This is a genomic window from Rhodococcus sp. YH1, assembly GCF_009939605.1.
Classification (GTDB): Bacteria; Actinomycetota; Actinomycetes; order Mycobacteriales; family Mycobacteriaceae; genus Rhodococcus; species Rhodococcus aetherivorans.
In genome coordinates, this window is sequence record NZ_WVTE01000022.1 from 1 (window position 1) to 55,383 (window position 55,383).

58 protein-coding genes (1 of these 58 only partly in view) are annotated in these 55,383 nt (G+C 71.4%); 37 read left to right on the plus strand and 21 right to left on the minus strand.

The annotated features are described in order from the left end of the window. A partial coding sequence (locus AIIKEEIJ_RS02440; protein ID WP_161994867.1) for an MFS transporter occupies positions 1-820 on the plus strand: 820 nt, incomplete at its 5' end. 3 nt (positions 821-823) lie between these two features. Here AIIKEEIJ_RS02440 and AIIKEEIJ_RS02445 read toward each other — a convergent pair. Continuing rightward, positions 824-1,468, minus strand: a complete 645-nt coding sequence (locus tag AIIKEEIJ_RS02445; protein WP_161994868.1) for a LysE family transporter — start codon at positions 1,466-1,468, stop codon at positions 824-826. A 95-nt stretch (positions 1,469-1,563) separates the two neighbouring features. On the opposite strand from AIIKEEIJ_RS02445, the gene AIIKEEIJ_RS02450 reads away from it, so the two are divergent. From AIIKEEIJ_RS02450 to AIIKEEIJ_RS02475, 6 genes are all read left to right on the plus strand, one after another. Then, complete coding sequence (locus AIIKEEIJ_RS02450) at positions 1,564-2,454, plus strand: LysR substrate-binding domain-containing protein (RefSeq protein WP_161994869.1); 891 nt, start codon at positions 1,564-1,566, stop codon at positions 2,452-2,454. Positions 2,455-2,667: 213 nt separating this feature from the next. Continuing rightward, on the plus strand, positions 2,668-3,495 hold the full coding sequence (locus tag AIIKEEIJ_RS02455) for an IclR family transcriptional regulator (protein ID WP_050034847.1): 828 nt from the start codon (positions 2,668-2,670) through the stop codon (positions 3,493-3,495). Positions 3,496-3,540: 45 nt separating this feature from the next. After that, the gene (locus tag AIIKEEIJ_RS02460; protein WP_006933873.1) at positions 3,541-4,335 is read left to right on the plus strand and encodes a 2-keto-4-pentenoate hydratase; all 795 of its coding nucleotides are present in this window, start codon (positions 3,541-3,543) and stop codon (positions 4,333-4,335) included. Beyond that, entirely contained in the window at positions 4,332-5,120 is a 789-nt protein-coding gene (locus AIIKEEIJ_RS02465) for a 2-keto-4-pentenoate hydratase (protein WP_006933875.1), read from the plus strand. The genes AIIKEEIJ_RS02460 and AIIKEEIJ_RS02465 overlap by 4 nt, the downstream gene beginning before the upstream one ends. Before the next feature lie 2 nt (positions 5,121-5,122). Further along, complete coding sequence (locus AIIKEEIJ_RS02470; protein ID WP_006933877.1) at positions 5,123-5,320, plus strand: tautomerase family protein; 198 nt, start codon at positions 5,123-5,125, stop codon at positions 5,318-5,320. A 132-nt stretch (positions 5,321-5,452) separates the two neighbouring features. Continuing rightward, entirely contained in the window at positions 5,453-6,718 is a 1,266-nt protein-coding gene (locus AIIKEEIJ_RS02475; RefSeq protein ID WP_029542306.1) for an acyl-CoA dehydrogenase family protein, read from the plus strand. Between the two features lie 123 nt (positions 6,719-6,841). Here the strand turns inward: AIIKEEIJ_RS02475 and AIIKEEIJ_RS02480 are convergent, their stop codons facing one another. Then, positions 6,842-7,846, minus strand: coding sequence for an AraC family transcriptional regulator (locus AIIKEEIJ_RS02480; RefSeq protein ID WP_044475768.1), 1,005 nt, complete (start codon positions 7,844-7,846; stop codon positions 6,842-6,844). 131 nt (positions 7,847-7,977) lie between these two features. On the opposite strand from AIIKEEIJ_RS02480, the gene AIIKEEIJ_RS02485 reads away from it, so the two are divergent. Together AIIKEEIJ_RS02485 and AIIKEEIJ_RS02490 are read left to right on the plus strand one after the other, a co-directional pair. Next, complete coding sequence (locus tag AIIKEEIJ_RS02485; protein ID WP_029542310.1) at positions 7,978-9,192, plus strand: cytochrome P450; 1,215 nt, start codon at positions 7,978-7,980, stop codon at positions 9,190-9,192. Positions 9,193-9,194: 2 nt separating this feature from the next. Then, the gene (locus AIIKEEIJ_RS02490) at positions 9,195-10,223 is read left to right on the plus strand and encodes an NADH:ubiquinone reductase (Na(+)-transporting) subunit F (protein WP_006933887.1); all 1,029 of its coding nucleotides are present in this window, start codon (positions 9,195-9,197) and stop codon (positions 10,221-10,223) included. 54 nt (positions 10,224-10,277) lie between these two features. Here AIIKEEIJ_RS02490 and AIIKEEIJ_RS02495 read toward each other — a convergent pair whose 3' ends face one another. Then, entirely contained in the window at positions 10,278-11,300 is a 1,023-nt protein-coding gene (locus AIIKEEIJ_RS02495) for an AraC family transcriptional regulator (protein ID WP_006933888.1), read from the minus strand. Positions 11,301-11,537: 237 nt separating this feature from the next. Here AIIKEEIJ_RS02495 and AIIKEEIJ_RS02500 point away from each other — a divergent pair, with 237 nt between their 5' ends. Beyond that, on the plus strand, positions 11,538-13,100 hold the full coding sequence (locus AIIKEEIJ_RS02500; RefSeq protein WP_043799290.1) for a 4-hydroxyphenylacetate 3-hydroxylase family protein: 1,563 nt from the start codon (positions 11,538-11,540) through the stop codon (positions 13,098-13,100). Between the two features lie 28 nt (positions 13,101-13,128). Continuing rightward, a complete protein-coding gene (nphA, locus tag AIIKEEIJ_RS02505; RefSeq protein WP_006933892.1) occupies positions 13,129-13,659 on the plus strand; it encodes an NADH-dependent flavin reductase in 531 nt (176 codons plus the stop codon). A gap of 121 nt (positions 13,660-13,780) precedes the next feature. Here the strand turns inward: nphA and AIIKEEIJ_RS02510 are convergent, their stop codons facing one another. From AIIKEEIJ_RS02510 to AIIKEEIJ_RS02530, 5 genes are all read right to left on the minus strand, one after another. After that, positions 13,781-14,209: a tautomerase family protein gene (locus AIIKEEIJ_RS02510; protein WP_006933894.1), complete on the minus strand. Its 429-nt coding sequence runs from the start codon at positions 14,207-14,209 to the stop codon at positions 13,781-13,783. Between the two features lie 65 nt (positions 14,210-14,274). After that, entirely contained in the window at positions 14,275-15,027 is a 753-nt protein-coding gene (locus AIIKEEIJ_RS02515) for an SDR family NAD(P)-dependent oxidoreductase (RefSeq protein WP_161994870.1), read from the minus strand. Between the two features lie 165 nt (positions 15,028-15,192). After that, complete coding sequence (locus AIIKEEIJ_RS02520; protein ID WP_043799230.1) at positions 15,193-16,671, minus strand: aldehyde dehydrogenase; 1,479 nt, start codon at positions 16,669-16,671, stop codon at positions 15,193-15,195. A gap of 15 nt (positions 16,672-16,686) precedes the next feature. Further along, a complete protein-coding gene (gene dmpG, locus AIIKEEIJ_RS02525; protein WP_006933900.1) occupies positions 16,687-17,760 on the minus strand; it encodes a 4-hydroxy-2-oxovalerate aldolase in 1,074 nt (357 codons plus the stop codon). After that, entirely contained in the window at positions 17,757-18,635 is an 879-nt protein-coding gene (locus AIIKEEIJ_RS02530; RefSeq protein WP_029542312.1) for an acetaldehyde dehydrogenase (acetylating), read from the minus strand. Before AIIKEEIJ_RS02530 ends, dmpG begins: the two co-directional genes overlap by 4 nt. A gap of 221 nt (positions 18,636-18,856) precedes the next feature. On the opposite strand from AIIKEEIJ_RS02530, the gene AIIKEEIJ_RS02535 reads away from it, so the two are divergent. Further along, positions 18,857-19,951, plus strand: coding sequence for a VOC family protein (locus tag AIIKEEIJ_RS02535; protein ID WP_006933903.1), 1,095 nt, complete (start codon positions 18,857-18,859; stop codon positions 19,949-19,951). 75 nt (positions 19,952-20,026) lie between these two features. Here AIIKEEIJ_RS02535 and AIIKEEIJ_RS02540 read toward each other — a convergent pair whose 3' ends face one another. Continuing rightward, on the minus strand, positions 20,027-20,956 hold the full coding sequence (locus AIIKEEIJ_RS02540) for a sigma-70 family RNA polymerase sigma factor (RefSeq protein WP_006933904.1): 930 nt from the start codon (positions 20,954-20,956) through the stop codon (positions 20,027-20,029). A 75-nt stretch (positions 20,957-21,031) separates the two neighbouring features. Between AIIKEEIJ_RS02540 and AIIKEEIJ_RS02545 the strand changes: the two genes are divergently transcribed. From AIIKEEIJ_RS02545 to AIIKEEIJ_RS02555, 3 genes are all read left to right on the plus strand, one after another. Continuing rightward, positions 21,032-21,487, plus strand: coding sequence for a carboxymuconolactone decarboxylase family protein (locus AIIKEEIJ_RS02545; RefSeq protein ID WP_029542316.1), 456 nt, complete (start codon positions 21,032-21,034; stop codon positions 21,485-21,487). A gap of 106 nt (positions 21,488-21,593) precedes the next feature. After that, positions 21,594-21,983, plus strand: a complete 390-nt coding sequence (locus AIIKEEIJ_RS02550; RefSeq protein WP_006933908.1) for a hypothetical protein — start codon at positions 21,594-21,596, stop codon at positions 21,981-21,983. A gap of 92 nt (positions 21,984-22,075) precedes the next feature. Beyond that, complete coding sequence (locus AIIKEEIJ_RS02555; protein WP_029542318.1) at positions 22,076-22,498, plus strand: hypothetical protein; 423 nt, start codon at positions 22,076-22,078, stop codon at positions 22,496-22,498. A 96-nt stretch (positions 22,499-22,594) separates the two neighbouring features. On the opposite strand, the gene AIIKEEIJ_RS02560 is transcribed toward AIIKEEIJ_RS02555, so the two are convergent. Beyond that, positions 22,595-24,292, minus strand: coding sequence for a fumarate hydratase (locus tag AIIKEEIJ_RS02560; RefSeq protein ID WP_029542320.1), 1,698 nt, complete (start codon positions 24,290-24,292; stop codon positions 22,595-22,597). A 292-nt stretch (positions 24,293-24,584) separates the two neighbouring features. Between AIIKEEIJ_RS02560 and AIIKEEIJ_RS02565 the strand changes: the two genes are divergently transcribed. Both AIIKEEIJ_RS02565 and AIIKEEIJ_RS02570 read left to right on the plus strand, forming a co-directional pair. Beyond that, on the plus strand, positions 24,585-25,340 hold the full coding sequence (locus AIIKEEIJ_RS02565) for a CPBP family intramembrane glutamic endopeptidase (RefSeq protein WP_044475769.1): 756 nt from the start codon (positions 24,585-24,587) through the stop codon (positions 25,338-25,340). 35 nt (positions 25,341-25,375) lie between these two features. Then, positions 25,376-25,900, plus strand: coding sequence for a 2'-5' RNA ligase family protein (locus tag AIIKEEIJ_RS02570; RefSeq protein ID WP_006933916.1), 525 nt, complete (start codon positions 25,376-25,378; stop codon positions 25,898-25,900). 10 nt (positions 25,901-25,910) lie between these two features. Here the strand turns inward: AIIKEEIJ_RS02570 and AIIKEEIJ_RS02575 are convergent, their stop codons facing one another. Further along, positions 25,911-26,126, minus strand: a complete 216-nt coding sequence (locus AIIKEEIJ_RS02575) for a hypothetical protein (protein ID WP_006933918.1) — start codon at positions 26,124-26,126, stop codon at positions 25,911-25,913. A gap of 90 nt (positions 26,127-26,216) precedes the next feature. Beyond that, entirely contained in the window at positions 26,217-27,008 is a 792-nt protein-coding gene (locus AIIKEEIJ_RS02580) for an MmyB family transcriptional regulator (protein WP_161994871.1), read from the minus strand. 128 nt (positions 27,009-27,136) lie between these two features. Here AIIKEEIJ_RS02580 and AIIKEEIJ_RS02585 point away from each other — a divergent pair, with 128 nt between their 5' ends. Next, complete coding sequence (locus AIIKEEIJ_RS02585) at positions 27,137-27,472, plus strand: DUF1330 domain-containing protein (RefSeq protein ID WP_029542324.1); 336 nt, start codon at positions 27,137-27,139, stop codon at positions 27,470-27,472. A 12-nt stretch (positions 27,473-27,484) separates the two neighbouring features. Here AIIKEEIJ_RS02585 and AIIKEEIJ_RS02590 read toward each other — a convergent pair whose 3' ends face one another. After that, positions 27,485-28,051 carry a mismatch-specific DNA-glycosylase gene (locus AIIKEEIJ_RS02590; RefSeq protein WP_006933924.1) on the minus strand — a complete coding sequence of 189 codons (567 nt, stop codon included), beginning with the start codon at positions 28,049-28,051 and terminating at the stop codon, positions 27,485-27,487. A 156-nt stretch (positions 28,052-28,207) separates the two neighbouring features. Here AIIKEEIJ_RS02590 and AIIKEEIJ_RS02595 point away from each other — a divergent pair, with 156 nt between their 5' ends. Further along, positions 28,208-29,152 (plus strand): winged helix-turn-helix domain-containing protein, encoded by a 945-nt coding sequence (locus AIIKEEIJ_RS02595; RefSeq protein WP_006933925.1) that lies wholly within the window; start codon positions 28,208-28,210, stop codon positions 29,150-29,152. A gap of 124 nt (positions 29,153-29,276) precedes the next feature. Further along, a complete protein-coding gene (locus tag AIIKEEIJ_RS02600) occupies positions 29,277-29,999 on the plus strand; it encodes a DUF1906 domain-containing protein (RefSeq protein ID WP_065922831.1) in 723 nt (240 codons plus the stop codon). Here AIIKEEIJ_RS02600 and AIIKEEIJ_RS02605 read toward each other — a convergent pair. The 3 genes from AIIKEEIJ_RS02605 to AIIKEEIJ_RS02615 all read right to left on the minus strand — a co-directional run bounded on the left by AIIKEEIJ_RS02605 (position 29,986) and on the right by AIIKEEIJ_RS02615 (position 32,839). Further along, positions 29,986-31,413 (minus strand): MFS transporter, encoded by a 1,428-nt coding sequence (locus AIIKEEIJ_RS02605; RefSeq protein ID WP_161994872.1) that lies wholly within the window; start codon positions 31,411-31,413, stop codon positions 29,986-29,988. The genes AIIKEEIJ_RS02600 and AIIKEEIJ_RS02605 overlap by 14 nt on opposite strands. Positions 31,414-31,536: 123 nt before the next feature. Then, positions 31,537-31,884: a hypothetical protein gene (locus AIIKEEIJ_RS02610; protein ID WP_029542331.1), complete on the minus strand. Its 348-nt coding sequence runs from the start codon at positions 31,882-31,884 to the stop codon at positions 31,537-31,539. Between the two features lie 100 nt (positions 31,885-31,984). Next, on the minus strand, positions 31,985-32,839 hold the full coding sequence (locus AIIKEEIJ_RS02615) for an Rv1157c family protein (RefSeq protein ID WP_006933936.1): 855 nt from the start codon (positions 32,837-32,839) through the stop codon (positions 31,985-31,987). 330 nt (positions 32,840-33,169) lie between these two features. On the opposite strand from AIIKEEIJ_RS02615, the gene AIIKEEIJ_RS02620 reads away from it, so the two are divergent. Then, entirely contained in the window at positions 33,170-34,417 is a 1,248-nt protein-coding gene (locus AIIKEEIJ_RS02620; RefSeq protein WP_161994880.1) for a mannosyltransferase, read from the plus strand. Here the strand turns inward: AIIKEEIJ_RS02620 and AIIKEEIJ_RS02625 are convergent. Continuing rightward, positions 34,362-34,649 (minus strand): 4a-hydroxytetrahydrobiopterin dehydratase, encoded by a 288-nt coding sequence (locus AIIKEEIJ_RS02625; RefSeq protein ID WP_029542335.1) that lies wholly within the window; start codon positions 34,647-34,649, stop codon positions 34,362-34,364. The two genes, AIIKEEIJ_RS02620 and AIIKEEIJ_RS02625, sit on opposite strands and share 56 nt — an antisense overlap. A 25-nt stretch (positions 34,650-34,674) precedes the next feature. Here AIIKEEIJ_RS02625 and AIIKEEIJ_RS02630 point away from each other — a divergent pair, with 25 nt between their 5' ends. After that, complete coding sequence (locus AIIKEEIJ_RS02630) at positions 34,675-35,079, plus strand: (deoxy)nucleoside triphosphate pyrophosphohydrolase (protein WP_029542337.1); 405 nt, start codon at positions 34,675-34,677, stop codon at positions 35,077-35,079. A 12-nt stretch (positions 35,080-35,091) separates the two neighbouring features. Here AIIKEEIJ_RS02630 and AIIKEEIJ_RS02635 read toward each other — a convergent pair whose 3' ends face one another. Further along, positions 35,092-35,259: a hypothetical protein gene (locus AIIKEEIJ_RS02635; RefSeq protein ID WP_006933942.1), complete on the minus strand. Its 168-nt coding sequence runs from the start codon at positions 35,257-35,259 to the stop codon at positions 35,092-35,094. 401 nt (positions 35,260-35,660) lie between these two features. Here AIIKEEIJ_RS02635 and typA point away from each other — a divergent pair, with 401 nt between their 5' ends. From typA to AIIKEEIJ_RS02655, 5 genes are all read left to right on the plus strand, one after another. Next, positions 35,661-37,547, plus strand: coding sequence for a translational GTPase TypA (typA, locus tag AIIKEEIJ_RS02640; RefSeq protein WP_006933946.1), 1,887 nt, complete (start codon positions 35,661-35,663; stop codon positions 37,545-37,547). A gap of 65 nt (positions 37,548-37,612) precedes the next feature. Further along, entirely contained in the window at positions 37,613-39,520 is a 1,908-nt protein-coding gene (locus tag AIIKEEIJ_RS02645) for an ABC transporter substrate-binding protein (RefSeq protein ID WP_161994873.1), read from the plus strand. Beyond that, complete coding sequence (gene mshB, locus AIIKEEIJ_RS02650) at positions 39,517-40,410, plus strand: N-acetyl-1-D-myo-inositol-2-amino-2-deoxy-alpha-D-glucopyranoside deacetylase (RefSeq protein ID WP_083662478.1); 894 nt, start codon at positions 39,517-39,519, stop codon at positions 40,408-40,410. The genes AIIKEEIJ_RS02645 and mshB overlap by 4 nt, the downstream gene beginning before the upstream one ends. Positions 40,411-40,460: 50 nt before the next feature. Continuing rightward, positions 40,461-40,619 (plus strand): hypothetical protein, encoded by a 159-nt coding sequence (locus tag AIIKEEIJ_RS32480; RefSeq protein ID WP_006933951.1) that lies wholly within the window; start codon positions 40,461-40,463, stop codon positions 40,617-40,619. Positions 40,620-40,671: 52 nt separating this feature from the next. Beyond that, positions 40,672-41,109 (plus strand): hypothetical protein, encoded by a 438-nt coding sequence (locus AIIKEEIJ_RS02655; RefSeq protein ID WP_006933953.1) that lies wholly within the window; start codon positions 40,672-40,674, stop codon positions 41,107-41,109. Here the strand turns inward: AIIKEEIJ_RS02655 and AIIKEEIJ_RS02660 are convergent. From AIIKEEIJ_RS02660 to AIIKEEIJ_RS02670, 3 genes are read right to left on the minus strand one after another with little or no spacing between them, the layout of a single operon-like run. After that, a complete protein-coding gene (locus AIIKEEIJ_RS02660) occupies positions 41,072-41,806 on the minus strand; it encodes a uracil-DNA glycosylase (protein WP_006933956.1) in 735 nt (244 codons plus the stop codon). The genes AIIKEEIJ_RS02655 and AIIKEEIJ_RS02660 overlap by 38 nt on opposite strands. After that, positions 41,803-43,356 carry a PH domain-containing protein gene (locus tag AIIKEEIJ_RS02665; RefSeq protein ID WP_161994874.1) on the minus strand — a complete coding sequence of 518 codons (1,554 nt, stop codon included), beginning with the start codon at positions 43,354-43,356 and terminating at the stop codon, positions 41,803-41,805. The genes AIIKEEIJ_RS02660 and AIIKEEIJ_RS02665 overlap by 4 nt, the downstream gene beginning before the upstream one ends. Next, positions 43,353-43,832 carry a PH domain-containing protein gene (locus AIIKEEIJ_RS02670; protein ID WP_044475775.1) on the minus strand — a complete coding sequence of 160 codons (480 nt, stop codon included), beginning with the start codon at positions 43,830-43,832 and terminating at the stop codon, positions 43,353-43,355. The genes AIIKEEIJ_RS02665 and AIIKEEIJ_RS02670 overlap by 4 nt, the downstream gene beginning before the upstream one ends. 174 nt (positions 43,833-44,006) lie before the next feature. Here AIIKEEIJ_RS02670 and AIIKEEIJ_RS02675 point away from each other — a divergent pair, with 174 nt between their 5' ends. The 10 genes from AIIKEEIJ_RS02675 to AIIKEEIJ_RS02720 all read left to right on the plus strand — a co-directional run. Continuing rightward, positions 44,007-44,195: a hypothetical protein gene (locus AIIKEEIJ_RS02675; protein WP_006933961.1), complete on the plus strand. Its 189-nt coding sequence runs from the start codon at positions 44,007-44,009 to the stop codon at positions 44,193-44,195. Between the two features lie 60 nt (positions 44,196-44,255). After that, positions 44,256-46,889, plus strand: a complete 2,634-nt coding sequence (locus AIIKEEIJ_RS02680) for a bifunctional FO biosynthesis protein CofGH (protein WP_161994875.1) — start codon at positions 44,256-44,258, stop codon at positions 46,887-46,889. Then, positions 46,886-47,587: a hypothetical protein gene (locus AIIKEEIJ_RS02685; protein WP_037200680.1), complete on the plus strand. Its 702-nt coding sequence runs from the start codon at positions 46,886-46,888 to the stop codon at positions 47,585-47,587. Before AIIKEEIJ_RS02680 ends, AIIKEEIJ_RS02685 begins: the two co-directional genes overlap by 4 nt. Before the next feature lie 129 nt (positions 47,588-47,716). Next, positions 47,717-48,040 (plus strand): ferredoxin, encoded by a 324-nt coding sequence (fdxA, locus tag AIIKEEIJ_RS02690; protein WP_006933964.1) that lies wholly within the window; start codon positions 47,717-47,719, stop codon positions 48,038-48,040. A 35-nt stretch (positions 48,041-48,075) separates the two neighbouring features. Beyond that, the gene (gene dapC / locus AIIKEEIJ_RS02695; protein WP_161994881.1) at positions 48,076-49,161 is read left to right on the plus strand and encodes a succinyldiaminopimelate transaminase; all 1,086 of its coding nucleotides are present in this window, start codon (positions 48,076-48,078) and stop codon (positions 49,159-49,161) included. A 110-nt stretch (positions 49,162-49,271) separates the two neighbouring features. After that, a complete protein-coding gene (gene pruA, locus AIIKEEIJ_RS02700; protein ID WP_161994876.1) occupies positions 49,272-50,912 on the plus strand; it encodes an L-glutamate gamma-semialdehyde dehydrogenase in 1,641 nt (546 codons plus the stop codon). Further along, complete coding sequence (locus AIIKEEIJ_RS02705) at positions 50,909-51,928, plus strand: proline dehydrogenase family protein (RefSeq protein ID WP_051446042.1); 1,020 nt, start codon at positions 50,909-50,911, stop codon at positions 51,926-51,928. Before pruA ends, AIIKEEIJ_RS02705 begins: the two co-directional genes overlap by 4 nt. 76 nt (positions 51,929-52,004) lie before the next feature. Beyond that, positions 52,005-52,700 (plus strand): hypothetical protein, encoded by a 696-nt coding sequence (locus AIIKEEIJ_RS02710; RefSeq protein WP_006933977.1) that lies wholly within the window; start codon positions 52,005-52,007, stop codon positions 52,698-52,700. Positions 52,701-52,705: 5 nt separating this feature from the next. Beyond that, the gene (locus AIIKEEIJ_RS02715; protein ID WP_006933979.1) at positions 52,706-54,124 is read left to right on the plus strand and encodes an acyl-CoA synthetase; all 1,419 of its coding nucleotides are present in this window, start codon (positions 52,706-52,708) and stop codon (positions 54,122-54,124) included. 130 nt (positions 54,125-54,254) lie between these two features. Continuing rightward, positions 54,255-55,383 carry the 5' portion of a PucR family transcriptional regulator gene (locus AIIKEEIJ_RS02720; RefSeq protein ID WP_006933981.1) on the plus strand. It continues 137 nt past the right edge of the window, so only the first 1,129 of its 1,266 coding nucleotides appear in the window; the start codon lies at positions 54,255-54,257; its stop codon lies beyond the right edge, outside the window.

Below are 55,383 nucleotides of genomic sequence, written 5' to 3' on the forward strand. Positions count from 1 at the left end.
GATACAGTTCCGGACCGATCGCGTACAGCGCGCCCCACGCGCCGAGGTTGAAGAACGACAACGCCATTCCGGCGGCGACGATCCGGGTGGGGGTGTCGGCGAGGCCGAACAGCCCCGCGGCCGCTACGGCGAGGCCGAGACGGCCGTCCGGTCCTTCGAGACGTCCGCCGGCGTCGACGCGCCCCCGGACCAGGAGGAGACGTCGCGCCCGGTGCGCACCGACCCGGCGGCGGCCGAGTCGATCTGGTCGTCGCGGCTGCGGCGCCGGACCGTCGCCCTGTGGACGGTGTGGTTCGGCATCAACCTCTCGTACTACGGGGCCTTCATCTGGCTGCCCAGCCTGCTGGTCACCCAGGGCTTCGATTTGGTGAAGTCCTTCCAGTACACGCTGATCATCACGCTCGCGCAGTTGCCGGGGTACGCGGTCGCCGCGTGGCTGATCGAGGTGTGGGGGCGGCGCGCCACCCTGGCGAGTTTCCTCGTCGGCTCGGCGGCGGCCGCGGGGCTGTTCGGCCTCGCCGACACCCCCACCCGGATCGTCGCCGCCGGAATGGCGTTGTCGTTCTTCAACCTCGGCGCGTGGGGCGCGCTGTACGCGATCGGTCCGGAACTGTATCCGACGTCGGTGCGGGCCGCCGGGACCGGTGCGGCGGCCGCGTTCGGGCGCATCGCGTCGATCCTGGCGCCGCTGCTGGTGCCCGGGCTGCTCACGGCCGGCGGCAACCCGCTCGTCTTCGGGGTGTTCGCGGCGGCGTTCGCCGTCGCCGCCGTCGCCGCCTACACGCTGCCGGAACGCAAGGGGCAGGTGCTCGAGGCCTGAGCCCTACGCCCGTGCGGGCGGCGCCTGGCTGCAGGCCGTCGCCACGGCGAAGGCCCCGAGGGCCGTGCCGGTGACGAGGCGCTGCGCCCGCACGGCCCGCGGGTGCGTTGCCACGCGGCGCGCGACGGCTGCCGCGCCGAGCACGATCAACCCGTTCACCGTCAGCGCCACCCCGATCTGGACCGTGCCGAGCACGAGTAATTGCCGCCACTCGGGACCGGCGGCGGGCGAGACGAACTGGGGCAGCAGCGCCGCATACATCAGGGCGATCTTCGGGTTGAGCACGTTCGTCGCGAGGCCCATGCCGAACAGTCGCGCCGCCGAGTGCTCGGTCGCAGGGGCCGGGGCGAAGAGTGCACCGCCGCCGGGACGCAGGATGCCCCATGCGAGATACGCGAGATAGCCCGCGCCGGCGAACCGCAGGAGATCGTGGGCGACGGGGACCGCGGCGAACAGGGCGGAGAGCCCGGCCGCAGTGGCGAGCAGGTAGCAGAGGAACCCGGCGCCGACACCCGCGAGGGACACCAGGCCGGCCCGGCGGCCCTGCGCCAGCGACCGGGAGGTCAGGTACATCATGTTCGGGCCGGGCGTGAGGACCATGCCCAGCGCGACCACGGCCACCCCGGCCGCAGCGGAGGCAGAAACCACGGGAACCCCTTCCGTTCGGGACAGGATCGAGAGTGCCGCGCGGAAACGTGCACGTCCATCACGGCTTTGTGCAGGGTTCTGTGTAATGTTGCTACATGCTCGACGTCGACGGGCTCGTGGCCCTGCGTGCGCTGCGTGACCACGGCACGGTCACCGAGGCCGCGAGCGCCCTCGGCTACACGCCCTCCGCCGTCAGCCAGCGCGTCAAACGGCTCGAGCGACGCCTCGGCGCGGCCCTCACGGCCCCGGCGGGCCGCCGGGTGGTGCTCACCCCCGCCGCCCAGCGCCTCCTCGACGACGCCGAACCCCTTCTCGGGCAGCTGGAATCGGCCTTCTTCCGGGTCTCGGGATCGTCGCGGATCGCCGGCGCGGTCACGGTGGCGGCATTCACGACGGCGATCCGGGCCGGCATCCCCGCGGCGCTGGCCTCGGCCACCATGGGCCGGCCGGATCTGTCCGTCAGGGTCGTCGAGGCCGACCCGGTCGACGCTGCCCTGAGGGTGGCCACAGGGCGGGCCGACGTCGCCGTGCTGCACCACTGGCGGTCGCTGCCGCGGGTGTTGCCCGACACCCTCGTCGCCGAACATGTGCTCGACGACGGCGCCGACGTGATCGTGCGCGCGGACCATCCGCCGGCCCTCGGCGAAACGCTCTCATCGCAACAGCTCTCGTCGTCGGACTGGGTGTCCACCGGCGAGGGGACGCTGTGCCACGAATGGCTGATGTCCATGTTCGCCGGGCACGGCCTGCGCCCCCGGATCACCTGCACGTCGAGTGACTTCGACATCCATCTGGACTTCGTGCGCGCCGGGCTCGCCGCCGCGCTGGTGCCGCGACTGGGCCGCAGGCCGCTGGGACCGGACCTGGTGGCGATTCCCGCGCCCGGCGCCGTGCGGGTCGTCAGCGTCGTCCGGCGCGCCGGTCAGGTCGACGACCCGACCCTCGCGCACGTCGTGGCGCACCTGCGGATGTCGTTGGGCGCGTAACCGCCGAGGCCCCGCGAGTGCGCACGTCTCGCGCCGATTTCCGAGGCCGCGCGACGGGATGTGCGCACTCGGTGCGCGTGGAGTCATCCTTCTGTGCATTCCCAGCCATGTTCGCCCGCCATCCGGGGACCTAGTGTTCCAGATCACAAGCATCCGGCGGCGGGTGGTGCGCATTCGAGGCCTCCGCCGCGACCCGAAAGGACGGACCTGGACGTGGCGTCACTGCAGACGGTGCAGAGGATCGGACCGGTGCTGGACCTGTTCACGGTGCAGCAACCCGAGTGGGGAGTCTCCGAGGTCGCGGCGGCGATCGATGTTCCCCGATCGAGCGCGCACGCCCTGCTGTCGAGCCTGGTCGACACGGGGCTGCTCCAGTGCCGCGCACGCGGACGCTACCGGCTCGGTTGGCGCGTCGTGGAGCTGGGAGAGACGCTGCGCGGCACCGTCGACGTCCGGTCCTGTGCCGCCCCGGTCCTCGAGCGCCTGGTGGAGAAGTGCGGCGAGACAACTCATCTCGCGGTCATGGATCGATGGAACGTCCTCTATGTGGACAAGATTCTCGGCAATCACAACATCACCGTGCAGGGTGCGCGGATCGGGACGCGCCTGGATGCGCATTCCACGGCGGTGGGCAAGGTGCTGCTCGCGCAACTCGAGGAGATCGAGGTGCGCCGGTATCTGGCCATGCGCCCGTTGCGGCGGCTGACACCGTCGACCACCACGAACCCCCAGGCACTTCTGGACGCCCTGGCCGGTGTGCGCTCGGCCGGCTTCGCTGCGGACCTCGGGGAGACGGTCTCGGAGGTGCACTGCGTCGCCGCCCCGGTGCGCGACGACCTGGGTTCCGTCGTGGCGGCCGTGAGCGTGAGCGTGCCCGCGACGCGCTTCGTCCAGCGGCGACCGCAGCTCGAGCGGGCCGTGGTCGGTGCCGCGCACGAGATCACCCGGGCGATCGCCGAAGCCCACGACTGCAGTCCCGTGCTCCTGCGGGACGACCCGGGTGCCGCCGGTTTGACGGCGGCGAGCCCACGCGCCTCCTGACCACGAATCCGACCGCACGAACGAGACAAGCGAAAAAGAGGAGCCATGGACACCGCCGCCCACAAGGCCGCAGACCGACTGCTCGAGGTGTATCGCACGGGGGAACCGATCGATCCGCTCACCCCGGACCATCCCGACGCGTCGATCGAACTCGCCTACCGGATCCAACAGCTGCAGGTCGAGCAGTGGACGCTGGCCGGTGATGTCGTCAAGGGCCACAAGGTGGGCTTGGCCTCCCGTGCGATCCAGCGGCAGATGGGCGTCGATCAACCCGATTTCGGGCACCTGACCGCGAGCATGTTCCACCTCGAGCACCAGCCGATCCCCGCCGGCCGCTTCCTGCAGCCGCGGATCGAGCCCGAGGTGGCGTTCGTGCTCGGCCGGCCGCTGGCCGGTCCGGGCGTCACCGCCGCCGAAGCCGCGCGGGCCGTGGACTTCGTGCTGCCCGCACTCGAGATCGTCGACTCGCGGATCCGGGACTGGAAGATCGGCATCTTCGACACCATCGCGGACAATGCCTCCTCCGGCGGGGTGATCCTGGGGAGCCGGCCGGTCTCCCTCGGCGACGTCGACCTGAGGCTGATCGGATGCACGCTCCACATAGGCGGTGAACTCACCGCGACGGGAGCAGGCGGAGCCGTGCTCGGGTCCCCGCTCAACGCACTGGTGTGGCTGGCCAACACGGTCGGCCCGCTCGGGGTCACCCTCGAACCGGGGCATGTGGTGCTTCCAGGTTCCATGACCAGGGCGTTCCCGGTGGCGGCGGGCGACTCCGTCGTGGCGAACATCAGCGGGCTCGGCAGCGTCACCGCCGTGCTCGGAGGAAAGGACGAGAAATGAGCGACCAGTTGTGGAGCGCGGCCCGCGTCGCCGACGTGCTGCTGCGTGCGGAGGACACCGCGACCCCGCAGACGTCGATCCTCGCGGAATGGGACGGACTGGACCTGGGGACCGCGTACGCCGCGCAGGACATCGCGTTGCGCATGCGGCTCGCCCGCGGCGAGCGGCTCACCGGCGTGAAGCTCGGGGTCACGTCGAAGGCGAAGCAACGGCAGGTGGGCGTGGACTCGCCGTCCACCGCGTGGCTCACGGACCGGATGATCCTGCCGATCGGCGAGCCTGTCCCGCGCGAGAAGATGATCCACGCCCGCGCGGAGCCGGAGATCGCGTTCGTCATGGGCCGCAGGCTCGAGGGACCCGGGGTCTCGGCCGCGACCGCGCTGGCCGCGGTGGAGCACGTGGTCGGCGCGATCGAGATCATCGACAGCCGGTTCTCCGGCTACCAGTTCTCGATGATGGACGCCGTCGCGGACAACAACTCGTCCGGACGGTACGTGACCGGTCCGGTCGGCCGTGCGCCGGAGGATCTCGATCTCGCCCTCGAGGCGTGCCTGCTCGAGGTCGACGGCGAGGTGGTGGACTCGGCGACGGGCGCCGCGGTGCACGGACATCCCGCGGAGGCGCTGGCCTTCGCCGCGAACACCCTGGCCGAGCGGGGACTCGCCATCGAGGCAGGGTGGGTGGTGCTCACCGGCGGCATGACCGACGCGGTGCCGGTGCAGCCGGGGGCGCGCATCGCCGCGCACTTCACCACCCTCGGCACCGTCACCGTCGCGGGAGGCTGACGATGCCGTTCATCGACGTGACGATCGCGGAGGGGCGCAGCCCGGACGAGCTCCGGAGGCTGATCCACGAACTGACCCAGGCGGCGCACCGGGCCCTGGACGCGCCGCTGCCCAACATCCGGGTGGTGCTGCGGGAGACGCCGAAGACACACTTCGCGGCGGGTGATGTGACGATCGCCGAGCGTGAGACACGGGCCTGAACGGTCCGGATATCCCGAACTGCGACAACGCCCGCCGGCGACGAAGTCGAGCATCGTGATCGGACCGGATCGGGGCGGGGCCGCGGGATACACAAGGGAGACACCATCCCCTGTATCCCCCCGGAGAACCCGATGACGTCGAACCGACAGCGCGCCCTGACCCTGGTTGCCGAGCCCGAGCCCGGCTGCGAACGGGTGGCGGACCGGATGTACCACGACCTGCTGTCGCCACCGGAGGTGCGACAGGTGCGCGACCGCGTCCGGGACTTCGCCACCCGGGCTGTCGCGCCGATCGCCGGCCGGATCGCCGGCGGGGACGAGCGCCTCGACGGGTTCCCGCGGGACGCGTTCGAGGCCATGGCCTCGAACGGTCTGTTCCGCATTCCCTTCACCGCGGACGTCGGTGGCGACGGACTCACGCATCGCGCCACGGCCACCGCGGTGGCCGTCGAGGAACTGGCGTACTACTCCAACAGTGTCGCCGCCATCTACGACGTCCATTGCATCCTCGCCGGCACGGCACTGGACCAGGGCACCGAGGAGCAACGGCACCGATGGCTGCGTCCCGTCGTCGACGGGGAGATCGTCGGGTCGTTCGCGACGAGTGAGCCCGGTGCGTCGAGCGATCTCTCTCCCGAAGCGGTGCAGACCGTCGCGAGCCCGGACGGCGACGGGTGGGTACTCACCGGCCGCAAGCGGTGGATCACCAATTCGGTCGTCGCCGGCGTCGTCGTCGTGCTCGCCCGGACCGGCGACAGCCTCACCACCTTCATCGTTCCCACCAGCGCACCGGGCGTCACCGTCGGCACACCCGACCGCAAACTCGGCAACCGCGGGCAGATCACGGCCGACGTGATCCTCGACCGTGTTCGGCTCGGACCGGAAGCGGTGCTCGGGCGGGTCGGCGGCGGCCTGCGCGTCGCGCTCCGGACACTCACGTACGGCCGCATCGGAATCGGCGCCGCCGGCGTCGGCATGGCGCAGGCCGCCTTCGACCGCACCGTCGCGCATCTGAAGTCGCGGCACGCGTTCGGTGGTTCGCTGGCTTCCAAACAGCACTGGCAGTTCGTGATGGCCGACTACGCGGCGGATCTCGAGGCCGCCCGCAGCCTGTACCTGAAAGCGGCTCTTCGGCTCGACGCCGGGGAGCATTTTCCCGAGCCCGAAGCGGCGATGGCGAAGCTGCGCGGCACCGACCTGGCGGCGCGCATCGCCCGGGATGCCGTGCAGGCGTTCGGCGGACTCGGATTCGTGCAGTCCCTCGGAGCCGACGACACCGAAGGACCGGTCGAGGCGATATACCGGGACAGCAAGATCGGTGAGATCTACGAGGGCGCCAACGAGATCCAGCGATGGGTCCTCGCACGACAGATCTTCGGACGCGATCACACCGGATAACGGAACATTCTCCGCACATCATTCGGAGCGCGGGACGGTCGTCGATCTCCGGCGAGGAAACGGGACGAACGGTTCTCGCGGGACTGCGGACGCGCGGTGCACGCGGTCCGCCCGTCCCGGCGACTATCGTACGGCTCGACCGAGCCGGAAATGCGCGGGGCTGGAGCCGAACTGCCGACGGAAGGCACGGCTGAAGTGGGACACGTCCCGGAAGCCGACCAGGCCGCTGATCTCGGTGACCGTGAGGTCGGTTTCCGACAGCAGGGCACGCGCGCGTCCGAGGCGTACCTGGTACAGCCAGGTACGGGGGGTGGTTCCCGCCGTGCTGAACAACTTGTGGATGTACCGCACGGACATTCCGAGTTCCACGCCGACATCGGCGAGCGTGTGGTCGGGGTCTCGGAGATACCGCACCATGGTGCTCTGCACCTTGCGAAGGTCGTCCGCGTGGATCCGCTTCGTGGCGCTCAACGGGGGCGATTGTTCACCGATCGCGCTCACGAGCAGATCCAGCGCCGCGGCCGCAACGGTTGCCGAAGAGCCCTGCGACAAGGGGGTATCGGCGGTGGCGACCTCGACGAGGAACCGGGACACGAACCGGCCGATTCCGGACTGCCCGGAAATGCCCTGGCCTGTCACGCTGTTCATGAGCTCGACGGGAAGGCGGGAGGTCAGCTGCTCACGCGGCGTGCGCAGCACGATCTGCTCGAATTCGGTTGTGGCGTCGACGACGAACGGTGCCGACGAGTCGACGATGCCGAAGGCGCCGTCGGTGAGGGTCGCCGACCGGGTCCCCTGCGTCAGGATCGCGGAACCGCGCGTGATCAAGCACAGCAGGTAGTCGTCGTTCGGATCCGAGGTGATCATCGACGGTGTCCGCACCACCGCGTGCGGATCGGCATGCACCACACTGACGGTCATCTCCCCGAGCGGGCGCGCGACCAGATCCGCCGCGAAACGGTCGTGCGTCTGCGGCCAGTCGACGTCCATCTCGCAGTAGGTCGTCTCGAGCGTGTCCGTCCACCGGGCACGACCTTCGGTGGACTCCAGTTCGCGCGTGCTCAGCGCCAATCTCCGGCCGGACGCCGCGGTGCACGGGGAGTCATCCTTCGGTGCACTGTCGGTCATGTTCCCGCTCACCTCCGCCTTCTAGTGTTCCAGATCACAGGAACTCGGCGGGCGGACGATACCGCGGGACACCCCGTCTGCGCGACCCCGGCCGTCATCTCCGGATGAGCCCACGACAGGAGAGCGACATCATGACCACCACCCATACCTGGATCGACGAGATCACCATGGAGGAACTCGACCGCGACCCGAATCCGATCTACGAGCGGCTGCGCCGGGAGGCGCCGGTCGCCTACGTCCCGGCGATCGGGATGCACGTGGTGGCCACGAGGGAGCTGTGCCTGCAGATCACCCAGGACTCCGAGACGTGGTCCACGGTGATCGCCCCCTCGGGCGGGCGGACGTTCGGGACCGGAACCGTGCTCGACTCCAACGGCGAGCGGCACCGCAAGCTGCGCGAATGGATCGATCCGCAACTCCGGCCCGCCGCGGTCGACTCCTACGTGGAAGCGCTGGTCCGGCCGCAGGCGCGGAGCATCCTCGAACGGATCGAGGAACTCGGGGCCGTGGACATCCAGGAGGCCTATTTCGCTCCGGTCAGCGTCCGTGCGGTCGGTGACCTGATGGGTCTGCGGAACGTCCCCTCGGAGACGCTCGTGCGGTGGTTCCAGACGCTCGCGCTGTCGTACGGCAACGCCGAGGTCGACGAGAACGGCGAGTTCGCCCATGCCGAGCCCTTCGAGGCCGGAGACCGGATCAAGGAGGAGATCGTCGCCACCGTCGATCCGTTGCTCGACCACTGGACCCGCAATCCCGACCACACGTTGATCTCGCACTGGTTGCACGACGGAATGCCGGAGGGGCAGGTGCGGGAGCGGTCGGAAATCTACCCGAACATCTACGTCTTCCTGCTCGGTGCGCTGCAGGAGCCCGGTCACGTCATGACGACGACACTGGCGGGCCTGCTGCAGCATCCCGACCAGCTCGAGCGCGTCGTCGACGATCCGGATCTCCTCCCGCGGGCGGTCAACGAGGGCGCGCGCTGGGTAGCGCCGATCTGGAGCGCCGCCGTCAAGGTCGCGAACCGGGAGGTCACCGTCGGCGGCGTCGACCTGCCCGCGGGTACGCCGGTCATACTCGCGTACGGCTCGGCCAACCGCGACGAGACGGTGTGGGCGAACCCGGACGCCTACGACGTGGACCGGCCGGTCATGCCGCACCTCGCCTTCGGCGCCGGCAAGCACGCCTGTGCCGGCACCTACCTCGGGACCGCGATCGTCCGGATCGCCCTCGAGGAGTTGTTCGAGACGATCCCGAACATCGAACCCGACCCCGACCGCACCCCGAGCTTCTGGGGCTGGACCTTCCGCGGCCCGCAGGGCCTGCACGTCCGATGGGAGGTGTAGTCGTGAGCCACTCGGTGACCGTTTCCGGGCAGGACGGGGCCTTTCCCGGCGCGCCCGACCGTTCGGTACTCGAGTCCGCACTGCGGGCGAACCGCTGGTTGCCGCACGCGTGCTCGCAGGGCACCTGCGGGACCTGCAAGATCAGGGTGCTGTGCGGCGAGGTGGACCACGGCCGGCCCGACGAGACCATCCTGAGCGAGGCGGAGCGCGCGTCCGGGCTCACACTCGCCTGTCAGGCGACACCTCGCACCGATCTGACCGTCGCGCCGTTGAACGACGTGCCCCCGGACGGGCCGAGGCATCCCTTGCGCGACCACGCCGGCACCGTGCTCGAGCTGGCCGACATCGCACGGTGCACCCGCCGGCTCGTCGTGGAACTGGACGAGCCGATGGAGTTCTCCGCCGGTCAGTACGCCGAGCTGATCGTGCCGGGTTCCGTTGTGGCGCGTCAGTACTCGATGGCCAATCCGCCCTCCGAGTCGCGCCGGCTCGAGTTCCACATCAAGCGGGTCGATGGAGGGCTCGCGACGGAGGGGTGGATCTTCGGCTCGCTTCGGCCGGGAGACCGGATCGGGCTGCGCGGGCCGCTGGGGCAGTTCGCCCTGGTTCGTCCCCAGGAAGAACCGGCCATTCTGGTCGGCGGCGGAACGGGGCTTGCCCCCTTGAAGTCGATTGTGCGCCATGCACTCTCCAACGATCTTGTCCCGAGCATCGACCTGTACCACGGAGGGCGCGGGCAGGCGGATCTGTACGACGTGGACTTCTTCCGGGCTCTCGAGGCCGCCGATCCCCGATTCCGCTACCACCCTGTACTCAGCGAGGAGCAGTGGGACGGCGCCACCGGCGTGGTCACCGACGCCGTGCTCGACGACTTCGCCAGTTGCAAGGGGCGCAGCGCGTACCTGTGCGGGCCACCCGCCATGGTCACCGCGGCGGTCAAGGCGCTCAAACGGCGTCGCATGGCGCCCCGGTTGATCTTCAAGGAGGAGTTCACCGTCGGCAGCGCGCCGCCGGTGATGTCGCCGGTGTGACCGGTTCCGCGGCCGGGTGTTCGGGTTCAGCCCGAGCACCCGGCCGGTCGTCGTTCAGTGTCGGTGCCCCGGTTCGCGGCCGGCGCGTTCCTTCCGATACTGGCCGGGGCTCGCGCCGAAGGCGGCGCGGAACGTCCTGCTGAAGTGGGAGACGTCCCGGAAGCCCGCGCATTCGCTGACCTCGGCGACGGACATCTCGGTCGTCAGCAGGTACTTCCGCGCGCGCTCGAGCCGTGCCTGATACAGCCATGCGCGCGGAGTGGTGCCCGCTGCGCTGAAGAGCTTCTGGACGTTGCGCAACGACATCCCGGCGTCGGCGGCGACGTCCGGAAGCGTGAGCTCGGGATCGTGCAGCTTCTGTTCGATGACCCGCTGGACGCGGGTGAGATCTTCCGTGCGGTGCAATTGGGCGGCACCGGTCGCGACAGTGCCTTCGGTGAGGGCGGTGACCAGCATGTCGACGGCCGAGGAGGCGAACGACACGGCGGCCCCCCGCGAGATGGGGGCATTCATCGACGCGATGTCGACGAAGAAACGACCGACCAGTCCGCCCGGCCCGGTCTCGCCGCAGATCGTGCGGGCCGTGCCGTGTTCGACGATCCGCCCCGGCAGGCGCGAGGTGAGCAGTTCACGAGGAGACCGCACGACGATCTGCCGGAACGGTGCGGGGGAGTGGAAGACGAACGGGGTGGCGCAGTCGAGCAATGCGAACGACCCTCGCTCGACCGTCGTGGTCCGGCCCGACTGCTGCACCTCGACGTGGCCCTCGGTCACGATGCACACGAGATAGCCTGCACCGGAGTCGGAGTCGACCATCGCGGGCGAGCGGACCACCGTGTGGGCGTCGGCCCGGATCGTGCTGACGTGCAGATCGCCGAACGGCCGGCCGCCCCATTCCGCGTCGAAGTGACGTCGTGGGTTCGGCCACGCGACGTCCATCTCGCAGTACAGCTGCCCCAGCGTGCTCGCCCATCGGGTGTGCCCCTCGCTCGTGTCCAGCTCCTGCGTCCGCAGGGAAACGATGCCGGGGGCCGCTCCGTTGCGCGCAGAGTCACCCGTTTGTTCGCGCTCAGCCATGTTCCACCACACCTCCGCCTTCTAGTGTTACAGATCACAGGAACGTGGCGCCCGGAACGATATCCCAACCCCCGGCCCCGCGCGACCACCGAGGACGGTTACCGAAGCGCGCCAGCGTGATCGGTGCCGGGATCCTCCGAAGTCGGCGGATACGGCCGGGCCGGGTCGACGCCCGTCGTGCCGTTCCCCACCCGAGCCGATTCCTGCACCACACCCCCGAGACCAGGAGTGAAGACCATGACGACCACATCGATCCTGGGCGACGCCGTCGGAGCGCCCAACACCGTCCGGCCCATGACCGGCGACGAGTACATCGAGTCGCTCCGCGACGGTCGTGAGGTGTACTTCCGTGGCGAGCGGGTCGACGATGTCACCACACATCCGGCCTTCCGCAATTCGGTCCGGTCGGTGGCCCGGATGTACGACGCGATGCACAAGCCGGAAGCGAAGGGCATCCTGTCGGTGCCGACCGACACCGGTAACGGAGGATTCACCCATCCGTTCTTCAAGACGGCGCACAGTGCCGACGATCTGCTCCTCGCTCGTGATGCGATCGCCACCTGGCAGCGCGAGGTGTACGGCTGGCTGGGCCGCTCGCCCGACTACAAGGCGTCGTTCCTCGGCACCCTCGGAGCCAACGCGGAGTTCTACGGGGAGTACCAGGACAACGCGAAGCGGTGGTACAAGGAAGCACAGGAACGCGTGATCTACATGAACCACGCGATCGTGAACCCCCCGATCGACCGCGACAAGCCCGCCGACGAGACCGCCGACATCTGCGTGCACGTGGTGGAGGAAACCGACGCGGGCCTGATCGTGTCCGGCGCCAAGGTGGTGGCGACCGGGTCGGCGATCACCAACGCCAACTTCATCGCGCACTACGGCCTGCCGCTCCGCAAGAAGGAGTTCGGCCTGATCTTCACCGTCCCGATGGATTCGCCGGGCCTGAAGCTGTTCTGCCGTACGTCCTACGAGATGAACGCCGCCGTCATGGGTACGCCGTTCGACTACCCGCTCTCGAGCCGATTCGACGAGAACGACGCCATCATGGTGTTCGACCGGGTGCTGGTGCCGTGGGAGAACGTCTTCGCCTACGACACCGAGACGACCAACGGGTTCGTGATGAAGTCGGGCTTCATGTCTCGCTTCATGTTCCACGGTTGCGCCCGTCTCGCCGTGAAGCTGGACTTCATCGCCGGCTGTGTGATGAAGGCGGTGGAGATGACCGGCTCGGCCGGATTCCGCGGCGTGCAGATGCAGATCGGCGAGATCCTCAACTGGCGTGACATGTTCTGGGGACTGTCCGACGCGATGGCGAAGACGCCCGATCCGTGGGTCAACGGTGCCGTGCAACCGAACCTCAACTACGGTCTCGCCTACCGCACCTTCATGGGCGTCGGCTACCCGCGGATCAAGGAGATCATCCAGCAGACCCTCGGCAGCGGCCTGATCTACCTGAATTCGCATGCGAGCGACTGGGGTAACCCCGAGATCCGGCCGTACCTCGACCAGTACGTTCGCGGGTCGAACGGCATCGTGGCCATCGATCGTGTCAAGCTGCTCAAGCTGCTCTGGGATGCCGTCGGTACCGAGTTCGGCGGCAGGCACGAGCTGTACGAGCGCAACTACGGCGGCGACCACGAGGCCGTGCGCTTCCAGACGCTGTTCGCCTACCAGGCTCAGGGCCTGGACAACCAGCTCAAGGGCTTCGCCGAGCAGTGCATGTCCGAATACGACATCGACGGCTGGACGCGTCCGGATCTGATCAACAACGACGATCTGAAGATCGTCCGTAGCTGAACGGGGCGCAGCGATGAGGAGCACGGTCATGACCGACACCGCCCGGGGATCCGATCTCGACGTCACGCCTCTGCACATGCGTAAGGCCCTCGGCCGGTTCGCCAGCGGCGTCACCATCGTCACCACCGCCGAGTCCGAGGACGAGGCCTCGGTGCACGGAATGACCGCCAACGCGTTCACCTCCGTGTCGCTCGATCCGCCGCTCGTGCTCGTATCGATCGCCAACCGCGCCAAGATGAACGAGCGGATCCGCGAGGCGGGGCGGTACGGCGTTTCGATCCTCGCCGGGGACCAGGAACCGTTGTCCCTGCACTTCGCCGGCGCGGCGAACCAGCCGGATCTGGTCCGGTTCGTGTGGCGCAAGGGCGTGCCTCTCCTCGAAGGTGCACTGGTTCACCTCGCGTGCACCGTGGTCGATTCGCATCCCGCGGGTGACCACACCCTGCACGTGGGCCGGGTGGAGCGGCTCTGGTACGACGACGGGCACCCGCTGGTGTTCTACACCGGCACCTTCCGGTCGCTCGAGCTGCAGGGCAGGGACGAACCCTGGGGGTTCTGATCGAGCAGGGCGGGGTGGCCGCGGCGGGCGTCGCGGTCACCCCGCCTCTCGAACCCCCGAGCGAATGTGCCGTTGTGTCGGATAGATCGACGTAACGGCACATTCGCTCATGCCCCGCTGATCACCGCGCCGGCTGTGCGGCCGCCGCGCGCGCCGTGATCTCGCCGGCGCGCGTGGCAGCGGCCGGGTTGCCTGCGATGGACCAGTTCACCGGATCGACTTCGACGATCTGTCCGCGCACCAGATCCCGCTGCGCCCCAAGGATCTCGACGATCAGATCGGTGAATCGAGCCGCCAACTCCTGGCGCTGCTCGATCGGGCGTCCGGCGAGGACGATCGCGGTGAAGTAGGGGGCCGGGGTGCCGCCGTCGGCGATCACCGTCCCGGCCGTCGCGGCGTCGTCCGGGTCGTACCGGACGACGAACGCCCGCACTCGCTCGATCGGGGAGTCGAGGACCTCCGCGTAGCAGCGGCTCGCGTCGGCGAGCAGCCGACGTCGTTGCTCGGCAGTGTAGGCGCCGTCGACGAGATGGAAGTGTGCAACGGGCATGGCCGCTCCTTTGTGACGTTTTGGGGTACAGATCTAGTGGACGCCGTGACTATTGGACTCCGTGACTATTGGACTCCGTGCCGGGTCCCGCCGTCGACGGTGAGGACGCTTCCGTGCAGCACGGCGGCCTCGGGGGCGAGCAGCATCTCCAGAGTCCAGCCGATCTCGTCGAGAGTCGGTAGCCGGCCGAGCGTGGTCTTGGCGCGGTAGCGGTTCCAGATCTCGCCGGGGTCGCGGCCGGTCTCGGCGGCTTCGGTCTCGACGAACCTCCGCAGCCGTGGCGTGTCGACAGGCCCCGGCGCGATGGTGTGGGTGGTGACGCCCTTCGGGCCGTACAGCGCGCTGAGCTGGCGCATGAGGTTGAAGACCGCGGCGTTCACCGTCCCCGGCCCGGCGTCGAGCGGGCCGGGTTCGAGCCCGAGCGACCCGGCGATCGTCACGAAACGCGAACCCGGCACCAGGTGGTCGCGGACGGCGTGCAGCAGCCGCACCAGCCCGCCGACCTTGATGTTCGCGCCGACCGCGAAGTCTCCCGGCGCGATGGTGTCGGCCGAGCCGCGCACCGGAAGTCCGGCCGCGAACACGGCCATCCGCACCGGTGCGTCGACGTGGGCGGCGATCGCCTCGATCGCGCTGTCGTCGGCGATGTCGGCGACGCACGGGACGATCAGGTCGTCCGAGGCCGCCAGCTTGTCGAGGTCGTCGGCGTTGCGGGCGACGGCGATCACGCGAAGGCCGCGACGGGCCAGGCGACGGGTGAACTCGGTGCCCATCGCACCGGTCGCGCCGACGACGACACACACTGAGGACGAAGTCATACCTGTGCTCCCTCTTGCCGTTGTGGAACGCCCGGACGATCCGCGCAGTAGCGGGACGGGCGATTGGTCGTTCGGCCGCGATCGACGCGCCGAACAGAAATCCGCCCACGCAAGATGCCGTGGGCGGATTCCGGTCTGCGGAGCGAATCCGATTCTCCGGCCGTTTCAGCCGCGCAATCGGAGGGTGACCGCGCGGGGTTCGGTGAAGAATTCGCGCGAGTACTGGCCGCCTTCGCGGCCGAGGCCGCTGGCGCCTTCGCCGCCGAACGGCAGGCGCAGGTCGCGTTCGAAGAACGTGTTGATCCACACGGTGCCGGCCTTCCAGCGGGCGGCCATCCGGTGGGCCCGGTCCAGGTTCTGGGTGAACAGCATCCCGGCCAGGCCGTAGGGGGAGTCGTTGGCGATGCGCAGGGCCTCCTGTTCGGTGTCGAAGCCGAGGACGGTCTCGACCGGACCGAAGATCTCCTCGCGTGCGGTGCGGGAGTCGTTGCTCAGCCCGGTGATCACGGTGGGCGGGTAGTAGAAGCCGCCGGCGCGGGCCTGGTCGGTCAGGCGGGCGCCGCCGGTGACGACCTTGCCGCCTTCCTCCTGGGCGAGTTCGACGTAGCCGTGCACCTTGTCGAGGTGGCGTTGCTCGATGAGCGGGCCCAGGAAGTTCGACGGGTCCTTCGGGTCGCCGACGGTGAGCGTGTTCGCCTGCTCGGTGAACCGGGCCAGGAACTCGTCCATGATGCTGTTGTGCACCAGCAGCCGGGACCCGGCCAGGCACACCTGTCCGTTGCCGCCGAAGATCGCGCGGATCGCCATCGGCACGGCGACGTCGAGGTCGGCGTCGGCGAAGACGATGTTCGCGGACTTGCCGCCCATCTCCGCCGAGACCGGGGTGTGGTTGACTGCCGCGGCCTGCAGGATCTTCACGCCCGTCGCGCTCGAGCCGGTGAAGGTGATCCGATCCACCCGCGGATCCGAGGTCAGCGGCCCGGCGACGGCCTCACCGCCGAACCCGTGCACGACGTTGAGCACGCCCTCGGGCAGTCCGGCCTCGAGGGCGAGTTCGGCGAAGCGGTGCGCGGTCAGCGGGGTCTGCGGCGCCGGCTTGAGCACCGCGGTGTTACCGAAGGCCAACGCGGGGGCGATCTTCCAGGTGGCCAGCATCAGGGGTGCGTTCCACGGGCTGATCGCCGAGACCACACCGGCCGGCGGGTAGAGCACGTAGGACAGCAGGTCCCCGTCGGGGTAGGCCTCGTTGGCGGCCATCGCGACGTAGTCGGCGAAGAACCGCAGATTGTGGGCCACGCGGGGGATTTCGGCGTGCAGCGACTGGTTGATGCTCTTGCCGCCGTCGCGGGTCTCGAGCAGGGCGAGTTCCTCGCGGTGGGCGTCGACCGTGTCGGCGACCGCGTGCAGGATCTTCGCGCGCTCCTTCGGGGACAGCAGCGGCCAGGGGCCGTCGTCGAAGGCGGTGCGGGCGGCGGTGATCGCCGCGGCACCGTCCTCGGCGGTGCCCGCGGGCACGACCCCGAGCAGCGCCCCGTCGTGGGGGTCGCGGGACTCGAAGGTGGCCCCGTCCGACGCCGGCTTCCATTCGCCGCCGATCAGGTGCCGGACCTGCGTCACCGACGGCGTGTTCTGGGTCTGTGTCATGGCAGTCTCCCCGGGTCAGACGCCGGCTCGGGCCGGCAGTTCGTAGGTGCGGCCGGCCAGTTCGGAGGCGACATCGACGATCATGTCCTCCTGCCCGCCGATGACGCCGCGGCGGCCGAGCTCGAGCAGGATCTCGCGGGTGGAGAGGCCGAACTTCTTCGCGGCCCGCTTGGTCGGGTGGAAGAACGTCGAGTACACCCCGGCGTAGCCGAGGATCAGGGCGGTCTCGTCGACGATCTGCGGTTCGGTCATCAGCGGGGCGACGACGTGCTCGGCGGTGTCGATCAGCGGGAACAGCTCGACCCCGGTGTCCCAGCCGGCCCGCTCGAACGCGGCGGCGAGCACCTCGGTCTGGGCGTTGCCGGCGCTGGCGCCGAGCCCGCGCAGCGACCCGTCGATGAACGTCGCCCCGTGCTCGGCCGCGGTGAGCGCGTTGGCGATGCCGACCCCGAGATTGTTGTGAGCGTGGAAACCGATGTCGGCGGAGATCGCCTGCCGCAGGGCCGCGACGCGGTCGCCGGCGTGCCGGGGCACCATCGCGCCGGCGGAGTCGACGACGTAGACGACGTCGGCGCCGTAGGAGTCGAGCTTGGCGGCCTGCTCGGCGAGCGGTTCGGGCTCGAGCTTGTGGCTCATCATCAGGAACGTCATCACGTTCAGGCCCTTGTCCTTGGCCCACTCGACGGGCTGCTGGGCGCAGTCGGCCTCGGTGCAGTGCACCGCGACGCGCACGGTCTTGATGCCGGCGTCGATCGCGCCCTGCAGTTCGGCGAGGGTGGCGATGCCCGGGACGTACAGCACCGCGATGTCCGCATCGTCGACGGCGTCGACGGCGGCACGCACGTACTCGGGGTCGGTGGCGGCGGCGAAGCCGTACTGGATCGAGGAGGCACCGAGGCCGATGCCGTGGGCCACCTCGATGGTGGGGATCCCGGCCCGGTCGAGGCCGCGGGCGATGTCGGCGACGTTGCCGGGGGTGAACCGGTGCGAGACCGACGACATGCCGTCGCGCAGGGTGGTGTCGACGAGGGTGACCTTGCGGCGCCCGCCGGGGGTGCCGGGGGTGTGGGTGGTGTCGGTGGTGCTCACTGGGCTGCTCCCTGGACGAGGCTGCGCTGCGCCATGACGTCGGCGACCTGCACGGCGGCGGCGGTGATGATGTCGAGATTTCCGGCGTAGGTGGGCAGGAAGTCGCCGGCGCCGACGACCTCGAGCATGACCGTGACCAGGTCGCCGTCCACATCGACCAGACGCAACGTGTAGCCGGGGACGTACTGCTGCACCTTGGCGACCATCTCGACCACGGCGCGTTCGATCGCGTCCGGGTCGGGGTGGCGGACCTTGGCGTAGACGGTGTCGCGCATGTTCATCGGCGGCTCGGCCGGGTTGATCACCGAGATCGCCTTGGCGCGGTCCGCGCCGGCGACCTGCGCGAGTGCCCGGCCGGTCTTCTCGCTGAATTCGCTGAGGTTCTGGCGGGTGCCCGGGCCGGCGCTGTGCGAGGCGATCGCGGCGACGATCTCCCCGTAGTAGGCGTCCGCGGCCTGGTTGATCGCGTACAGGATCGGGATCGTGGCCTGACCGGCACAGCTGACCATGTTCACGTTCGGTGCGTCGAGGTGTTCGGTGAGATTGACCGCGGGCACGACGTACGGGCCCACCGAGGCGGGCGTCAGGTCGATCGCGGTGATGCCGGCCGCGGCGTACCGGGGTGCGGCCGCGGCGTGCACCCTCGCCGAGGTGGCCTCGAACACCACGTCCGGCAGCTCGGGCCGGGCCAGGAGCCACTCGAGCCCCTCCGCGGACGCCTCGAGGCCCTCCCGCCGGGCCCGCTCGAGTCCCTCGCTGGCCGGATCGATGCCGACCATGTACACCGGCTCGACATGCTCGGACCGCAACAGCTTGTACATCAGGTCCGTCCCGATGTTCCCGGATCCGACGATCGCGGCTTTCAATCGACTCATCTGTGGGCCTTCCCTCCAGTGTCGGGGTGATGCTGCCGACGCTAGGGGCGATCCTCTGGTAGACGGCGGGTGATCCGGCGGTACCGGACACGCCCGGCCGTGATCCGATCGGTGTTCGGCTATCCCGAACAGCGCTGACGGAAGCGCCGGCACCCCCGCAAGCTCGTGACATCCACCACAACCGGAGCAGCAAGCCCGGCCAGCGGAGATCAGGAGTAGCCATGACCGACCCCACTGCCCGTTTCGACATCGCGCACCTCGCCCGTGCCGAACTGTTCACCCCCAGGCCGCAGGAAACCCTCGACTTCTTCACGAAGTTCCTCGGCATGTACGTCACGCATCGGGAGGGGCAGTCCGTCTACCTGCGTGGGTACGAAGACCCGTACCAGTGGAGCCTGAAGGTCACCGAGGCGCCGGAAGCCGGCATGGGCCACGCCGCGCTGCGCGCCAGTTCGCCGGAGGCGCTCGAGCGCCGCGTGGCGTCGCTGAAGCAGGGCAACGTCGAGGGTACGTGGAGCGAGGACCAGTTCGGCTACGGCAAGACCTTCGAGTTCCAGTCCCCGGACGGTCACAACCTGCAGTTGCTGTGGGAGGTGGAGAAGTACGTCGCCCCGCAGGAACTGCAGAGCAAGATCCTCTCGCGGCCGTCGAAGAAGCCGCTGTCGGGGATTCCGGTCAAGCGGATCGACCACCTCAACCTGATGGCCTCGGATGTCACCCCGCTCAAGGACTCGTTCGAGCGGCACCTCGGATTCCGCACCACCGAACGCGTCGTGGACGGCAACGTCGAGATCGGCGCCTGGATGAGCTCGAACCTGCTCGGCCACGAGGTCGCCTGCATGCGGGACATGACCGGCGGCCGCGGCAAGCTCCACCACCTCGCGTTCTACTACGGCACCGGCCAGCACCTTGCCGATGCGGTCGAGATGTTCCGCGACTACGACATCCAGATCGAGGCCGGCCCCGACAAGCACGGGATCACCCAGGGGCAGTTCCTCTACGTGTTCGAGCCGGGCGGCAACCGCATCGAACTGTTCGGCGAGGCCGGTTACCTGCACCTGGATCCGGACGCCGAGACCAAGACCTGGCAGATGTCCGATATCGACACCGGTCTCGCGGTCGGCGGCGCGAAGCTGCCGTGGGAGACGTACTTCACCTACGGCACCCCGAATCCGCTCGCACTCGATCAGCACATCGAGAAGTTCTCGCACTTCGGTCCCGGTGCTCCCGTCGACGACCCGGAGGTGAGTGCCGCGGAACGCGCGGTTCCGGACGAAATCGACCATTCCCGAGCGGTTTCGGGATCCCCGGTCTGAGCCCTGGCCTTCTGCGGGTGCGCACCTCCCGCGCCGGTCTCCGGCGTGCCGCGACGAGAGGTGCGCACCCGCGTGTCAGCCGGCGTCCGGGAACGTCACCTCGAGCGCCGCGAGCTGCCCGGGATCCGACACCACCTCGATCTCGACGATCGCGTCGTCTTCGATCGTGAAGGCGAACACCGTGCGCGGACGGCCGCCCGGCGCCCATGCGGCACCGGGCATTCCGTCGACGAGCACCGTCCGGGCGGCCTGGGCGCGGCCGTCGAAAACCTTTGCGACGCTGTGAGGTCCGTGAAGCTCGTGCGCGAGCGCCGGTGCGCCGTGAGCCGCGCCGGCACGGGCCGTCGCCACGGCGACGTCGTCCGCGCGAAGGACCACGTCCGGATCGAGCAGGGCCAGCAGGTCGTCGAACCGTCCCTCCCGCGACGCGGCGAGGAACGCGTCGACGAGGCGACGGCGGCGCATCAGGTCGGCCCGTGGGGCGGTCGCGCCCTGGATGCGCCGCCGCGCGCGGCTCGCGAGCTGGCGGGTGGCGGCGGGGGAGCGCTCCACGATCGGGGCGATCTCGTCGAACGGGACGGCGAACAGGTCGTGCAGCACGAACGCGAGGCGTTCGGCCGGGGCGAGGGTGTCGAGCACGACGAGCATGGCCACACCGACCGAATCGGCCAGCAGTGCAGCGCTTTCCGGAACGTCGCGCGGGTCCGTCGACCCAGGTTCGGGACGGTCGGGCTGATCGAGGGGGACCTCCCGGCGCGAGCCCCGGGAGCGCAGCATGTCCAGGCACACCCGGCTCACCACCGTCGTCAGCCAGCCTCCCAGGTTGGCGACCTCGTCGGTGCCGGAGCGGTGCAGGCGCAGCCAGGCCTCCTGCACGGCGTCGTCGGCCTCGCTCGCCGAGCCGAGCATGCGGAAGGCCACCGCCCGGAGATGGTCCCGATGTGCCTCGAACTGTTCGGCGGGGAAGGCGCCGCCGGGGTGGGCCGAGAAGTTTCCGTCGCTCATGTCGTCACATTCTGTCGTCGGGATCCGTCATGGCTGTGACGAACGCACGACCCCGGATGTGACAAGGAGACGATCATGAAGGCTCGAATGACGAATCCCGCGCTCGTTCTGCCCGACGCGGTGACGGCGTTGCAGGCACTGGGGAACGCCGCCGACGGTGGCGGGCTGCCGGCGCGCACCACCCACCTCGTGCATCTGCGGGCGAGCCAGATCAACGGATGCAGCGTCTGTGTGGACATGCACCCGCGGCTGGCGAAGAAGGACGGGGAGACCGACAAGCGGCTGTTCGCGGTGGCGGCGTGGCGCGAGGCGCCGTACTTCACCGATGCCGAGCGGGCGGCCCTGGCGCTGACGGAGGCGGTGACCCGGCTCGCGGACCGGCCCGACCCGGTGCCCGACGACGTCTGGGACGAGGCCGCCCGCCACTACGACGAGCCGCAACTGGCGGCGCTGATCCTGCAGATCTCGCTGATCAACGTGTGGAACCGGCTCAACGCGACGGTCAAGCAGGTGGCCGGCGCGCAGTGGTGACGACCGTGACGTTGCCCCCCGACGCATTTTCTGGAATCATTCCAGATAATGCGTCGGAGGGTCGTCGCCCGCGTGGTGACGGCCCCGAACGAAAAGGAGTGCGCTCATGTTCGCCGCCGGCTCCGGTGCCGTCACGCTTCCGTCGATGGTCCTCGGAGGACTGCGGCCGCTCTACCGGCAGATGGCACGCGCCAACGTGCGCACCGTGGGCTTCGTGCACACCGTGGGCGCGAACCGGTTCGAGGTCCGGCTGACCGCGGCGGTGGGTGGACCGACGCTCGACATCCGTTCTCAGGACCGGACGATCGCGTTCACGGTGCCGCTCACGGCGCAGTTCCGGGCGCAGCCGGAACTCGATCCGGGCAGCTACCGGACGCTGTGCGCGATGCTGACGCCGGACGCCGCTCCGGCGGCCGGCACCGTCGTCCGCTTTCTGCAGGGCCTCGTCGCGCAGGCGCCCGCCGTGCTCTCCCGCACGGACACCCCCGCGGCCTGAGGGAGCCCGCCGCGACGGGGTTCGGCTGCCGAGACGGTGCCCGGGGGGCATGATCGGATCGGGACCGAACCGTGGTCCGGAGGAGGGTGACGATGGCGGAGGAAGGCGAGACCCGTCGATTCGGACTGCTCGGGTCCGCGATGGAGGAGTTGCTGGAGAGGACCCGCGCCGTGGCGGACGCGGTCGGGTCGATCGGGAGCGACGCCCTCGGCGCGATTCCCGAGCCCCTGTCCGCGCCCGCGAACCGGATGCTCGGCTCTCTTCGGCAGGTGATGGAGCTCGTGCCACCCGTCCTCACCGAGTTCGACGCACTCGTCGAGCAGCTGCACGCGCAGCGAAAATCGGTGCAGGCGCTGCAGGCACAACTGTCGGCGTTCGACCGTCAGTTGGAGGTGGTCGAAAAGTCGCTGGCGCCATTGCAGGGTCTGGCCCATCAGTGGTCCCGTCTGCAGCAGTCGCTGCTCGACTACCCCGCCACCGGCGAACCGAAGAAGTCCGGCCCGTCGGAGGCCTGATCGACCGGATGCGTCGGCTCGTCCGGCGCCGCAGCATCCCGGTGCGTCCTTCGGGCTGCTGGGACAGCCCAAAGGACGCACCGGCGGCGCAGCCGCCTACAGGCCGGGGCGCTTGCCGATCGTCAGGGTGACCTCGCCGGTGCCGGCGAAGAAATCGTTGCCCTTGTCGTCCACGACGATGAACGCCGGGAAGTCCTCGACCTCGATCTTCCACACCGCTTCCATACCCAGTTCCGGGTATTCGAGAACCTCGACCTTCTTGATGCAGTCGAGTGCGAGGCGCGCGGCCGGCCCGCCGATGGAGCCGAGGTAGAAGCCGCCGTGGTTCTTGCAGGCGTCGGTGACCTGCTGCGAGCGGTTGCCCTTGGCGAGCATGACCATCGAGCCGCCCGCGGCCTGGAACTGCTCGACGTAGGAGTCCATCCGGCCGGCCGTGGTGGGGCCGAACGAACCGGAGGCCATGCCGTCCGGGGTCTTGGCCGGCCCGGCGTAGTACACCGGGTGGTCCTTCAGGTACTGCGGCATTCCCTCGCCGGCGTCGAGGCGTTCCTTGATCTTCGCGTGCGCGATGTCGCGGGCGACGACGAGCGGGCCCGTGAGGGACAGCCGGGTCTTGACGGGGTGCTTGGACAGTTCGGCGAGGATCTCCGGCATCGGCCGCGTCAGGTCGATCTTCACCGCGGCACCCTTGCCGGTGCCCGACACGCCCTCGGTCTCGGCGTCGAGCTGGGCGTCGGTGATCTCGGGCAGGAAGCGGCCCGGGTTGAACTCGAGCTGTTCGAGGAACACGCCCTCCGGGGTGATCTTCGCCTTCGCCTGCCGGTCGGCGGAGCAGGACACGGCCAGCGCCACCGGCAGCGACGCGCCGTGCCGGGGCAGGCGGATGACACGCACGTCGTGGCAGAAGTACTTGCCGCCGAACTGCGCGCCGATCCCGATCTTGCGGGTCAGCTCGAGCACCTGCTCCTCGAGCTCGAGGTCGCGGAAGCCGCGGCCGGTGATCGCGCCCTCGTTCGGCAGCTCGTCCAGGTAGTGCGCCGAGGCGTACTTGGCGGTCTTGAGGGCGAACTCGGCGGAGGTGCCGCCGACGACGATCGCGAGATGGTACGGCGGGCACGCGGCGGTGCCGAGCGAGCGGATCTTGGCCTCGAGGAATCGCATCATCGAGTCCGGGTTCAGGATCGCCTTCGTCTCCTGGTACAGGTACGACTTGTTGGCCGATCCGCCGCCCTTGGCCATGAACAGGAACTTGTAGGCGTTCTCGTGGCCGGCCGCCGTGTCGGCGTAGAGCTCGATCTGCGCCGGCAGGTTCGAGCCGGTGTTCTTCTCCTCCCACATGGTGAGGGGAGCGTTCTGCGAGTACCGCAGGTTGAGCCGGGTGTACGCGTCGTACACGCCGCGGGCGATGGCTTCCTCGTCGTTGCCGGGACTGAGGACGTGCTGGCCGCGCTTGCCCATGACGATCGCGGTGCCGGTGTCCTGGCACATCGGCAGCACCCCGGCGGCGGCGATGTTGGCGTTCTTCAGGAGATCGAGCGCGACGAACTTGTCGTTGTCCGACGCCTCCGGGTCGTCGAGGATGCTTGCGAGCTGCTTCAGGTGATCCGCGCGCAGGTAGTGCTGGATGTCGTGCAGCGCGGTCTCGGTGAGCAGGCGCAGCGCCTCGGGCTCGACCTGCAGGAAGGTGCGGCCGCCCGGTCCTTCGACGGTGGACACCCCCTCGGTGGTCAGCAGCCGGTACTCGGTGGGGTCTTCCCCGATCGGCAGCAGGTCCTCGTAGAGGAAGTCGGCCATTTCTTCTCCTGAACTGTCCTGGACAGCGGGGCTGATGTTCGCGACAAGGCTAGTCCGGGCGACACGGCGCCCCGACGCCGGGGCGTGTGACCCAATCCGCTCCCGCACCCGTCGTGACCTGCGTCACTACCGAATTCGGCCGTCGCTGTGGCGCCGGTCACGGCCCCGGCGGCACGCGATCCGTACACTGGTATGGATGGTTCGTACGGCACAGGAACGGGTACTCGGAGAGCATCGGGTACCCGGAGGGCACCGCTTCCGACAGACCCGAGAGCGGGAGTTCGAGAACACATTGAGTACCGAGACCGTGCCGACGACGGCACTTGCGCACCGCGGATCGCTTCGCGGCGCCCACGCCTGGCTCGACGTCGCCGTCGTGGTGGTCGTCCTCGTCGCCACCAACCTGATCGCGCACTTCACCACCGTGTGGGCCAGCATCGCGACGGTGCCCATCGCGGCCGTGGTGCTCGTCGCACTGATGCGCCGCCGGGGCATGCGCTGGTCCGAACTCGGGCTCTCGCCGCGCCACTGGCGGTCCGGCTCGCTCTACGCGCTGGGCGCCGCGGGGATCGTGCTGGCCGTGATCGCCGTCGGCGTGGCGCTGCCCCCGACCCGGCAGTTCTTCCTGTCCGACCGCTACGCCACGATCTCCGGCGCGCTCCTCGCATCGATGATCGTCATCCCGCTGCAGACGGTCATCCCCGAGGAACTCGCGTTCCGCGGCGTGCTGCACGGCACGCTCGAACGTGTCTCGGGTGCGCGCGGCGTGTTCGCCGCCGGATCGCTGCTGTTCGGCCTGTGGCACATCGCCTCGTCGCTCGGGCTCACGAACGGCAACCGCGGGCTCAGCGGCGTCCTCGGCGGCGGCCTGTGGGGACAGGTACTGGGCATCGCCGGCGCGGTCGTGGCGACCGCGGCCGCCGGATTCGTCTTCACCTGGCTGCGCCGCCGCAGCGGGAGCCTGATCGCCCCGATCGCCCTGCACTGGTCGCTCAACGGCGCCGGTGCCCTGGCCGCGGCCCTGGTCTGGCACGCCACCCTGAACTGACCGCCGGCGAACCGCCACCGCGGTACCGTGCGCTGATGGCACTCGCGGTCTGCCTGCTCTTCGACGCCGCCGCCCGGCGCGCCCTGCAACAGCTGTGGGCCCGGCTCGAAGATCTCGGTGTGCCGACGCTGCTCACCCATACCCACGGCCGGCACGTGCCGCACCTGTCGTACGCGGTGCTGCGCAGCTACGACGTCGACGACGTGACGGCCGCGCTCGAGGCGCTGCCCGACGGCGGGCCGCTGACCCTCTACTCCGACGGCCTGGGCGCCTTCCGGCGCGGACGGATCTGGCTCGCGCCCGCCCCCACCGCCGACCTCCTGCGGCGCCAGCAGCGTGTGGTCGACACCGTCACCGCCACCGGCGCGGACCTGCACAAGCACTACCGGCCGGGCGTATGGACCCCGCACCTGACCCTCAGCCCCCGCGCACGGCTGGACGACCTGCCGCGGGTGGCCGCGGCCGTCTACGACGTGCTGCCCCTCGCAACGGCCGTGTCCGGCGCGGCACTGATCGACACCACGACGGGGGAGCGCCGTCCGTTGCGGCGGGTCCCGTGACCGACGTCGCTCACTCCTCGGGGTTCTCCACCCACTTGCCGTAGGGCGGGGGGCCCTCGCCCATGATCTGCACTCCGAAGTGCGGGGCGTGCTTCCACACGTAGCCGTGCAGGGTGTGTTCCTCCGACGTCTGCGTGTTGACGAGGACGAGGTCTCCCGTCGCGCGCTCCTCGAGCGAGAACCCGCTCTCCGGGCCCTCGAGTACCCACCACTTCTTCCTGCTCATGATCGATGCCCTCCGGTGCGGGACGGGACAGGTCTCGGGCCGGACGTTACTCCCGAGCGGGCCTTCGCGGCACCGGTTCGCCGATCCGGGTCATCGGCTCCCCAGCAGACGGCGGGTGGTCTCGTCGGCGGGGTAGAACGCCTCGATCGCCAGTTCCGCGACGGTGACGTCCAGCGGCGTGCCGAACAGCGTCGTCGTGCTCAACAGCGACAGCTCGCCGTCGTCGGTGCGCAGCCGCAGCGGCACCACCAGGGCGTGGGCGCCGGCCGGGTCGAGCTCGGCGTCGTGGCCGTCGTCGCACGGGTAGGCGGCCAGTTCGGCGTGCAGCCGTCGCAGCACCGGGTCGCCCGTCGCGGCGAGCTGGTGCCGCAGGCGTGTCAGCAGGTGCGCCCGCCACTGGTCGTGGTTGGCGATGCGCGGCGCCATGCCCTCCGGGTGCAGCGTCACCCGCAGCACGTTCACCGGGGGCTCGAGCAGCCGCGGCGCGCAGCCGTCGAGCAGTCCCACCACGGCGTCGTTGGCGTCGACCATCGTCCAGTGCCGGTCCACCACCAGCGCCGGATACGGCCGGTGCGACGCCAGGATCCGCTCGATCGCGTCGGCCACCGCGGCCATCGGCACGTCCCCGAGTCGGTGCTCCGGATACGCGGGGGCCAGGCCGGCCGCGAGCAGCAGCGAATTGCGCTCCCGCAGCGGGATGTCGAGCTGATCGGCCAGGCGCAGCAGCATGGTGCGGGTCGGCCGCGACCGGCCGGTCTCGAGGAAGCTCACGTGCCGCGCCGAGACCTCCGCCCGGTTGGCGAGCGCGAGCTGGCTCAGGCCGCGACGCTCGCGCCAGTGCCGCAGCAGCACTCCGACGGGTTCCTCGTGCACGGTGGTCATGCCCGTCACCGTAGGCGCGGAGTGGGAAGGGCGGCCATTACCTGCCGGGTAATCGATTCGGGCACCGGAGCGCGGCAGTCTCGTCGGTGTGCGGCACACCGCCGCCACCGACCGACCGGGAGGACCCCATGACCGCCTACGCGATCGCCCATCTGCGTTCCGTCGACTTCGGCCCCGAGATCGTCCGTTACCTCGAGGAGATCGACGACACCTTCACGCCGTACGGGGGCAGGTTCGTCGTCCACGGCGCCGAACCCGAGGTTCACGAGGGACCGTGGCCCGGCCACGTCGTGGTCGTCGAGTTCCCCGACCTCGAGCAGGCCCGCGCCTGGTACCGGTCGCCGGCCTACCAGGCGATTCTGCCGCTGCGCACCGAGCACTCCGACAGTTCGGCGATCCTCGTCGACGGCGTGCCGCCGGGATACCGGGCGAGGGACTACCTCGCCAAGGTGGGACGCGGCTGATCCGTCCGCGGTTCAGCGCAGGATCCCGGCCGCGCGGGCCGGCGCCGCATATGCCTCGGCGAGGGTGTCCACCGTCTCGTGGGCGTTGAGCCCGCTCGGATTCGGCACCACCCACACCGGCACCCCGCCGAGCGTCTCCGCCTGCAGCCCCGCGACGGCCTTCCGGTGCCCGAACGCCGACCGGTACGCGGTGATGCCGGCGACGGCCACCACCCGCGGCCGGTGCAGCGCCACCACCTCGGCCAGCCGCACCGCCCCGGTCCGCAGTTCCTCGGCCGTGAGCTCGTCCGCGCGGGCCGTGGCGCGCGGCGCGAGATTGGTGATCCCGACGCCCCGCTCGATCAGGTGGGCCCTGTCTTCCTCGCTCATCCCCGAGGTGGGGTCGATGGGCCGGAGCAGGATGCCGGCCCGCAGCAGCGCCGGGTAGAAGCGGTTGCCGGGCCGCGCGAAGTGCGCACCCGTCGCCGCCGTCCACAGGCCCGGGTTGATGCCCACGAACAGCAGCCGGCAGTCCGGCCCGATCAAATCGGGCACCACCGCGTCACGGAAGCGTTCGAGTTCGGCGCGCGTGAATCCCACCCGCCCCACGGTAGCGAGCGGCGCCGCCGGCCCCGGCAGTGCCGGGCCCGGGGAGTGTGGCCGCCATCGCGCCCGCGCCCATCGGCTAGGGTGAAATGCGCGTCGTGGCGGGACCGGACAGCCGCGGCGAGCAGGGCCGAAACGATAGGGGAAGGTGTGCAGCGCCGGAACGTGATCGGTAACCCCGTCGGAGACTCGTCCGGCCGCGAGGTGGCGCTACCGCCGTACACGGATCTGCTGTGGCCCACCCTGCAGGCGCTGATCGGGCTCGGAGGCTCGGCCTCGATCGAGGAGCTCGAGAAGGCCGTCATCGCGCGCGAAGGTCTGTCCGAGGCCGCGCGGTCCGTACTGCACGGCGACGGGCCGGTCACCGAGATCGAGTACCGGGTCGGCTGGGCGCGCACCTACCTCAAGGGCATGGGGCTGCTCGCCAACACCCGTCGCGGCGTGTGGAGCGTCACCGACCGCGGCCGCGCGGTGCAGGAATCCGAGATCAAGCCCCTGCAGGTGGCATACACCGCGGAGAAGCGGCGCAAGCGGCTCGTGCGCAACGCGTCGTCGCGCGCGCAGGTGGTGACCCTCGCGGCCGCCCCCGAGGATCCCGAGCTGTGGCGCGAGCCCGTGCTCGCCGCCGTCGCCGAGCTCCCCGACGAGGGCTTCGAACGGCTCGCCGTCGCGGTGCTCCGCGCCGCCGGCTTCACCACCATCTCGGTGCCCCCGCACGGCGGTCACCTCGACACCGGCTCCGACAACGACGTCGACGTCGAAGGCACCGGCGTGCTGCGGGTGTCGCTGCTCGGCTTCTCGGTGTTCTTCCGGTTCCTGCGCGGCCCCGAGCGGGCGGGCGCGGACGTCGTGCGCGAGTTCCGCGCCGCGATGGCCGGTCGCGGCGAGAAGGGCCTGCTCGTCACCACCGGGACGTTCGGCGACGACGCCCGCGCCGAGGCGCATCGCCTCGGCGCGCCGCCCATCGAACTCGTCGACGGCGACGGCCTGTGCGATCTGCTCAAGGAGCACGGTCTCGGGGTCCACACCACGGTGCGCACCGTCGAGGACGTCGCCCTCGTTCCCGCCTTCTTCGCCGAGCTCGGCGGCCGGTAGCCGCGCCGCGTCCCCGTCGCGCGGGCCCCGAATCCCGATGTGCCCGCGCGGGACCCGCGAGTGTGGTGCAATACCGGAAGCTCGACACCCTGTCCGCCGTGCACGCTCGTCCAAGCGAGGTTCGATGGCCATCTCACGTCGGGAACTGTTGCGGTACGCGGCCGTCGGCTCGTGCGCGGCCTGGGTGTCGGCCGTCGCCGCCCCCGGGGTGGCGCACGGCCGGGAGGTGCTCGGCACGATCGTCGACTACTCGGCGGCCGTGCCGTCGCCGTCGTCGATCCGTGCCGCCGGGCACATCGGTGCCATCCGGTACGTCTCGGACCGCCGGCCGGGCGCCGAATGGATGCTGGCCAAGCCGCTGACGGAGTCGGAGGCCGCCGCGCTCGTCGCCGGCGACCTCGAGGTCGTGTCGTGTTATCAGTTCGGCAAGGCCGACACGGCGGACTGGCTCGGCGGATACGACGCCGGGGTCCGGCACGCGACGCGCGGCCTCGAGCTGCATCGGGCGGCCGGGGGACCGGCGGACCGGCCGATCTACGCCTCGGTCGACGACAATCCGTCCGAGCAACAGTTCGCCGACCTGATCGCGCCGTACCTGCAGGGCTGGCACGACGTGCTCGGCGCCGGGAACACCGGCGTGTACGCCAACGGGCCGACCATCTCCTGGGCCCGCGACGCCGGCCTGGGATCGTTCTACTGGCAACATGATTGGGGCACGGCTGAGGGCTACGTGCATCCCGCGGCGAACCTGCACCAGGTGGGTGGCGGGACGATCGACGGCATCGGCATCGACGTCAACAATGTATTCAGCGCCGACTACGGGCAGTGGTCGCTCACCGCCGGTTGAGCCCGCCGGGCCGCGCCCGGGGAACGGCGGCGGTCAGGGCCAGCGCGACGGCGGAGGCCGCGATCGACAGCAGGAAGGTGGCGCGGAACCCGTCGAGGGCGGGCACCGTGTAGGTGCCGACCGTCGTGGTCATCGCCGCGAGCACCACGCTCACCACCGCCGCGGACGTGGACGTCCCGATCGAACGCATCAGCGTGTTGAGACTGCTCGCGGCGGCGGTCTCGGACAGCGGCACCGCGCCCATGATCAGGGCCGGCATCGCCGCGTACGCCAGGCCGATGCCCGCCCCGATGATCATCCCCGCCACGACGATGTGCCAGATCTCGGTGTACGCGACGTAGACCAGCACGTAGCCGGCGCCCACCACCACGACCCCGCTCGCCAGGGTGACCCGTGGCCCGTGGCTGCCGGTGATCCGCGCGGAGACGGGGGACAGCGCCATCATGACGACCCCGCCCGGCGCGATGAGCACGCCGGCCGTCACCATGGACAGCCCGAATCCGTAGCCCGTCTCGGTGGGGGCCATCAGCAACTGCGGGAACGCGAGCATCTGTCCGTAGATCGCGAATCCGACGGCGACCGACGCGAGGTTGGTCAGCAGCACCGGGCGCCGCGCGGAGATCCGTAGATTCACCAGGGGTCGCGCCGTGCGCAGTTCGTAGTATCCCCACACGAGCGCCGCGCCGGCGGCGCCGGCGAACATGCCCAGGGTCAGGGGATTCGACCAGCCCCAGGTGCCGCCCTTGGTGACGGGCAGGAGCAACAGCGTCAGCGTGACCGAGAGGCCGATCGCGCCGACGACGTCGAACCGGCCGGGGTTGCGGTGGGGCGACTCCGGGATCACCTTCAGCACCATGGCGATGCCCAGCAGGCCGAAGCCGGCGGCGGCGGCGAACAACATGTGCCAGTCGGCGATCTGGGCGATGGCCGCGGCGACGGGGAATCCGACGGCGCCGCCCACCCCGAGGGTGGCGCTGATGGTCGCCATCGCCCCGGCGATCCGCCGGGGCGGCAGTTCGTCGCGCAGGATCGCGATGCCGAGCGGGATCGCGCCGGTCGCCGCGCCCTGCAGGGCGCGGCCGGCGATCATCGGGAGCAGCGACTCGGCGAGGGCGCAGACGAGGGAGCCGGCCACGACCGCGCCGAGGCTGACCAGCAGCATGCGCCGCTTGCCGAACATGTCGCCCAGCCGGCCGCTGATGGGGGTGAGGACCGCCGCGGCGAGGAGCGTGGCGGTGACCGCCCACGAGGCGTTCTCCACGGACGTGCCGAGCAGGTGCGGCAGCTGGGGGAGCAGGGGGATGACGAGGGTCTGCATCAACGCGACGACGATCCCGCACAGGGAGAGCACCGCGACGAGACCACGGGGTGCGGGGCGTTCGGCTGTGACCGGAACGGGGGTCTCGACGGCCATGCGCCTCCTCGGGTCCGGGGGCCGCGCGATACGGGCGGGCATGGACGTGATCTACGAGATGTATCAGGTTCCCCACCGGGAGGGCAGCCGCGCGCCCGCCGATCGGGACACGGGCCCGGCCGGTCAGCTCTGGCAGTGCGCGGCGGGGTCGGGTTCGGCGGCGGTGACGACGAGCGTGGGATGCGGGTCGTCGGGGGCATCGTGGACACCGCGCCACGACAGCAGCGACCAGCGGGACAGTCCCGACAGCGCCGAGCCGAGGCTGGCGAACGACAGCGACGACAGGGCCGAACCGAACGAGCCCACCGAACCGACGGACAGCACCGACCCCACGCTGCCGATCGACAGGATCGAGTACGCCGAGCCGATGGACAGGATCGAGCCCTCGGAGCGGACGGACAGGATCGACCGGTGTGAACGGCGCGAGCGCAGGGACCGGGAAGCGGTGAGCCTGGACGGTGTTTCGGCCATGACTCGGTCTACCACGCGGTTCCCGGCTCGGGAAGCGCCCGGACGACGGAGGCCGCCGGGGGATGATCCCGGCGGCCTCGGCCAAGGTGCGGATGATCGGTCAGGCGACCGTGACGAGCCCGATCGTCGGCAGGAAGGTGCACGAACGCGGGGCCGCGCCCGCGGCCTGCGTGGTGATGCCGCCGGAGATCACGGCGGCCACGTTGCCGGAGCCGGTGTCGGCGATCGCGCTGAGCGTCGTCGGCCCGTCGGGATTGATCCTGGCCTCGTTGGTCAACGTCGCGGTGCCGCTGCGGCCGTTGGAGACGTTGATCCAGCTCACCGTCAGCGGCTGCGCCTGCTGGTCGGCGAACTTGGCGGTGCCCAGGGCGGTGAACACGAACCCGGCCTGGCCGGCCTTCGGGCCCGGCGGCGGGAGCGGCGCGGGGCCGGCCACGGCGAGCGCGGTGCCGATGGAGTCGCCGCCGTCGCGGATGCAGTCCTTGCCGATGCTCGGGTACAGGAACTGGGAGATCGCCACGGCGCCCGGCTCCGGAATGTCGGGTCCGCCGCCGCCGCTGCCGTCGAGGAAGGTGATCACGCGCTGGAGCAGGGCCTTGACCGAGTCCGGCAGCTGCGAGTTCGCGAGCAGTTCCTTCGCCTGGTCGAGGAGCTGATTCTTGCCGTCCGCGACGTCGGCCGGGCCGGCCGCCGCTCCGACGATGGCGGGGGCGAGGGAGGCGAGGGCCTCGACCTCTTCGGGGGCGGCTGCCTGGGTGCTGAGCATGCCCATGAGCGACTCGATCGACAGATCCGCCGGCACCTGGTAGCCGGCGAACTCGGCCGGCAGCTGGAGCACGTCGGGGATGCCCGGAACGACGGGTTGCGCGACCGCCTGCGACGGCACGGTGAGCGCCGCGGCGGCGGCGAGGGCGCAGGCGGTGAACATCCTGCGCGTTGCTCGGGTTCGAAGCACTTTTCCCCATCCTTGTCGTTGAAGCGGCTCCGGAGCGCGAGGCGCCGATGCCGCTGACGGCTCGGGGAGACACTTTATGTAGGCCCCCCGATCAGTACAAGCCGTGGCCGGTCTCACAGCCGCGCCCGTACTGGCGGGAGTCTAGCCATAACGTGTTCCGATCAGTGGTGTCCGCTCGAGACTACGTGTGACTGATGTGGTTTTTGTGAGAGTAGATGAAACTGTTACTGATGTGAGTATCGTGTTCGGCCCGCCGCCGCGGAACGGATAGTCTGCATCCGTCCCCGGCCCTTCCCCCGGGGTGACGTGACGACGGGAGGCCGCACCGCAGTGTCCGATCCGGTTCGCCCGCATCGACTGTGGTGGTGCGCGGCCCTGCTGGCCGTCTCCGTCGGGGCCCGGCTGGCGTGGAACTTCCTCACGCCCAACGGCATGAATCTCGTGGATCTGCACGTGTACGTCGACGGTTCCGCGGCGCTGCTGCGCGGCGAACTGTACGACTTCACCTACACCCGGGACACTCCCGAGTTCTCCCTGCCCTTCACCTACCCGCCGTTCGCGGCACTGGTCTTCTTCCCGCTGCACTATCTGCCCTTCCCGGTGGTCGGGGTGGCGTGGCAGCTGCTGACCGTCGCCGCCCTGTTCGGCCTCCTGCGCATCTGCCTCGAGTTGCTGTTCGGTTCCGCGGCGCACGGCGCGCGCTGGACGGCGGTCGCGCTCGTGTGGACGGCGGCGGGCATCTGGACGGAGCCCATCCGCACGACCCTCGACTACGGACAGGTCAACGTGTTCCTGGCCTTCGGCGTGATGGTCGCGGTCCGCAGCAACCGCTGGTGGCTCTCGGGCGGACTGGTCGGATTGCTCGCCGGCATCAAGCTGACCCCGGCGATCGCCGGCATGTACTTCGTGGCGCGTCGCCGCTGGGCGGCGGCGTTCTTCTCCGCGGCGACCTTCGCCGCCACCGTCGCCATCAGCTGGCTGGTCCTCGGCGACCAGGCGCGGACCTACTTCACCACGTTGTTCGGCGACGCCGACCGGATCGGGCCGGTGGGGTCGGTCTGGAACCAGTCGCTGCGCGGAGCGCTGAGCCGCATCGCGGGGCACGACGTGGGCACCGGGCCGCTGTGGCTGGCGGCTGTCGCGGCCTCGGCGGTGCTCGCCGTCGCGGCCTGGCGTGCCCTCGGCCCGGACGACCGGCTCGGCACGATCGTCGTCGTCGAACTGTTCGGCCTGCTGGTGTCGCCGATCTCCTGGATGCACCACTGGGTGTGGGTACTGCCGATGCTGCTGTGGCTGGTCTACGGGCCGCTCGCCGGCCGCCCCGGCACCCGTGTGCTCGCCGGGTTCTGGGCGGTGCTGACCGTCGTCGGGGTGCCGTGGCTCCTCGGCCTGGCGCAGGACTCGATGTGGGACATCTCCCGCCCCGCCCTGCTGGCCTGGGCGGGCGCGTGCAACGTGGTGGGGGTGCTGGCGGTGTACACGTGGATCGTCTACACCGGGCGCCCGGCTGCGGCCCCGCCCGTCAGCCGCGGGCCAGCGCGTCGATCTTCCGGGCCAGCTCCACGTCCGACCCGGTGATCCCGCCGGCGGAATGGGTGGACAGCGAGTAGGTCACCTTCCGCCAACGGATGTCGATGTCGGGGTGGTGGTTCGCCGCCTCGGCGGCCTCGGCCACCCTGTCCACCAGCGCGACGGCCGCGGGGAACGAGGAGGACTCGACGGTCCGCACGATCGCGTTCCCGTCCCGTCGCCACTCGGGCAGCTGGGCGAGGGCGGCATCGATGTCGGCGTCGGAGAGCAACTCGGCCATGCCCCATTCTGGGACGATGCCGCACATGAGTGCAACGACGGGCCGGGCGGACGAGGTAGTGGCCGGGGCGATCTTCCGCGACGGCCGGCTGTTGCTGGCCCAGCGCATCGGGCCGCCGGAGCTCGCGGGGCTGTGGGAGCTGCCGGGCGGCAAGGCCGAGCCGGGGGAGTCCGCCGAGGCGGCGCTGCGCCGGGAGCTGCGCGAGGAACTGGGCGTGGAGGTCGCCGGTGCGCAGCGGGTCGGGGTCGGGGTGCCGCTGGACGGCGGCCGGGTGCTGCGTGCCTACCGGGTGGAGCTGCTCTCCGGGGAACCGCGGCCGCTCGAACACGCGGCGCTGTGCTGGGTGGACGCCGACGAGCTGGAGCAGATCGACCTGGTGCCGAACGACCGGCTGTGGCTGCCGGAGCTGCGCGCGCACCTCGGGCGCTGACGGGGCGGCCGGTCAGGCGGCGCGGGCCTTCTTCAGGCGCTTCGCGAGTTCCTTCCCGCCGAGGCCCTCGTGCTCGAGCCTCTTCATCCGCATGATCACCACGGGGCAGCGCACACAGCGGGTCTTCTTGCGGCAGCACTTCTTCTTGGGCTCGAGCTGCGCGACCCTGCTCGCCTTCACCTTGCCCATCCGTGTCGCCGGCCTTTCGTCGGTGGGTCCCGGACCACAGCACTGGGCCCCTGGTCACATCAATTGGAAGGTTAGCATGCCCTAACAAAGGCGGAGGCGCCCGGCGAGCCGGTTTCGGCGGCCCGCAGCCGCCGGCGGGTTCGCCGAACAGTGCGCCGGGACGTGGCGAACGTCACGCTCCGGCCCGCGAACTGGTGAATCAGCCGTCGGCGGGCGCGAGGTACCACGTCCGGCCTGTACTGTATTGGAGGCCGCAGTGCCTGTGCGGGCCGTTCGCGGCCGCGAACGGGTGACTCGCATTCGCGACGCGGCCACCGCAAGAACGCCGTACGGGCGAGGTGCCGTCTGGGTCCAGTGCCGTGTGGCCGGACAACAGCCAGGAGAGCCATCGCGTGAGCACCGCCAGTTTCCGCAACGTCGCCATCGTCGCGCACGTCGACCACGGAAAGACCACCCTCGTCGACGCCATGCTGCGCCAGTCGGGCGCCTTCGCCGAGCGCGCGGAACTCGTCGACCGGGTCATGGACTCCGGTGACCTCGAGCGCGAGAAGGGCATCACCATTCTCGCGAAGAACACCGCCGTGCACCGGTACAACGGCGACGGCACCGTCACCGTCATCAACGTGATCGACACCCCCGGTCACGCCGACTTCGGTGGCGAGGTCGAGCGCGGCCTGTCCATGGTCGACGGCGTCGTCCTGCTCGTCGACGCATCCGAGGGCCCGCTGCCGCAGACCCGCTTCGTGCTGCGCAAGGCGCTCTCCGCGTCGCTGCCGGTGCTGCTGGTGGTCAACAAGACCGACCGCCCCGACGCCCGCATCGCCGAGGTCGTCGAGGAGACCCACGACCTGCTGCTCGACCTCGCCTCCGACCTCGACGACGAGGCCTCCGAGGCCGCCGAGCAGCTGCTGGACCTGCCGGTCCTGTACGCCTCCGGGCGCGAGGGCAAGGCGTCGACGGAACAGCCCGAGAACGGACAGGCGCCCTCCGCCGAGAACCTCGACGCGCTGTTCGACGTCCTCATGAAGTACATCCCCGCCCCCAAGGGCGATCCGGCCGCACCGCTGCAGGCCCACGTCACCAACCTCGACGCCTCCGAGTTCCTCGGCCGCCTGGCGCTGCTGCGCATCCACAACGGCGAGCTGCGCAAGGGCCAGACCGTCGCGTGGATGCACGCCGACGGCGTGAAGAACGTGAAGATCACCGAGCTGCTCCAGACCATCGGTGTCGAGCGCCGGCCCGGTGACGTCGCCGTCGCCGGCGACATCGTCGCCGTCGCCGGTATCCCGGACATCATGATCGGCGACACCCTTGCCGACGTGGACAACCCGGTCGCCCTGCCGCGCATCACGGTCGACGAGCCGGCCATCTCGGTGGTCATCGGCACCAACACGTCGCCGCTCGTCGGCCGCGTGCAGGGCCACAAGCTGACCGCGCGCATGGTCAAGTCCCGTCTCGACTCGGAGCTGGTCGGCAACGTGTCGCTGCGCGTGCTCGACATCGGCCGCCCCGACGCCTGGGAGGTGCAGGGCCGCGGCGAGCTGGCGCTGGCCATCCTCGTCGAGCAGATGCGCCGCGAGGGCTTCGAGCTCACCGTCGGCAAGCCGCAGGTGGTCACCCGGCAGGTCGACGGCAAGGTGCACGAGCCCTACGAGGAACTCACCATCGACAGCCCCGAGGAACACCTCGGCGCGATCACCCAGCTGCTCGCGGCCCGCAAGGGCAAGATGGTGCAGATGTCCAACCACGCCGCCGGATGGGTGCGCATGGAGTTCATCGTCCCGTCGCGCGGCCTCATCGGGTTCCGCACCGACTTCCTCACCGAGACCCGCGGCACGGGCATCGCCAACGCCGTTTTCCACGGCTACGCCCCGTGGGCCGGGGAGATCCGCGCACGGCACACCGGCTCGCTGGTCTCCGACCGCTCGGGCTCGGTCACGCCGTTCGCCATGATCCAGCTCGGCGACCGCGGCACCTTCTTCGTGGAGCCGGGCAGCGACACCTACGAGGGCCATGTCGTGGGCATCAACCCGCGCGCCGAGGACCTCGACATCAACGTCACCCGCGAGAAGAAGCTCACCAACATGCGCTCCTCCACGGCCGACGTGATGGAGACCCTCGCGAAGCCGATCACCCTGAGCCTCGAGGAGGCCATGGAGTTCTGCGCGTCCGACGAGTGCGTCGAGGTCACCCCGGAGATCCTCCGCGTCCGCAAGGTGCACCTGTCGGCCACCGACCGGGCCCGCGCCCGCTCGCGGGAGAAGGCTCGCAACAAGTAGTCGCGGCAGTGGTGGTCCCGGCGCGGCCGGGACCACCGCCGCATCCCGGAGGGAAGGGAGGCCGGATGCGCAGGATCGCCGGGATCACCGCGGTCGCCGCGGTGCTGGGGTTGACGGCGTGCACCGCCGATCCGCCGCCGCCGATCGAGCAGACCGAGCCCACCCGGACCCCCACCCCGGTTCCCCAGCTCAACACCGTCGTGGTGGCCGTCGACGACGTGGGCGCCGGGCTCAACCCGCACCTGCTCGCCGACCAGTCGCCCGTCGGCAACACCGTCGCCGGGATGGTGCTGCCGAGCGCGTTCCGGCCCGTGCCCGACCCCGCGCGGCCCGGCGCCTCCGCCTGGGTGCTCGACGAGTCCGTCCTCGCATCGGCCGAGGTCACCTCGCAGGCCCCGTTCACCATCACCTATCAGGTGCGCGACGAGGCGCAGTGGTCCGACAGCGCGCCCATCGCCGCCGAGGACTTCCGGTACCTGTGGCAGCAGATGATCACCCAGCCCGGTGTGGTCGATCCCGCCGGATACCGCCTCATCGAGGACGTCGGATCCTCCGGCGGCGGCAAGACCGTCACCGTCACGCTGCGCGAGCCCTACCCGGCGTGGCGGGAACTGTTCACCCACCTGCTGCCGGCTCACCTCGTCAAGGACACTCCGGGCGGTTTCACCACGAGCCTCGCCGAATCGATCCCGGTGTCCGGCGGGCAGTTCCATGTCAAGTCCGTCGACCGCGGCCGCGGCGAGATCCTGCTCGAACGCAACGATCGCTTCTGGGGCACGCCGGCCCGGCCCGACCGGATCCTGTTGCGCCGCGGCGGAACCGACGCGCAGCTCGCCGAGTCCATTCGCACCGGCGACGCGCAGGTCGCGCAGATGCACGGTGGGGGATCCGCGCTGCTCGCCCAGCTCGGCGCGATCCCGCAGGTGCGCACCGGCACCCAGCTGCAGCCCCGCGTCCTCGAGCTGACCCTCAACGGCCGCACGACCGAGTTCGCCGATCCGCGCGTGCGCCGGGCCGTCCTCGGGCTTCTCGACCCGGACCTGCTGGCCACCGTCGCGGCCGGCACGGAATCGGCCGTCGTCGCGGCCCGCGCGCAGGTGCTCGCCCCGTCCGATCCCGGCTATTCGCCGACGATGCCGCCGCGGCCCGGCCGCGAGGAGTCCCTCGCGCTCCTCGCCGGGGCCGGGTACGTACTGGCCGGCCCGGCGACGATCGACGCAACCGGCACCCCGGCGCCCGAGACCGCGACCACGGGTCTGCTCGCCCAGGGCGGCGTGCCGCTCACCCTCGTGCTGGGCGTGCCGGAGAACTCGCCGGTGGCCGACGCCGTCGCCCGCACCGCCGCGGACCAGCTGCGTGGGGCCGGCGTCGCCGCCACCGTGACGACGTTGCCGCCGGACGAGCTCTACGGCGACGCCCTCGTCGAGGGGACCGTGCATGCGGTGGTCGGCTGGACGCGCGCCGGAGGCGACCCCGCCACCGCTGCGCTGTCCCGATTCGGTTGCCCCCCAGTGCTTCCCGAGCAGGGCCCCGGCTCCGTCGAGCCGGCTCCCGCACCCACCCCGACGCCGGAGCCCGCCCCCGGCGGTGACGCCGAGTCCGTTCCGGACGGTGACGCCGAGTCCGTTCCGGACGGTGACGCCGGGCCGGTTCCCGACGGTGACACCGGGCCGGTTCCCGACGACGAGATCGAGGCCGCCGAGGCGCAACTCGCCGCACCGAGCAACGTGTCCGGGGTGTGCGACCCCACCCTCGACCCGGAACTCGCCGGGGCCCTGCGCGGCGCCGGCGACGTGCCCGCCGTCCTGGCCGGGGCGCAGCCGAAGCTGTGGGACCTCGCCGTCACCCTGCCGATCGTGCAGGACCGCACCGTGATCGCCGCGGGACCCGGCGTCGAGGGCGTGACGCTGGCCGGCTCGATCCCTGCCGGTTCCCTGTCCGACGCGCAGAACTGGTGGAGGACCACACCGTGACCGATCGGAACGCCCCCGCGCCGAAACGCCTGCTGCTGGTGCACGCCCATCCCGACGACGAATCCATCACCACGGGCGGCACCATCGCCCGCTACGCCGCCGAGGGCGCCGAGGTCACCGTCGTGACGTGCACCCTCGGGGAGGAGGGCGAGGTCGTCGGCGACGAATGGGCGCAGCTCACCGCCGACCGGGCCGATCAACTCGGTGGCTATCGCATCCACGAGCTCGGCCGGGCGCTGGCCGCCCTCGGCGTGCCCGCGCCCCGCTTCCTCGGCGGCGCCGGGCATTGGCGCGACTCCGGGATGGCCGGCACCCCGTCGGCCGCGAACCCGCGGGCCTGGGTGAACGCCGACCGCGACGAGGCGGTGGCCGCACTCGTCGCGGTGATCCGGGAACTGCGCCCGCACGTGGTGGTCACCTACGACCCCGTGGGCGGTTACGGCCACCCCGACCACATCCAGGTGCATCACGTCGTGACCGCAGCGGTCGAGGCCGCGGGGACCGGCGCCTACCCGCACGCCGGCGCACCGTGGGATCCGGCGAAGCTGTACTGGACCGTCACCGAGGCGAGCGCCCTGCGCCGCGGCATCGCGGAGATGACCGGCCTGCCCGACGGGTGGCAGCGTCCCGGCCCCGACGACCTGCCGTGCGTGCCCGACGAACAGGTCACCACCGTGGTCGACGTCGCCGGCGTGCTCGACGCCAAGCGGGCGGCCCTGGCGGCGCACGCGACCCAGGTCGTCGTCGCGCCCGGCGGAGCACAGTTCGCCCTGTCCAACCTCGTCGCGCAGCCCGTGCTGGAGCAGGAGCACTACGTGCTCGTCCGGGGCGACCGCGGCGACGTCGACGGCTCCGGCCGGGAGCGTGACCTCTTCGCCGGGCTGAGTTAGTGTGACCACGAGCACCGGACAGGTGATCGTGGTCACACGAGAGGGTCCTGATGTACAACTGGTCCGTCCAGAACCAGATCGTCGCATTCGTCGATTCGCTGCGTCCCTACGCGGACCAGATCAACGCCGCCTACTACCAGGCGCTCTACGGATTCGCGGACCAGGCCAGCCACGTGCTGACGCTCATGGGCTACCCGCCGGTGCCGTGATCGGCCGGGACCCGGTGACCACCCACCCGCGCCGGTGGCGCACTATCGAACGATGACGGTCGATCCCGCCACCACAGCCACCGAAGCTCCCGCCCCGCCGGCGCCGAAGCCGCGGCCGGGCATCGTCGCGCTGCTGACCTTCGACGGCTTCCTCTGCGCGCTGCTGTCCGTGTTCTTCCTCGGCCTGTACATCGGCACGGTGCCGTTCCCGATCACGATCGTGCTGGCCGGCGCGGCGAACATGCTCCTGGTGATGGCGATGCGCGCCGAGACCGGGTCCGCCTCGCGCGCGGCGTGGCCGCTGCTGGCGTGGATCGTCGGCTTCGTGGTGTGCCTGGCCGGCGGTCCCGGCGGCGATCAGCTCCTCGTCGCCGACTGGCGGACCCTGCTGCTGCCGGTCGGTGCGCTCGCCCCCGCCGGGTTGCACCTGTTCGTCGCCCGCATGGCCGCGCTCACGAGCGCAGTCCGGCAGCCCGCGCCGCGTCCGTGAGCACGGCGGTGAGCATGGCCGGGGTGAGCCGGCCGGTGAACGTGTTCTGCTGGCTCACGTGATAGCAACCGAACACGTGTAGCGGCCTGCGGTCCGCAGCGTCGCCGCGCGGCCGCAGTTCCACCGCCGTGCCGTGCCCGAATCCGGGGCGGGGACGCGGCACGGCCCAGCCGGCGTCGTCGAGCACCGGGAGCAGCGCCCGCCATCCGAAGCCGCCGAGCACCACGACCGAGCGCAACGTCGGCGCCAGCAGCTGCAGCTCCGCGTCGAGCCAGGTGCGGCACGTGTCCCGCTCCTGCGGCGTCGGCCGGTTGGCCGGCGGCGCGCAGTGCACCGGCGACGTGACGCGGGTGCCGAACAGTTCGAGGCCGTCGCCGCGGTGCGTCGCGGTGGGCTGCGACGCCAGGCCCGCCGCGTGCAGCGCGGCGTACAGGAAGTCGCCCGAGCGGTCACCGGTGAACATCCGGCCGGTCCGGTTGCCGCCGTGCGCGGCCGGGGCCAGGCCCACGATCAGCAGGGACGCATCCGCCGGTCCGAACCCGGGCACGGGACGCGCCCAGTACTCCTCGTCGCGGTATGCGGCACGCTTCTCGCGGCCCACCTGCTCCCGCCACGCGACCAGGCGCGGGCAAGCCCGGCACTCGATCAGGCGCGCGTCGAGCGCGGCCAGGTCCGGGGGCCGATCGATCGGGTTCATCGGCGCACCCATCCGTCGCCGGCCCCGGGAGTGACCGCCTCGACCAGCGCCCACGCCTGCTCCGCGGGGAGGTCCACCACCGCGTAGCGGCCCGTACCGGCCGGGGTCGCGGCGACGACCGTCGCCACCCCGGCGCGGCGCTGGAAGAACGTCTGCCGCACCGTCCAGCCGATGATGCCGTCCGCCTCGAGCGAGACGCGGCGCCGATCCAGCGACCCGCCGCGGGTGATCAGCCACGCCGTCGCGTCCTGCGGCCCCGCCCCCAGCACGGCATGCCCCAGGCTGCGGTAGCGATCCCACGCCAGCCCCACCGCCGCCACCGTGACGGCCGCGACCGCCGGACCCCATGCCGCCACCGAGACCGTGCGGCCGGTGACCGCGACCGCCGTCGCACCGGCGGCGACGGCCAGCGCCACGGGACTCAGCGCCCGGGTGAACCGTCGCCGCCGCGCCGCCGGCCCGTGCGGCCGCAGCGGGGCGTCGAGCTGCCGCGTGTCGCGCAGTACCGCTGCCGCGACCCGTCGCGCCTCGGCGGAGGGCGCGGGCGGCAGCAGCAGCGACGACTCGCCGTGCTCGGCGGCGACGCCGGTCATCACCGCGTCCAGGCGGGCCCCGCCGGCCAGGCGCAGCGCAAGCGGCTCGCGAAGGCTCACGCCGCGCAGGCGGCGCCGGTCCAGGGTGGTGTGCCGGTGCCGCAGCAGGCCGTGCCCGACCCGCAGCATCCGCCCGTCGTCGGTGACCGACAGGTCCGTGTACAGCAGCACGTACCGCACGCACGCCGCCAGGCTCGCCACCACGCCCAGGACGAGCAGGCCGAGCACGGCGGCGACGAACGGGCCGGCGGCCTCGATCGACGACAGCCCGCGCTCGACGGTGGCCGACTCGCCGAGCCGCTCGGCGATCCCGTACTGGAAGGCCAGTCCCACCACCGCCGCGACGGTGACCAGCCCCGTGGTCGAGAACGGGGCGTAGCGCACCCAGCCCGGCTGGAACCGGGCGATCGCGGTTTCGGCCGGGGCGGCCGCCCCGGCCGCCTCGTCCGGCGCCCCCGGGTGCGTGCTGAGCAGGGCGGCGCGCAGCGCCGGCACGGCACCGACCGCCAGGCCGTTCAGCTCGAACCGGTTGCGGTCGCGTCCGGCGCCGGTCCGCTGGCCGGTCCCGATCCGCACCACCGCCAGCCCGAGCAGCCGGTGCAGCAGGCGCTGTTCGACGTCCACGGACCGGATGCGGCTGCGCGGCACCGACAGCAGCTGGCGCTGCAGCAGGCCCCGGCGCAGCTCCACGTGCACCGGTCCGATCCGGTAGGTCGTGGTGAACCAGCGCAGCATGCCGATCACCACCAGCAGCGCGGCCACCGCCAGGCCCCAGCCGTGATTGCCGCTGCTGCTGCCGAGCAGCACCGACGCCACCAGCACCGGCAGCAGCCGCAGTACCTCCTCGACGGGGTGGATCAGCAGCATCCGCGGATCCAGCCGCAACCACGGCTGCTCGGCCTCGGCGGCGAGGGCGGGGGCGTCCTCCCGCTCCGGCGGCACGGGTACGTCGCTCACGTGGCATCGGCCTGGCTGCTGCCGGCGATCGCGGTGAGCCGGGCGGCGGTGGCGTCGGCGACCCCGACGTCGAGAGCGGTGATCTCCACGGCGCCCGCGGACGAGGCGGTGGTGACGGTGACGGTGGCGAGGCCGAGCCATCGTTCGATCGGGCCGCGCTCCGTGTCGACCGTCTGGATCCGGGAGATCGGCGCGATCCGGCGTTCCTGGGTGAGCCACCCCGAGCGCGTGTACACGGCGGTGTCGGTGATCTCCCAGCGGTGCACCCGGTACCGCCACAGCGGCATCACGGCCACGTGCGCGACGGCGAGAACCGCGGTGGCGACGCCGGCGGCGACGTGCCAACCCGGGTGCCGGCCGGAGTCGACTATCGCCCACACCACCTGCGCGGCCACGACCGGCACCCACAGCAGCGCGGCGCTCACCGCCCACAGCAGCCGCGCCCTCGGGCTGGGGCGCCACGCCGGATCGGCCATCGTCACCGGCGGCGGGGCGGCCCTGCCGGCTGCCGGGGGCGGCGGGGGGTCGTCCCGGTTCACGCGGTTCTCCTCGTCGGTGGTGTCCAGTCGGTTCCAGGCTAAGCTGATCGGGCGAGCAAACCCGGCAATGCCGCGACCGGGTTCGGAGTCGACACGAGGAGGAGGACCGCCGTGACCGAATCATCGGAGACCACCGAATACACGGAACTGCCCGAGGCCGATCGGATCGAGCAGGAGATGCCGGCCGAGGACGAACCGGCCGACGACGAGGTGACCTCGGTGCCGCTCGAGGTGGAGCCCGCGGACGTTCTCGAGCAGAGCCGGGTCGTCCCGGGAGACGAGGACTATCCCCGCGAGTGAGTTCGCCGGGGACGTGCCCCCGAGGTGGCATGGGTACGGCGGGTGGCGCATGATCGGCGAATGACCGATTCGACCCACGACGGTGCCACGCCCGCGATGTTGCCCCTGCCCTCGGTCCGCGCCGGCGCGGCCGGGCCCGCGTCGTCCGCGGCGGATCCTGTGCGGGTTTCGCCGTCGGGCATGCGGCGGGCGTTGCGGCGCGCGCGGGACGGGGCGACGCTCAACGTCGACGAGGCCGCGATCCTGCTCGCCGCCCGGGGATCGGATCTCGAGGACCTGTGTGCCTCGGCCGCCCGGGTGCGCGACGCCGGTCTGCTCGCGGCGGGCCGGCCGGGCACGGTCACCTATTCCCGCAAGGTGTTCGTCCCCATCACCCGGCTGTGCCGGGACCGCTGCCACTACTGCACGTTCGTGACCGTGCCGGGCAAGCTGCGCGCCGCCGGGCAGGGGATGTATCTCGAGCCCGACGAGATCCTGGACATCGCCCGGCGTGGAGCCGAACTGGGTTGCAAGGAAGCGCTTTTCACGCTCGGTGACCGGCCCGAGGAGCGCTGGCCGGAGGCGCGGCAGTGGCTCGACGAGCGGGGCTACGACTCGACCCTCGACTACGTGCGCGCGATGGCGATCCGGGTTCTCGAGGAGACCGGGCTGCTGCCGCACCTGAACCCCGGGGTGATGAGCTGGGCCGAGATGTCCCGTCTCAAGCCGGTGGCCCCGTCGATGGGCATGATGCTCGAGACCACGTCGACCCGGTTGTTCACCGAGCAGGGGGAGTGCCACTACGGCAGCCCCGACAAGGACCCGGCGGTACGGCTGCGGGTGCTCACCGACGCGGGCCGGCTGTCGGTGCCGTTCACGACCGGCATCCTCGTCGGCATCGGCGAGACGCTCACCGAGCGCGCCGAATCCATCGCGGCAATCCGCAAGCAGCACAAGGCGTTCGGACATATCCAGGAAGTGATCGTGCAGAACTTCCGGGCGAAGGACGACACCGCGATGCGCGACGTGGACGACGCCGGACTCGACGAGTTCCGGGCCGCGATCGCCGTGGCCCGGCTCGTGCTCGGTCCGTCCATGCGCATCCAGGCGCCGCCGAACCTCGTCGCCGCCGACGAGTGCCGCGCGCTGCTCGCCGCGGGCGTCGACGACTGGGGCGGGGTCTCACCGCTGACCCCGGACCACGTCAACCCGGAACGGCCGTGGCCGAACCTGGACGCGCTCGCACGGATCAGCGCCGACGCCGGGTTCACCCTCACCGAGCGGATCGCGGCCCAGCCGCAGTACGTGCTGGCCGGGCAGCCGTGGATCGACCCGCGGATCGCCGCCCACGTGCGCGCGCTGGCGGACCCGGCGACCGGTCTGGCCCGGGACGTGACCCCGCAGGGGCAGCCGTGGCAGGAGCCCGACCTCGATTGGGAGTCCAGCGGCCGCGTGGATCTGAACTCCGAGATCGACGTGACCGGGCGCAACACCGAGTACCGCTCCGACCTCGGCAGCGCGTTCGGCGACTGGGACACCGTGCGCGAGCAGGTCCTCGCACTCGGCGCGAATGCCCCGGTGCGGTTGGACGGGGACGTGCTCTCGGCGCTGCGCGCCGCGGAGAAGGACCCCGCCGGTTGTACCGACGCCCAGTACGTCGCCCTCGCGCACGCCGACGGGCCCGGCCTCGAGGCGGTCGTCGCCCTGGCCGACCAGCTGCGCCGGGACACGGTCGGCGACGACGTCACGTACGTGATCAACCGGAACATCAACTTCACCAACATCTGCTACACCGGCTGCCGGTTCTGCGCGTTCGCGCAGCGCAAGGGCGACTCCGACGCGTTCACCCTGTCCACCGCGGAGGTCGCGGACCGGGCGTGGGAGGCGCACGTCGCCGGTGCCACCGAGGTGTGCATGCAGGGGGGCATCGACCCGGAACTGCCCGTCACCGGCTACGCCGACCTGGTCCGCGCGGTCAAGGAGCGGGTGCCGTCGATGCACGTGCACGCCTTCTCCCCGATGGAGATCGCCAACGGCGTCTCCCGCAGCGGCGTGTCCGTCCGCGACTGGCTGACCGAGCTGCGTGAGGCCGGCCTCGACACGATCCCCGGCACCGCCGCGGAGATCCTCGACGACGAGGTCCGCTGGGTGCTCACCAAGGGCAAGCTGCCCACCGCGGAGTGGATCGAGGTGGTCACCACCGCACACGAGGTGGGGCTGCGGTCCAGCTCGACGATGATGTACGGCCACGTCGACCAGCCGCACCACTGGGTGGGGCACCTGAACGTGCTGCGTGGGATCCAGGACCGCACCGGCGGCTTCACGGAGTTCGTGCTGCTGCCGTTCGTGCACCAGTCGTCGCCGCTGTACCTGGCCGGCGCGTCGCGGCCCGGTCCGACGTTGCGCGACAACCGCGCCGCGCACGCGCTGGCGCGGATCATGCTGCACGGCCGGATCGACAACATCCAGACCAGCTGGGTCAAGCTGGGTGTCGCCGGCACGCAGGCGATGCTGCAGGGCGGCGCCAACGACCTCGGCGGCACCCTGATGGAGGAGACGATCTCCCGGATGGCGGGTTCCCAGCACGGCTCGGAGAAGACCGTGGCAGAACTCGTGGCGATCGCCGAGGGCATCGGTCGCCCGGCCCGTCAGCGGAGCACCGCCTACGCGCCGCTCGCTGTCGACGGGGGCGCCCTCAGCGGGGCCGGCCGGTGAGCCCCAGGCTGGGCGACGGGGTCGTCGCGGCGGCCCTGGACGCGACCGCCGCAGGCGTCGGGCCGCTGTTCGACCTGGCGTACCTCGACCCGTTCGGTCTCAAGGCCCGCACGTTCGTGCCCACGGTGCGGGAGCGGACCCCGGTCGAGCAGGTGCTCGACGCGGCCGCGGCCGTGCTCGACGCCGGCCGCGTGCCGGGCACGGCGGCGTGGGCGGCCGCCTCGGAACAGGAGCGGGTGAACTGGTGGGTCGGCGGGCTCGGCTCGGTCTCGACGCTGCCCGTCGCGTTCCCCGGCATGCTCGGGGTGGTGGGCCGGATGCTGCCGCTGCAGGACGCGCTCGGCTTCGTCAACCAGGCGATCGTGCTGCTCGCCGTCGCCCGGGAACGCGGAATCCACGACCGCGACCGCCAGGTGCGGATGCTCGCGGCCGTGCTGTGCCGCCGCGACCTCCTCGGCACGGGCGAAACCGGGACGCCGCTGTCGTGGGTGCGGCGTCCGGTGCGGTCGACGATCGACCTGGTCCGGGCGGTGAACGCGGAATTCGCGCGGCGTCCGCAGCCGTCGGGCGCGTGGCGCGCGCTCGGCGTGCTGCCGCTGGTGGGGGCACTGGCCGGATACGTCGGCGAGCGGTCCGCCCTGTCCCGGGCCGCCGCGGACGGGCAGCAATGGCTGGGCGCCCAGCCGGGGCCCGTCTAGTCAGGGCACCCTAACTCGGAGGGGTGTCCCCGCGGCGGGGGATACTGGACGTCGACGGACGCGGAGCGCGCCCCGATTCGGCGTGACCGTGCAGGTGGGCGGGCGACCAGAGAGGCAGGGAGAACACCAGTGACGTACACGATTGCGGAACCGTGCGTGGACGTGTTGGACAAGGCGTGCATCGAGGAATGCCCGGTCGACTGCATCTACGAGGGCGGTCGCATGCTGTACATCCATCCGGACGAGTGCGTGGACTGCGGTGCCTGCGAGCCGGTGTGCCCCGTCGAGGCGATCTTCTACGAGGACGACGTGCCGGACGAGTGGAGCGCGTACGTCAAGGCCAACGTCGACTTCTTCGACGATCTCGGATCCCCGGGTGGCGCCGCGAAGCTCGGCAAGGTCGACTACGACCCGCCGTTCGTCAAGGCCCTGCCGCCCATGGGCGAGGAATAGTGATCGGCGGTACCGTGACGCGCACTCGTCGTTCGGTGGCCGCGAGCCTGCCGGACTTTCCGTGGGACTCGCTGACCGGCGCGAAGGAGAAGGCGGCCGCGCACCCCGGCGGCATCGTCAATCTCTCGGTCGGCACCCCCGTCGACCCCGTCGCCCCGGTCATCCGTGAGGCGCTGCTCGCCGTCGCGGAGGAATCCGGGTATCCGACCACCCACGGCACGGAAGCGCTGCGCGCCGCCGCGGTCGGGGCGCTGGCCCGACGCTACGGCGTCACCGGCATCGACGCGTCCGCGATCCTGCCGGCCATCGGCACCAAGGAGATGATCGCGTGGCTGCCGAGCCTCCTCGGCCTCGGCGGCAGCGACCTGGTGGTGATCCCCGAGCTCGCGTACCCGACGTACGAGGTGGGAGCGCTGCTCGCCGGCACGCGGATCATTCGTGCCGACGGCCTCAACCGCCTGGGACCCGAGGGCGCGGCGCTGGTGTTCGTGAACTCGCCGTCGAACCCGACGGGCAAGGTGCTCGGCCTCGAACACCTGTGCAAGGTGGTGGACTGGGCGCGCAGCCGGGACGCGATCGTCGTCTCCGACGAGTGCTACCTGGGCCTGACCTGGGAGGGTGAGGCACTGTCCATCCTGCACCCGAGCGTGTGCGACGGCGACCACACGAACCTGCTCGCGGTGCACTCGCTGTCGAAGACGTCGAACCTGGCCAGCTACCGCGCCGGCTTCGTCACCGGCGACGCCGAACTCGTCGCGGACCTGCTCGAGGTGCGTAAGCACGCCGGCATGATGGTGCCGCTGCCGATCCAGTCGGCGATGACCGTCGCGCTGAACGACGACGAACACGAGAACGCGCAGCGCGAGCTGTACCGCAAGCGCCGCGAGGTGCTGCTCGCGGCCGTCCGCGGTGCCGGGTTCACGGTGGATCACTCCGAAGCCGGCCTGTACCTGTGGGCGAGCCGCGGCGAGGAGTGCCGCGCGACGGTGGACTGGTTCGCCGAACGCGGGATCCTCGTGGCCCCGGGCGAGTTCTACGGTCCCGGCGGTGTCCAGCACGTGCGGATCGCGCTGACGGCCTCGGACGAGAGGATCGCGGCCGCCGCGCAGCGGCTGATGTGATGTGCGCGCACCGGCTGACGTGATGCGCGCGCGGCGGAAGCGACGCTGCCCGAGCAGGATTGCCGTATGCGACGCGGTGTTCGGCGCTACCCTGGGCCCAGGGAGGCCCCATGGACGCCGTCACTGCAGTTCCTGCGCCGGCCAACGAGCCGGTCCACACCTACGCTCCCGGCAGCCCGGAGCGGGAGCGTCTGACCGCCAAGCTGAAGGAGCTGGCGGCCGAACCGGTGGACGTCTCGCACGTCATCGGCGGCGAGCACGTGCACGGTGAGGGCGATCGCTTCGACATCGTGCAGCCCCACAACCATCACGCGGTGCTCGGCACCCTGCGCAACGCCACCCCGGCGGAGGCGACGGCGGCCGTCGAGGCGGCGACGGACGCGGCCCCCGCGTGGCGGGAGATGTCGTTCGACGCCCGCGCGGCCGTGCTGCTGCGGGCCGCCGACCTGCTGGCCGGGCCGTGGCGGGAGACGATCGCGGCCGCCACCATGCTGGGCCAGTCCAAGTCGGTGCAGCAGGCGGAGATCGACGCGCCGTGCGAACTGGTCGACTTCTGGCGATTCAACGTGCACTTCGCCCGGGCGCTGCTCGCCGACCAGCCGTATTCGTCGCCGGGTGTGTGGAACCGGATGGACTACCGGCCGCTCGAGGGGTTCGTGTACGCGATCACCCCGTTCAATTTCACGGCGATCGCCGGGAACCTGCCCACCGCTCCGGCGCTGCTGGGCAACACCGTGGTGTGGAAGCCCGCACCGACGCAGTCCCTGTCGGCGTACTGGACGATGCGCCTGCTCGAGGCGGCGGGGATGCCGCCGGGCGTGATCAATCTGATCACCGGGGACGGCCGGGTCGCGTCGGAGGTGCTCCTGCGCGATCCGCGGCTGGCCGGTATCCACTTCACCGGGTCGACCCGGACGTTCCAGCACCTGTGGCGGGAGGTCGGGGCCAACATCGACGGCTACCGCACGTATCCGCGGCTGGTGGGGGAGACCGGCGGCAAGGACTTCGTCCTCGCGCACCCGTCGGCCGATCCGGGCGTGCTGTCCACGGCCCTGATCCGGGGTGCCTTCGAATATCAGGGGCAGAAGTGCTCGGCGGCGTCGCGGGCGTTCCTGCCCCGCTCCCTGTGGCGGCGCATGCGCACTGAGTTCCTCGACGAGGTCGAGAGCCTGACCTACGGCGACGTGACCGACCTGTCGAACTTCGGCGGCGCCCTGATCGACCGGACTGCCTACGAGAAGGTCGTCGGCGCCCTCGAGCGGGCCCGCGACCGCGAGTCGATCGAGATCGCCGTCGGCGGCGGGTACGACCAGTGGGTCGGCTGGTTCGTGCGGCCCACCGTCCTGCTCACCGACGATCCGGGTGACGAGTCGATGTGCACGGAGTACTTCGGTCCGGTGCTGAGTGTGCACGTCTACGACGACGCGGAGCCGGACGCGTGGCGGCGGGTGCTCGACCTCGTCGACCGCGGCGCCCCCTACGCGCTCACCGGCTCGGTGATCGCCGAGGACCGCGCGGCCGTCGAGGAGGCCACCGCCGCGCTGCGGTTCGCGGCCGGCAACTTCTACGTCAACGACAAACCCACGGGCGCGGTGGTGGGGCAGCAACCCTTCGGCGGCGGCCGGGCGTCCGGCACCGACGACAAGGCGGGCTCGCCGCTGAACCTGCTGCGCTGGGTGTCGGCGCGGACGATCAAGGAGACGTTCGTGCCACCGACGGACTACCGGTACCCGCACATGAAGGGCGGGTGAGGTCCGTGGTCGCCTCGGAACCGCTGCCGTCGCCGCCCGTGACGTCGCGGGCGCTGCCGCGGCTGGCGTCGAACCCGCTGCGGCCGGTGATCCTCGCGGCCGCGAAGTCGCCCCGCGTCCGGGCGCTGGTCACCACGGCGCCGCCGACACGCCGGCTCGTCGACCGGTTCGTCGCCGGGGACACCCGCCCCGACGCGCTGGCGGCCACGAAGGCCCTGCTCGGCACCGGACGGGCGGTGAGCATCGACCACCTCGGGGAGGACACCACCGATCTCGCGCAGGCCCGGGCGATCGTCGCCGAATACGAGGCGCTGATCGCCGACCTGGCTCCGCTGGTCGAGCGCGATGCCCCGATGCCGGCGGTGGAGGTGTCGGTCAAGCTCACCGCGCTCGGCCTGGCCCTCGGCGCCGAGGGCCCCGGCATCGCGCTCGGGCACGCCCGGCAGATCTGCGCGGCCGCCGCCGCGGCGGGGGTGTGGGTCACCGTCGACGCCGAGGACCACACCACCACCGACGCCACCCTGTCGATCGTGCGGCGGCTGCGCGAGGACTTCCCCTGGGTCGGTGCCGTGCTGCAGGCCTACCTGCGCCGCACCGAGGCGGACTGCCGCGACCTGTCCGGCCCGGGCTCGCGGGTGCGGCTGTGCAAGGGCGCCTACCGCGAACCGGCGTCGGTGGCGTACCAGGATTCCGCCGAGGTGGACGCCTCGTACCTGCGGTGCCTGCGGGTGCTCATGGCCGGGCAGGGCTATCCGATGGTGGCCTCGCACGACCCGGCGATCGTGGCGGCCGCGGGACCGCTCGCCGCCGAGTACGCCCGCGGCCCGGACGGATTCGAGCATCAGATGCTGTACGGGATCCGCGACCTCGAACAGCGCCGGCTCGCCGGCGCCGGCCTGCGCATGCGGGTGTACGTCCCCTACGGGGCCCAGTGGTACGGGTACCTGATGCGGCGGCTCGCGGAGCGGCCGTCGAACCTGCGGTTCTTCCTGCGCTCGGTGGTGTCACGGGATTGAACGTCCGGCGCCGGGGGAGCGGACCCGCCGTCGACGGAACCGGACGCCGGGTACGTCCGCAGGTACATTGACGCCCGTGAGCACCTCGGAGGCCGACCCCGGTTCGGTGCTCCTGCTCGCCCTCGTCGCGGCCCTCGCGGTGCTGCTCGCGCAGCGTCGGTGCGCGCCGCCGGGGCGGCTGGTGTGGTGGCCCCCGCCGGGTCAGCTGCTGTGGCCGCCGCCGGTGACCGCGCTCGTGCTGTGGCTCGTCGTCGCGGTCCCGTCGCTGCTGCGCCTGGCCGTGCCGTCGCTGCTCGGGACGTTCGGCCGCGACCCGCTGCGGATCCGCGCCGAGGACGAATGGTGGCGGGTCCTGACCTCGGTGCTCGTGCAGGACGGCGGCGTGTTCGTCACCCTGGTGAATCTGCTCCTCCTCGCCGTCGTCGCGACCGTCGCGGTGCGGGTGTGGGGCCCGGGCCGGGCGGTCGGGTTGTTCGCGGTGAGCCAGCTGCTGTTCGGGCTGTTCACCGCGTTCGTGTCGCCGTCGACCGGTGCCGGCAGCTCGGGCGCGTCGTTCGCGGTCGCGGGGTCGATCGCGGGCCTGTGGCTGGCGGTCGGCGCCCGCGGGGCCGTGCTCGCGGCCGCCGTCGGCATCGGCCTCGCCGGCGCGGTGCTGGTGGTGGCCGGTGACGGGCACGGCGTGGCCGTCCTCGTCGGTGTGCTGCTCGGCGCGGTGCTCGGGACGGTGGCGCCGCCGCGCCGCGCCGCCCTCGCGGCGGCTGTGCGATCCTGACCGACGTGTCTTCGCTGCTTCGTTCCCTCAACCCCCTGGCCGTCGCGCGCGGCGACGACCTGCCCGACGCGGTCCGCATCGACGGGCACACGCTTTCGCGCAGCGACATCCTCGGCGCGGCCGGTGCCCTGGCCCGCCGCATCGGCGGAGCCGAACGTCTCGCGGTGCTCGCCGCGCCGACGGCGACGACGGTGATCGCGGTGGTGGGCTGCCTGCTCGCCGGGGTCACCGTCGTCCCGGTGCCACCGGACTCCGGCCCCGCGGAACGGGAGCACATCCTGCGCGACTCCGGGGCTCAGGCGTGGCTCGGCGACGTGCCGGACGAACCCGGCCTGCCGGTGGTGCCGGTGCGGCTGCACGCCCGCGACTGGCACAGTCACCCGGAACCCGATCCGTCCCGCACGGCGTTCGTGCTCTACACCTCCGGCACCACCGGCGCGCCCAAGGGCGTGCTGCTGAGCCGACGCGCGATCGCGGCCGGGATCGACGCGCTGGCCGAGGCGTGGGACTGGACCGAACGCGACACGCTGGTGCACGGGCTGCCCTTGTTCCACGTGCACGGCCTGATCCTCGGCGTGCTCGGTCCGCTGCGCGTCGGCAGCCGGCTGATCCACACCGGCAGGCCCACCCCGGAGGCGTACGCGCAGGCGCACGGCACCCTGTACTTCGGGGTGCCGACGGTGTGGTCCCGCGTCGTGGAGGACGAGGAATCCGCGAAGGCCCTGAGCGGTGCGCGGCTGCTCGTGTCCGGCAGCGCGCCGCTGCCCGTCCCGGTGTTCGAGCGCCTGCGCGAGCTGACCGGGCTGACCCCGATCGAGCGGTACGGGATGAGCGAGACGATGCTGACGCTCAGCACCCGGGTCGACGGGGAGCGCCGGCCCGGATGGGTGGGTACTCCGGTGCGCGGGGTCGAAACCCGGCTGCGCGACGAGCACGGCAACGACGTCCCCCACGACGGGGAGAGCATCGGCGGGCTGCAGGTGCGCGGGCCGATGCTGTTCGACGGCTACCTGAACCGTCCCGACGCGACGGCCGCGGCGTGGACCCCGGACGGGTGGTTCGTCACCGGCGACGTCGCGGCGATCGATCCGGGCGGGTTCCACCGCATCGTCGGTCGCGAGTCGACGGACCTGATCAAGTCCGGCGGCTTCCGGGTCGGGGCCGGCGAGATCGAGACCGTGCTGCTCGGCGATCCGTCCGTGCGGGAGGTCGCGGTGGTGGGCGTCCCCGACGACGACCTGGGCCAGCGCATCGTCGCCTTCGTGGTGCCCGCCCCGGACGGCCCGGCCGTCGACCCGGGCGCGCTGATCGAGCTCGTGGCCCGTCAGCTCTCCGTGCACAAGCGGCCGCGGGAGGTGCGGGTGGTGGACACCCTCCCGCGCAACGCGATGGGCAAGGTCCAGAAGAAGCAGCTGCTGACCTGAGTCTCGGCCCGTCGCCGCCGCCGGGTGTGAGCCAGGTCTCTGCGGGCCCTTGTCCGATTCGCCCGGGCCACGTACCTTCCTACGGCAGAGTAAGTTCGTCTCTTTCCGGAGTCATGGGGGGTTCCGCGGAATGTCGGTGTCCGAATACGGTTCGCGGTCCGGGGTGGCGTTCGTCGTCGACGGAAGGCCCGCCTCGGTCCCGCTGCGGGACCTGCGCGCCGTCGCCCGCAAGCTGGTCGCGCACTTCGCGGACAACGTCGCGCCGTGTTCGCTGCAACCGGGCGAAGCCCTGCGCGGCGACGTCACCGAGATCACCGTCCGGTGCCTGCGCCTGGCGATCCAGGTGCTCGACACGGGGGAGCTGCCGACCGACGCCGACCTGTCGGAGCTGCGCAGCAGCGCCGCCCAGTGGGCGCGCGCCGGGTTCCGTCTGGAATACATGCTGCGCATCTACCACGAGGGCATCCGGCTGGGCTGGGAACTCGTCACCGCCCGGGCCCGCGAGGGCGACGTCGAGTCGGTCGCCGCGGCGTCGCGGCTGTGGATGGCGCTGCTCGAACGCGTCACCGTCGCCGCGACCACCGGGTTCGTCGCCGAACTCGAGGCGATGCGCCGCAACCGCGACGTCGCGGCCCAGGAGCTCGTGACGGCCCTGCTCGGCGGGCAGGACGCCGCCGCCGTCGCGCGCCGGTCCGGGCTCGAGCTGGCCGAGCGGTACACGGTGCTGGGAGTGCGGCTGGGCCGGCACCCGGACGAGCGCAATCCGCACGTGCGGCCGGAGGTCGTCGCGCGGCGTACCCTGCGGCGGCTCGAGACCGAGCTGGACCGGGTGTGCGACGGCCGGCAGCTGACCATGCTCGGACCCGAGGGCGGCACCGTGCTGCTCGGCGACACCCCGGCCGAGCACATCCGCACCGCGCTCTACGAGCGGGTCGCGCGTGCCGCGGGGGTGCCGCTGACGGTCTCGCTCGTCGAGTCCGACGTCCCGGGCATCCCCGCCGCGGCGCACCAGGCGCACGAGCTGCTCGAACTGGTCGGCCATCTGCGCCGGCCCGCCGGCGTGTACCGGATGCAGGACCTCGCGTTCGAGTATCAGCTCACCCGGCCCGGGCCGGCCCGCGAGCACCTCGTGCGGGTGCTCGAACCGCTCGCCGACGCGCCCGAGCTGGTCGAGACCCTCGAGACCCACATCGCCCACGAACTGAGCCGCCAGCGCACCGCGAGGAGCCTGCACGTGCACGCCAACACCGTCGACTACC

Coding starts and splice junctions, on each gene's coding strand:
- AIIKEEIJ_RS02575 (WP_006933918.1), bottom strand. CDS start 26,126: ATGAGCAGGAAGAAGTGGTGGGTACTCGAGGGCCCGGAGAGCGGGTTC.
- AIIKEEIJ_RS02600 (WP_065922831.1), top strand. CDS start 29,277: ATGGCCATCTCACGTCGGGAACTGTTGCGGTACGCGGCCGTCGGCTCG.
- AIIKEEIJ_RS02580 (WP_161994871.1), bottom strand. CDS start 27,008: ATGACCACCGTGCACGAGGAACCCGTCGGAGTGCTGCTGCGGCACTGG.
- AIIKEEIJ_RS02655 (WP_006933953.1), top strand. CDS start 40,672: ATGACGGTCGATCCCGCCACCACAGCCACCGAAGCTCCCGCCCCGCCG.
- AIIKEEIJ_RS02680 (WP_161994875.1), top strand. CDS start 44,256: ATGACCGATTCGACCCACGACGGTGCCACGCCCGCGATGTTGCCCCTG.
- AIIKEEIJ_RS02475 (WP_029542306.1), top strand. CDS start 5,453: ATGACGTCGAACCGACAGCGCGCCCTGACCCTGGTTGCCGAGCCCGAG.
- AIIKEEIJ_RS02625 (WP_029542335.1), bottom strand. CDS start 34,649: ATGGCCGAGTTGCTCTCCGACGCCGACATCGATGCCGCCCTCGCCCAG.
- pruA (WP_161994876.1), top strand. CDS start 49,272: ATGGACGCCGTCACTGCAGTTCCTGCGCCGGCCAACGAGCCGGTCCAC.
- AIIKEEIJ_RS02510 (WP_006933894.1), bottom strand. CDS start 14,209: ATGCCCGTTGCACACTTCCATCTCGTCGACGGCGCCTACACTGCCGAG.
- AIIKEEIJ_RS02520 (WP_043799230.1), bottom strand. CDS start 16,671: ATGACACAGACCCAGAACACGCCGTCGGTGACGCAGGTCCGGCACCTG.
- AIIKEEIJ_RS02460 (WP_006933873.1), top strand. CDS start 3,541: ATGGACACCGCCGCCCACAAGGCCGCAGACCGACTGCTCGAGGTGTAT.
- AIIKEEIJ_RS02555 (WP_029542318.1), top strand. CDS start 22,076: ATGGCGGAGGAAGGCGAGACCCGTCGATTCGGACTGCTCGGGTCCGCG.
- AIIKEEIJ_RS02485 (WP_029542310.1), top strand. CDS start 7,978: ATGACCACCACCCATACCTGGATCGACGAGATCACCATGGAGGAACTC.
- AIIKEEIJ_RS02450 (WP_161994869.1), top strand. CDS start 1,564: ATGCTCGACGTCGACGGGCTCGTGGCCCTGCGTGCGCTGCGTGACCAC.
- AIIKEEIJ_RS02570 (WP_006933916.1), top strand. CDS start 25,376: ATGGCACTCGCGGTCTGCCTGCTCTTCGACGCCGCCGCCCGGCGCGCC.
- AIIKEEIJ_RS02605 (WP_161994872.1), bottom strand. CDS start 31,413: ATGGCCGTCGAGACCCCCGTTCCGGTCACAGCCGAACGCCCCGCACCC.
- AIIKEEIJ_RS02610 (WP_029542331.1), bottom strand. CDS start 31,884: ATGGCCGAAACACCGTCCAGGCTCACCGCTTCCCGGTCCCTGCGCTCG.
- AIIKEEIJ_RS02660 (WP_006933956.1), bottom strand. CDS start 41,806: ATGAACCCGATCGATCGGCCCCCGGACCTGGCCGCGCTCGACGCGCGC.
- AIIKEEIJ_RS02470 (WP_006933877.1), top strand. CDS start 5,123: ATGCCGTTCATCGACGTGACGATCGCGGAGGGGCGCAGCCCGGACGAG.
- AIIKEEIJ_RS02500 (WP_043799290.1), top strand. CDS start 11,538: ATGACGACCACATCGATCCTGGGCGACGCCGTCGGAGCGCCCAACACC.
- AIIKEEIJ_RS02550 (WP_006933908.1), top strand. CDS start 21,594: ATGTTCGCCGCCGGCTCCGGTGCCGTCACGCTTCCGTCGATGGTCCTC.
- AIIKEEIJ_RS02515 (WP_161994870.1), bottom strand. CDS start 15,027: ATGACTTCGTCCTCAGTGTGTGTCGTCGTCGGCGCGACCGGTGCGATG.
- AIIKEEIJ_RS02560 (WP_029542320.1), bottom strand. CDS start 24,292: ATGGCCGACTTCCTCTACGAGGACCTGCTGCCGATCGGGGAAGACCCC.
- nphA (WP_006933892.1), top strand. CDS start 13,129: ATGACCGACACCGCCCGGGGATCCGATCTCGACGTCACGCCTCTGCAC.
- AIIKEEIJ_RS02630 (WP_029542337.1), top strand. CDS start 34,675: ATGAGTGCAACGACGGGCCGGGCGGACGAGGTAGTGGCCGGGGCGATC.
- AIIKEEIJ_RS02585 (WP_029542324.1), top strand. CDS start 27,137: ATGACCGCCTACGCGATCGCCCATCTGCGTTCCGTCGACTTCGGCCCC.
- AIIKEEIJ_RS02530 (WP_029542312.1), bottom strand. CDS start 18,635: ATGAGTCGATTGAAAGCCGCGATCGTCGGATCCGGGAACATCGGGACG.
- AIIKEEIJ_RS02545 (WP_029542316.1), top strand. CDS start 21,032: ATGAAGGCTCGAATGACGAATCCCGCGCTCGTTCTGCCCGACGCGGTG.
- AIIKEEIJ_RS02645 (WP_161994873.1), top strand. CDS start 37,613: ATGCGCAGGATCGCCGGGATCACCGCGGTCGCCGCGGTGCTGGGGTTG.
- AIIKEEIJ_RS32480 (WP_006933951.1), top strand. CDS start 40,461: ATGTACAACTGGTCCGTCCAGAACCAGATCGTCGCATTCGTCGATTCG.
- AIIKEEIJ_RS02540 (WP_006933904.1), bottom strand. CDS start 20,956: ATGAGCGACGGAAACTTCTCGGCCCACCCCGGCGGCGCCTTCCCCGCC.
- AIIKEEIJ_RS02670 (WP_044475775.1), bottom strand. CDS start 43,832: ATGGCCGATCCGGCGTGGCGCCCCAGCCCGAGGGCGCGGCTGCTGTGG.
- AIIKEEIJ_RS02495 (WP_006933888.1), bottom strand. CDS start 11,300: ATGGCTGAGCGCGAACAAACGGGTGACTCTGCGCGCAACGGAGCGGCC.
- AIIKEEIJ_RS02535 (WP_006933903.1), top strand. CDS start 18,857: ATGACCGACCCCACTGCCCGTTTCGACATCGCGCACCTCGCCCGTGCC.
- AIIKEEIJ_RS02480 (WP_044475768.1), bottom strand. CDS start 7,846: ATGACCGACAGTGCACCGAAGGATGACTCCCCGTGCACCGCGGCGTCC.
- AIIKEEIJ_RS02465 (WP_006933875.1), top strand. CDS start 4,332: ATGAGCGACCAGTTGTGGAGCGCGGCCCGCGTCGCCGACGTGCTGCTG.